The following is a 43542-nucleotide window of genomic DNA, read 5'->3' as shown; positions in this document are numbered from 1 at the left end:
GCAATATCATCCCGTGCTTTGGCGCACGCCTGGTCCAGGAAGGCAACAGCCTTCACTACCTGGCTGACCGCGCCAGCATGACCGGGACCTTCAGTGATGCAGATTTGCGCCATCTGGACCAGGCGTTCCCGCTATTACTGAAGCAGCTTGAGCTGATGTTCACCAGCGGTGAACTCAGTCCCCGTCACTCGCACGGCGTCACGTTATATGCGAAAGGGCTGACCTGTGAGGCCGACTCCCTCGGTTCGCACGGGTACATCTATATAGCGATTTACCCGACGCAACCTGAAGCACAAACCGGAGGCTAATCGCCATGCCGCACGCCTGTAAAATCAGCGAGGTCATTGAACTGTTGTAACAGCATCAACACGATGATTTCGTCTTATATTCACTCTGGTACAAAGACGATGTACGCAATGTGGATGACTCTGTGACGACAGAAGAGGCCAGAGCGGCATTATGCCATGCAGCCAGCCACCACGATGCAGAACAGGGCATTAACTGGTACACACTGGAGGCCGCACCTGACGCCATCCGGCAGTAAGTGGTTTCCCTGCAAAACACCGTAACGCACAGGCCTCCTTCACTGTAATACGTCCCCTGCCCCCTACGTCTTATTTACTTAACAGAGATCAACTTTATGCAAACCTTACCCACCCTCCCGACGCGGAAGGCATCGTCACACCTGTCACCTGTAGAAATCTGGCAGCAACTTCTTACGCATCTGCTGGATACACACTACGGCCTGACGCTCAACGACACGCCGTTTGGCAACGAGGGTGTTATTCAGGAACACATTGACGCCGGTATCTCCCTGTGTGATGCCGTCAATTTTATCGTCGAAAAATACGACCTTGTGCGCACTGACCGCTGCGGCTTCAGCGCTGAAACCCCGTCACCACTTCTCAGCAGTATCGATATTCTGCGGGCACGTAAGGCGACCGGGCTGATGGTCCGTGCAGACTACAGAGCGGTGACCAATATCACCACCGGCAAATGCAGTGGGGTGACAGGATGAAGCTGTCTCTCACCGTGGAAGCCGACGCCGTGAACGTACTGGCCCTCAACCTGGGGCGTATCGCCGTGGATATCGACGGGATTGAATTATCCGAACTGATCGCCGCAGTGAACCAGAATGGCTGCCCACTGCAGATCGCTGATGGCCCGGGGAATACCACCGCTGGATCAACATTACCTCCGTTAACCGCGTTACCGGGGATCTGCTGCAGTACCGCACACATCACGGAGGAAGACAATTCGCTGCTGTATACACTGTCGCACCAGGATATTGATTTCGGCGAATCTGAATGGATCCATTTCACCGGCTCCGGCTACCTGATCCACCTGGCCGCATGGTCGTATCCGGTATTACGTCTGAAGCGTCTGGGGCTGTCAAAAGCCTGTCGCCGGTTAGTAGTGACGCTTATTCGCCGCCATGACGTGGGCACCATTCACCTTGAGGCTTCAGGTGAGCTGCTGCCGGATTTCGCCACCTTTGAGTGGTAAGCCGGTTAGCCACCGGGCCGTATTCATTATCCACAAATACACGCCAGCCATTACTCGCTGGCGTGTTTCTTTATATAAAGGAAATAAACAATGTCAGAATTCCCCCTCACCGAATCCGAAGTATTAACCGGGCACGCCGATGTGATTTGCTCCACCAGCATTGAGCGTATTGTCTCCGGACGTAACGCCGCGCTGGCGCAGATTGAATCGATGATCCAGCAACTTGATGATATTTCGACCCTGACCCGCAGTATTGGCGGTAAAACCGTACTGGACTGGGCCATGAAGCAGGATTTTCGCTGTGGCTGCTGGTTGATGGAAAAAAGAGAAGCGGCAATGAAAGCCATAACCCGTAATCTCGATCGTGGTATATGGCGCGATTTAATGAAAAATTCTGGGATGTTTACCATCATGGGCACTCAGGCGCGTGACCAATAGTACAACTGTCTGGAAAAGGATGACATTCCTGCAGTCAGCGAAGCCAACCTTCTGAATACTTTTGAGCAACTGCATCAAAGTAATGGTGAGGTGTTTGAACGCGGGGTGATAATCGTGTTTAAACGGCTGGGTTGGGATTTAAAAAGTAACAACCTGTGTAAGTTCGGGAACAAGATCATCGTGAGCGGACTGGTGAGACATGACCGATGGGGCTACGCTGGCGACACGATCAGTTAGCAGATTTGGAATGGATGCTCTACCTGCTGGATGGCAAAATCATTCCTGACAATCGGTATGATGCCTCTATCCAGTTTATGGATTTTGTGCGCGATAATCCGCATCAACAGGTCTGCGAAGACGATATGTTCACCATTCTCTACTTTCAGAAAGGCAGAGGACATATAACGTTTAAACGTCTTGATCTGGTGGAGAGGATGAATGATATCGTGGCAAAACATTTTCCAGGAGCGCTACCTGCAAGATAACCTGAGTAGATTATGGGTTTTTGGCATAATCATTGCCGCCAAGAACTCTCAACAAGCTATTACGCAACCTGTAAGTCTAATTTACAAGTTCAGCAGGAAAAGCATCACCGGGCGCTGGCAAACTGAATATGCGAAACTTAAGTTATTCGGTTTTACCAAAAGACTACGGCGCTAAACCTAAGCCGGAAGCTGAAAAGATACTGCCACTTTACTACAGGCCAAAAAGTAGCTCAGGAAGGGAAGCCTCTGCTTTCTACACGCATAATCATTTGGGGGTGCTTATGGGGGTTACTCATTTATCCAACACAAAAAACAACTATTAAATCAATGAATTAAAAACCCAATACGACTCCTGTGATCTCCGCCAATTAGACTCTCCTGAACTCTCCCGAAGTCAATAAATCCCTTCTAATCCCTTATATATCAGGCATTCCTTGTATCCCGAGAGCAATCGACTTCAACCAGTTTCAAACGGTTTTTGGAGTATAAACTTGAAAAGTTCATATTTTTCAATTTATTGATGTATTTGTTCTAATCCCTTCGCCCTCCACGACCTATTTCTTACTGACTCTCATGATTCAATTATTCTTCGTAATTTCAATGTGTTTCTTTGTTTAACGGTCACTTACTGCACGAAGATAAAAGCTAAACCGATTGTGGGAGACGATCGGCGGATTTCGATACCACTTTCGGGAGATACCTCATATGAAACTAACAATCTACAGGAGCCAAAAAGAAATCTTTGACGCACTCGGATAGTACGGTCTTGTAAAGGCTGGTTAATCCTTCCAATTCGCGATACCAGTTTCCTAAATATCACTTTTGTATCCGTCTGGTACGAAAAATTAATTATCATAAATTGGATTTATTTAATAAATTGCAAGGGATATGTTAGAGTGCTGGTTTGAAAATATACCAGTAAAAATAAAAGTCACGTAATTAATTTTTAGAATATAATTCCATAGTTATCTTTTTTTGAATACAATATAAGATTTTTCATCCTGCATAAATAAAGTAGTCTTTTTACAGGTCAATTTTCTCTTATAGGCAGTAACATATTTTAAATAATTTAGACTTGGTCTGATTTAAAAAGGTACTTATTTATTTTATTAAAAATATCTTAAGGAGTTTGATCATTATCGATAATTTATTAAGGTGACTAGTTTTAGTCTCATTATCCGATCAAAACTTATGTAGATACAAAAAACATATGAATTAGTTTAGTATTTATACCATTTTTAATACTTGCTATGCTGAGTAGTTCGTGTGCCTTATTTATATTATGTCACGCTTGCTGAAAAACATGAAAAATATAGTTAGATAGACTTGAGTTGTACTGATTAAAATATAACACGAGATAGCTAATAATTTAAACGTAAAGATACGGGTGACAATTCAGCCAAGATACCTTTAACCTCGTTATGTATGCTGTAAGTTTGTAAGAAAATGTTTCTGTGTGTTTTGAGAATTTTCTCATTTTGAATAAAAGATGAAAGTGCGTTTTCACAAGTAGCGCTAAAAATACACCAATAATCGCATTAAAATTCCGATATCCATTAGTAATTCAAATCTAAGAATGAATGATTGATAGTTTTTAGCTATGAATGGCGAGGGGTTGATATCACATCCTTGTTGTGTAAAAGTTCATCTCATGCAATTAACAATATTAATAAAATCAATTACTCGATTGTTAGGCATTTTTTAGAGGGTAGATGTGCTTAAAAGTACACACTTACCTTTCCATGGATGAAATAGAGTTGTTAGAGGTTATGGAGGCTTCATGAAGTATCAACATTTCTGGCCACCAAATGATATTTACTTTGGAGTTGGTGTCGCTAGTGTTATTGATGAAATGTCACTGATTACAAACGAAAGAAATTATTTATTTGTGAATCTTAATCAATACAGCTTACATAGCACCTTGGTTTTTTTCTCACGGAATAAAAATATCAATAAAATCATAATCATCATTTCCAGTTCACGGTTGATGCCTTTGGCTCTTTTTTGGCTGGATAATATCAAAAATGTTATTGCTGTTTTCGATACCTCAACACCTGTGTCGGAGATGATTAAGAAAATAAGCCTATATCGAAATGGTGACAAGATAACGGCAGGGCGAAGGGAATGTAGCTTTAAGATTAGCAACAAAGATATCATGAAGATGAAGTACTTCTTAACCGAAAGCGGTATGGAGGAGCTTCAGGATAGATTCATGAACTCGCCGTCAACATTGTATCGTTGGAGAAAAGAAATCGCCCATAAATTCGGCGTGCGGGACCCTCGATATCTTCTATTGCCAAAATAAGCAGATATGCGTTATCTCAATAAGAATTACAATTAAAGCTCCGATCTTTAATTGTTGTTTTAGAACTGATACTGCATACGACCTCCATTTAACTAAAATTAGAAAATATAACATTTCTAGCCTTCCTTAGACTAGAAACTGTCGTAATTTCGATAAGAATAGATACGCTGGCTAAGATCGTCAGGGGCGGTAGCGTTCCAGAAAATATCTGGAATTTATTTAAAGTGAATAATTATTAAATAAGGGATTTATCAGTAATGATCAGCAAAGATGATGTGAAAATTGCCATTATTGGACTCGGGTATGTTGGTTTGCCATTAGCTGCTGAATTTGGGAAAATTCGTCAGGTGGTTGGTTTTGATGTTAATCAGAAACGTATACTTGAGCTAAAAGAAGGGATCGATGTCAATCTCGAAACCACAGAAGAAGAGCTACGTGATGCTCGCCATCTGACGTTTACCTCATCAATTGATGAAATCAGAGAATGCAATTTTTACATCATTACCGTCCCGACACCGATCAACGATTATAAGCAGCCAGATCTCACCCCTTTGATTATGGCAAGTGAAACTGTTGGTAAAGTACTGAGACCAGGCGATATTGTGGTCTATGAATCTACGGTATATCCAGGATGTACTGAAGAAGAATGCGTGCCGATCCTTGAGCGTATGTCCGCAATGACGTTTAACAAAGATTTCTTCGTCGGATATAGCCCAGAGCGTATCAATCCCGGCGATAAAAAATACCGTCTGACAACTATTAAGAAAATTACCTCTGGCTCAACTGCAGAAACGGCCTGTCTGGTTGATGAGATCTATCAACAGATCATCACGGCAGGAACGTACAAAACGGAAAGCATTAAGATCGCGGAAGCGGCAAAGGTGATTGAAAATACCCAACGCGATCTCAATATCGCGCTGGTAAATGAATTGGCGATAATCTTTAACCGATTAGAGATTGACACTGAAGCCGTGCTGCGAGCCGCGGGAAGTAAGTGGAACTTCCTGCCATTCCGTCCGGGACTGGTTGGTGGTCACTGCATTGGCGTCGATCCCTATTATCTGACTCATAAATCTCAGGGCATCGGTTACTATCCGGAAATTATCCTCGCGGGTCGTCGACTGAACGATAATATGGGTAACTATGTTTCGGGACAGTTGATCAAAGCCATGATCAAAAAAGGGATTAATGTTGAGGGTTCTAACGTTCTGATTCTGGGGTTCACCTTTAAGGAAAACTGCCCGGATATCAGAAATACCCGCATTATCGATGTTGTAAAAGAATTGGGCAATTACAGCTGTAATGTTGATATTTTTGACCCTTGGGTGGATGCTGAGGAAGTCGAAGAGGAATACGGGATTGTACCTGTATCGGAAATCAAGGCAGCTTCTTATGATGCTATTATTGTCGCCGTTGGCCATGAGCAGTTTAAGAAGATGGGGAGTAATGATATTCGTGGCTTTGGAAAAGATAAACACGTACTTTATGATTTGAAGTATATCCTTTCACCTGAGCAGTCAGATGTGAGGTTATAATCATGACAGCTTATGATGAATTAAAAATACAACTCGTTCTTGAACCAAAACGTTGGCTTATTACTGGCGTAGCAGGTTTTATCGGCTCTGGATTATTAGAAGAATTACTGTTTTTAAATCAAACTGTAGTTGGGTTGGATAACTTTTCAACTGGCTATCAACATAATTTAGAGGATGTGCGTGCCGCTGTCAGTGAAGAACAATGGTCCCGGTTTACCTTTGTTCATGGGGATATCCGATCGTTTGCCGATTGCCAGGCTGTTTGTGAGAACGTCGATTACGTTTTACATCAGGCCGCTTTGGGAAGCGTGCCACGTTCCTTGAAGGATCCTATCACGACAAATAGCGCTAATATTGATGGTTTTTTAAATATGTTGACGGCGGCGAGAGATGCACATGTATCTGGTTTCACCTATGCCGCAAGCAGTAGTACTTATGGTGACCATCCCGATTTACCTAAAATTGAGGAACGGATCGGCCGGCCATTAAGCCCGTATGCGGTGACAAAATACGTCAATGAATTGTACGCCGAGGTATTTGCTCGCAGCTATGATTTTAATGCTATTGGCCTACGCTACTTTAATGTATTTGGTCGCCGCCAAAACCCTAACGGAGCATACTCTGCAGTCATTCCTCGCTGGATACTATCGCTTCTTAAAGATGAACCAATTTATATCAATGGCGATGGCTCAACAAGTCGGGATTTTTGCTATATAGAGAATGTGATTCAAGCCAATCTATTATCAGCAACGACTAATGATTTAGCCTCAAAAAATAAAGTCTATAATGTGGCTGTTGGAGATAGAACTTCGTTAAATGAACTTTATTATCTCATTCGCGATGGGCTGAATTTATGGCGGGACGAACAAAGTAGAGCTGAACCAATTTATAAAGATTTTCGCGACGGTGACGTTAAACATAGCCAGGCAGATATCACCAGAATAAAAACATTTCTTTCATATGAACCTGAATTTGATATCAAAGAAGGACTTAAGCAGACTCTAAAATGGTATATCGATAAACAGACTGCTTTGTATTCCTGAGTATAACTACTCACTTTCCTTTCACGTGGATGAATTTAATGAAATCGTCAGGGATGTTTACGCTAACAGCCATTGGTAGTTGCCGTATTGTGAGTCCGGTAAAACGAGCTCAGCCTTATTTTAATTTTCAGGCTAACTTTAAAAAAGTATATGGTTTTACTCATACGAGCAGCGAGGCATTACAGCAGGTACGTTTTGTTTTGGGCTTGATAGATATTCCAGAAAAGGTCCGGCCTTTTATTTTTAGACCTGCCGTAAACTATTCAAACACCGATGTTCATAGTCGTTCTGATTTCTATATCGTCGAGATTTCAAGTCAGAAGAAGATTATGGCCTATGGTTTCTGCTTACAAATAAATTATTTAACTCGTCATTTCTATGAGTTTTTTAGCCAAACAGAGCGGGCGCGTGTGTACTGGTCGCTGGCCACGCAAGGAAATCAACATAAACTGCTGGCCTATCTCAAAGACGATCCCTGTTTTGCCGGAATGTCGGAAGACGATCGTGCCTTATTAAGCAATATCAATGTCGAGCAGATGGATGAGCATGCTATCGAACAGGATATGATCGAAATCGTTCAGCTTCTTGGTCACGATCGCGTTATGTTTATGACTCATGTTGATGCCGTGACTCGTGCCGGAACCGTCATTCAGTCCCGCAGTCGGTTAATTAAAAATGTCGACGCTATCGCCGCCAGAATGGGTATTCCTTGCGTTAACCCGACAAATTTGATGGAAAAGTGGGGGCAGAAACGTGCCCTGGAAAAAAATGGCGACGATCTTACTCATTATACCGACATGTTTGGTGACGCGATCGTTGCGGCTATTTTTAAGGGAGTGATCAACAATACCAATCATCATCTTGATGAGGGGCGGCAAGAGAAACAAGATAAAATACGTGAGATTACCTTATCGATCACTAAGCAGCTTGCAGATGGCGACATTATTGCTGCATCACAGCAACTTTTTGCCGCATTAAGAAATCAGCAGCAAGAGCCTGTTCTGATCCAACTTCGGTCCGTAATTTTCAGCCGTTTAGGTTATTATGAACAGGCTTATCAGGATATTAGTGATGTTGAGAAAATTATCGGTACGACGGACAGTACATTACGTTGTCGACTGAGGTCTCTACATGGATTAGCGCGTTGGCGGGAAGCCTTATCGACAGCCGAAATGATGCTTTCCAATGAAATTGAAGATGAAGAAGTACTTACTGTTGCCGCCGGCTCAGCCGATGCTTTACAACTGTTTGATAAGTCATATCAATACTGGAAACGTGTGCTGTTATTGAATCCTGAAACCCAAAGCGGATGGGTTAATTTCCTGAGCAGCACGCAATATTTCAATGATGGCACTGCATTCTCCGAAGCTTTCCATGCCGGCATTCAATCGCAGTGCCTAAATGATGCGTTTATGGAAACAGCGTTATCTTTGGCAATCAAATTTAGTGATGAATTGATTTTCATGCATGCGCTCGAGCAGCTACTCCGCCATGAGTCAGAATTTGCGCTGACGGTATTGTCGACGATTCATGATACCGGTCTCGTCATTCGCACAGCTTTCTGCATCAAAAATATGAGCTATCATCAGGCGCTTAGCACCTCGTATAAAGATAAACTCCACGACGTTTTTGAGGCATGGAACAATACCGCGCTGTCGCTACATTCGGTTGATAATTTTGTCTCACTGAGTACTTCGCTGGTGTACAGCTACTCTGCATTTATGGTTTATCCCCATGCACGTATTTCACGCTTTAATAATGAAGTTAAAACGGCATGGCGCGAGAAATTAAGAGAAATGTATGAGCGCGGGGATTATGAAAATATCCTGACAGGGGCGAAAATTGTGTGGCCACTTCTGGAGTTCGATCCCATTAGCACCGTATATTGTGCAAGAACTCTGGTGAATCTTGGTGCCTGGAAAGAAGCGTGCACGTTGGCACACATGACCTTGATTCGTAACTCGAACATTACCAGCCTGCAGTCGATTATGTTACGCAGCATACGTCATATTAACGACATTCCGTTCCTCATTGATTTGATTGCTAACGTCATGAGTATTTCTCCATCATTCCAGAATGCCTCGATGAACGAGTTGTTTGAGAAAGAGTGTCGCAATGTTGCAACCAGAGCACTTAAATATGTACGTCAAAAGAAAAGTGAAGGTCGTCTGGATGAAGCATTATCTGTATTGATTAGCCTGAAACGAATTGATCCTGATGCTTCTCGCCTGATGCGTGAATTTAAGCAAATTATCAGGTTATTTAATGAGTCACTGAAGGATGGCGGCAGTACTATCGCATCTTATGAACATCTAGATTATGCGAAAAAATTACTCGTTTTTGATAGCGAAAATGCCTATGCCTTGAAATATGCTGCATTAAATGCAATGCATTTACGCGACTACAACCAGGCTTTGCAGTATTGGCAGCGACTGGAGAAAGTGAATGGGCCAACGAATCCAGTGGCCAAGCAGATCTCGACCTGCATAACCGCATTACAAAAAAATACATCAGGGAAGTCGTAATGATTACGCAGGAAGAAAAGATAGCTGTGCTAGGTAAAACGCTTTCAACATTGAAAAAAGAGAGGAAGCTTGAGCAAGCTATTACGTTAATTGACAATGAATTACCGGCTGAAGCTTTAACTTCATTAGCTATGCTAAAAAAAGCCGAATTTCTTCATGATTTCAATGAAACGGAGCGTGCATACGCGCTCTACGAAACGCTGATTGCGCAAAATAATGATGAAGCACGTTATGAGTATGCACGGCGTTTATATAATACGGGGCTAGCCAAAGATGCGCAGCTAATTCTTAAAAAGGTTAGCAACAACGTACAGAAAAAATATAACAATTATTTAGGCAAAATAAATAAGATCTGCGATTTGCTTGAACGTCTTGAAGGGGAAACGATCCCTGTGGGGACCAACACCCGTATTATTGCAATGAAGCATGCCATCTTGTTCTACCGAAATCGTCAACCTCGACAGCTTCCCGTCGGGTCTTTCGGTCGTCTTGCGCTCTGTACTGGTTCGCTAGGTAGCGGTGGTGCAGAACGTCAGATTTCCAGGCTGGCTATCGAGATCGCCAGAAAGTATCGGCAACAGGGGAAAATTGGCGACCTGAAAGTAGAAGAACCGGTAGAGCTCATTATTCGCTCCCTGACACCGGAACTCAGGCAAGATTTTTTCCTGAAAGAAGTGCTGGAAGAACAGGTCGAGGTGCTTGAGATCGCGAAGATTACCGGAAACTTCTTTGATGATGCGACAATAGAATCTCCGGAGTTGCGCTTATTGTTATCTCATCTGCCGCCGGTGTGTAATTACGGCATCAAGCATCTGGTCCCCCACTTATGCGAGCGCAAGCCGGATTATCTCTCCGTTTGGCAGGATGGCGCTTGTCTGATGATTGCGCTTGCAGCGTTGATTGCTGGCGTGCCCAGAATTCAACTGGGATTACGTGGGTTACCGCCGGTAGTGAGAAAGCGTCTGTTCAAGCCGGAATACGAGCCTCTCTACCAGGCACTGGCGGTTGTGCCTGGCGTTGATTTTATGAGTAACAACCATTGTGTGACCCGCCATTATGCCGACTGGCTGAAGTTGGAGGCGAAGCACTTCCAGGTTGTATATAACGGCGTCTTACCGCCATCTACCGAACCCTCTTCTGAGGTGCCACATAAAATCTGGCAGCAGTTTACGCAAAAAACACAGGATGCGGACACGACTATCGGCGGCGTTTTCCGCTTTGTCGGCGATAAGAACCCTCTTGCATGGATTGATTTTGCAGCACGCTATTTACAGCACCACCCCGCCACGCGCTTTGTGTTGGTAGGCGATGGGGATATGCGCGCTGAAGCACAGCAACGCGCTGAACAGTTGGGGATTCTGGAAAGAGTACTATTTGTTGGCGTTTCGCGTGACGTGGGATATTGGCTGCAAAAAATGAATGTATTCATTTTGTTTTCGCGTTATGAAGGGCTACCCAATGTGCTCATTGAAGCACAAATGGTCGGAGTGCCGGTGATTTCAACCCCTGCTGGTGGATCGGCAGAATGCTTTATAGAAGGTGTTTCAGGTTTCATTCTTGATGATGCACTGATGGTCAATCTTGACCAGGCTTGCCGCTATGCAGAACAGTTGGTCAATTTATGGCGCAGCAGAACCGGTATTTGCGAACAGACGCGGTCATTTTTACAAGAACGCTTCACCGTGGAACATATGGTGAGAACGTTTGTACAAACCATTTCCTCTCAGCCTCGTTAATTAATGGGCAGCATTTTTTCAGTTATTTCATTTATAAAATAAGCCATGAAAAAAATTATTATATTGTTAACGACGTTTTTCCTGCTTTCGGGATGTACTATTCCCAGGGCGGTATTTAAATCCAGCCTGATTAATCAGGACGATCCTCGTTATAATCTGGTCGAAGTCACTCCGACATTAAAAATGAGTGATACCGATACTGTGCCGAAAACTATTGTCGATCCGGTCTTTGTCGCAAATAACTGGCACTGGACATCTTTGGCTAAAGGCGATGTGCTGCATATCACTATTTTATCCTCGGGCGGGGCGGGGTATTTATCCAATAACGCGAGCGGCGACCGTGCGGATTTTGAAAATATTCTTGTGGCTGACGGTAATACCGTTCAGGTGCCTTATGCCGGGACAATCCCGGTTACTGGATTGGATGTGACGCAACTGGCTGATGAGATCAGACAGCGACTTGCGCGCGTTGTCCTGAATCCCCAGGTGCTAGTGACACTTACCGCCCGCACCGGGGCCATGGTGACGATCGAGGGCAGCGGGAAAACGGGTCGTTACCCTCTCGAACAGAGTATGAATCGTCTGAGTCATTTTTTGGCAACGGCAGTGGCAGTAGCAGTAGAAAATACCAGCGCAGATATGATGGAAGTTCACGTGACGCGCCAGCAGCATTATTTCACTGCGCGACTGTCAGATATTTATCAGTATCCCGAGCTGGATATTGCCTTACAGCCGGATGACCGTATCACTCTACGTCAAGTGACCGAGTATGTTAATGTGCTCGGCGCAGCGGGTGTTCAGGGGAAACATGCTCTGGTTCAGCGTCATTCCAGCGTGGTGGATGCTTTGGCACTGGCGAAAGGATTAAATGACAATCTTGCCGATCCGCAGGCGGTTTTTCTGTACAAGCATAACGAAGCGGAACAGGCGAAACAGCAGATGCGTAAGCTGAATATCTATCATGTCGATATGAGCCAACCTGACTCGGTGTTTTTAGCACAGGCCATGCGAGTGGAAAACGGCGATGTTATCTATATCTCGAACGCCTCTTTGACTGATTTCGCTAAGGTGAAAGCCGCATTCGATAGCTTTTTGATCCGCGGCTCAAACTCTTTCTAACGTCGCCATATGAATATTTTGAAAAATAGTACTTATTATTTTATGAAACTCATTACTGTCTGTGAGTTAATCATTTTGTTAATGTCACGCGATATCAAAACGCGCTATAACGGTAATTTGCTAAACTATATGATGGTGCTGGCCGTACCACTGGTATGGATAACCATTACCGTTATTTCTTTTCAATATTTAAATCGCACGGTGCCAATATTCACTGACGATATCAGCTTTGTTATTGCAGGTATATTACCGTATCTGTTATTTCGTTATACCATTACCGCAACTATGCGCACCCGTTCATTCTTTACATCGTTGGCGGTTGTCTCGCAGGTTAAGAAAAGGCATGTAATTTTTGCTCTTGCCGCAGTCGAATTTGTTAATGCGGTTATCATTTATATTATTGTTTCATTGATTAACTTTCTTATATTTTCTCGTTGGGAAGCCCAGAAACCGATCCTGATTTTTGAAGGGATGGTTATCGCATGGCTTCTGGGGTTATCGCTTGGTTACTTTTGTGATGCCCTGTCTGAACGGTTCCCGCTGGTCTACAAAGCCGTTCCTGTGGTGCTAAGACCTATGTTTTTGATTTCGGCTGTCTTTTATACGGCGAATGAATTGCCCTATTCATTATTAAGCATATTCAGCTGGAACCCTCTACTTCATGCTAATGAGATAGTCAGAGAAGGAATGTTTGAGGGGTATCACTCCTTGTACCTTGAACCTCTTTACCCTCTGGCATTTTCCGCAACGTTATTCCTCGCGGGCATCATTTTTCACCTGATCTGTGACGCTGAAAATCAATGACTTTTGCTTCAGGAGAGACGCGTTCGTGTTCGGTTTATTAGGTTGTACACGCTATTTTGAGTCTGATAAGGGCCCGCGGGTGGTCCTTGATAAAACAGATTTTGTCATGGATTACCATGAGCACATCGGTATTCTGGCGGCCCCTGGTTCAGGCAAAACGACGCTAACTCGATTGCTGTGCGGCATAGATGCTCCTGATGAAGGGGATTTTATTGGGTTACGGGGCGATGCGCTCCCGCTGGGGGCAAATGCTTTTGTTCTGCCAGGGTTAACCGGCGAAGAAAATGCGCGCATGATGGCAAGTCTTTATGGCCTGGATGGCGATGAGTTTTCACATTTCTGCTATCAATTGACCCAGCTTGAACAGCGTTATACCGACAGGGTGAGTGAATATTCTGTCACGATGAAAGCGCATCTGGCATTTGCCATTAATTTACTGCTTCCCTGCCGCCTTTATATTGCCGATGACAAGCTGTACACCGGGGATAATGCCTCACAGTTGCGTATGCAGGCGGCGCTAGCGCTTGAGCTGCAACAGAAAGGATTGATTGTACTAACGCGCAACCCTCGGCTTATTAAAGAACACTGTCATGCGTTTGGCGTTTTGCTACATGGAAAAATTACGATGTGTGAAGATTTAGCACAGGCATCTGCGCTTTTTGAACAAAATCAGTCAAATCAGGCGACGATTCAAGCTGATGATTATTCCTTTGATATATAGATAGAAAATATACGGATAGCGTGTGGAAAATTCAGAACGTATTAAAAAATGGAAAGAGGAAAGGGCGAAGGTAGCAGAAGAAAGCCGGGCCTCGCGACTGCAACAAAAAGAGGATGAACGCGCCCTTAGCCAGACGGAAAAAAAGGCAGATTCGAAAAGTCATCATCGCCCAGACGCCGGATGGTCCGCGACGGATGCTGATTCTGTCCGTAGAGCGTCATTGGTTATTAAAGAGCGACGTGTTCAGCAAGCCAAACAATCGCTACGTCGGCTCTTTCTTTATATTGCTTTGCCGCTGCTGGTTATTATGCTTATGTCGTGGCTATTAACCTCGCGTTTTTATAGCGCGGATGCCACCTTTATTGTGCAAACGGATGCCAGCCAGGATAATTTTTCTGGAACAGCTTTCTTTGGCGCAGGCAATGAGATGTCGGAAAGCTTTCAGGTTCGCGAGTTTATACTTTCGAAAGAAATGATGGAGCGGATGGAAAAAGAGCTTGGCTTTTTATCTTATTTCGCGCAAGACGATATCGCATTATTTTCCCGCTACCATGCACCTCTGGGTATTAATAATGATCCTTACCGTTACTATTTATCGAAAGTCTCGGTTGCTGTCGATATTCAACAGGGCATGCTGCGTTTAAACGTGAAGGCGCGGAGTGCGAAACAGGCTGAATTTTTTGCCCAGCGTATTCTGGCTTTTGCTGAACAGCACGTTAATACCGTTTCAGCGCGGATGCAGCAGGAACGGATTTTATGGCTGGAAAACGATGTTAAATCGGCCCAGGAAAATCTGGGGGCAGTTCGGCTAGAATTGCTAAAAATACAGCATATACAAAAAGATATTGAACCGCAGGAAACCGTGACCGCGATTTATCAATTAATTGCTGGCTTTGAAACGCAGTTGGCGGAAGCGAAAGCAGAGTACGCGCAATTAATGGCTAATGGTTTGGATCAGAACCCCCTTATTCCTCGCCTGTCGGCCAAAATCAAGGTACTGGAAAAGCAGATCGGCGAACAGCGTAACCGCCTGTCAAATAAGTTAGGGTCGCAAGGCTCTTCAGAAAGCCTGTCCTTGTTTGAAGATCTTCGCCTGCAGAACGAGATCGCCAAAACACGCTGGGAATCTGCCTTACAGACCTTACAGCAAGGGAAGCTTCAAGCTTTACGTGAGAGACGGTATTTGCTGATTATTTCTCAACCGATGACGGTGTCTGACACCACTCGCTATGCCGATGGAACAAAGTGGTTACTGTTCTTCGTGTTGCTGGGCATCGCGTACCTGGTGACTTCTCTCCTGATAACCATCAGGCGGATGCGTGAATAAGGCAGAGTAAGGAAATACGATGAACTTGCACTCTACATGTGAAAAAATATCGCCAACCACCCTGCTCAAACGAGAGGATTGGGAGGGGCTATGCCACTATTTCGGTCAGCATCCCGAAAAAGTGCGAGATAGTGCTGGAAATGAGCAAAACATTATTCTCTTCGCTATCGCGTGTTTGCGTAGAGATGAAACAGATGTCGGGCTAACTTTGTTGTCTGACCGTGTTCTGACTGCAAAGAATGGCCGTGATTTATTGCGACGCTGGGTTATTTCGCCGCTGGCATCACATCGTCGGGATGCTGTACTACAGGTGGTTAATAAACTGCTGGCGGTGAATGTGTGCCAGTCGGAGGATGTCCTGCTGGTCGCAAGCGTGCTGCTTAAGAGTAAACAATATGCGACTGTTGCTGACTTAGCCGAGCGGGCATGGCTCGCTTTTTCGGGCAATAGCAAAATTTTTGCCCTCCATTTGCGCAGCCTGGCGCTGGTGGATAAAGAGTCACAGGCAATCTCATTGGCCAGAACACAGGCGCAGGAATTTCCCCCGCGGGGAGATATGATTGCAACCTGTCTCAGTTTCTTAAATAAAAGCCGCCGACAAGAAGATCATGACCTGGCTCGTGCATTGCTCCCTTTCTTCGCGTTAGAAAGTCAGGAGTCGGCGGGGCTGGCGGTTGATACGCTGTGCGCTGCCCGTAAATACCAGGAAGCCATTCAGACTGGGGAGTCCGCAATAGCCCGTGGGTTGGATGGTGCAACGCTGCGTCGTAGTCTGGGACTTGCCTACTATCAATTCGGTCGTGGCCGGGAAGCGAAGCTTCAGGCCGCTGAGCATTGGTCTCACGCCCTGCATTTTAATCCTGATAATTTACGTATCGTGACCCTGTATACCGATGCCTTAATCAGAACGGGTCAGAATGAGAAAGCCATTCCGATACTGCAGCAGTCGCTCGCGACTCATCCTGACCTTCCTTATGTCAGAGCGATGTATGCCCGAGCACTGCGTCAGGTTGGGCAATACGCTGCTGCCAGCGATGAGTTTGTACAACTTGCAAAGGAAAAAGGGGCAACGAGTAAATGGAACCGTTATGCCGCAGCGGCGTTGTTACAGGCGGGGAAAACAAGCAAAGCGGAAGACGTCTTTGAGCACTATATTCAGGCCAGAGCGAGCCATCTGCCTCAGTCATTCGAAGAGGGGCTGCTGGCGCTTGATGGGCAAATATCTGCCGTTAACCTACCACCTGAGCGCCTTGACTGGGCATGGGAAATTGCTGGCAGGCAGTCCGGTATCGAGCGCCATGAATGGGAACGCCGGGCGAAGTGGGGATATCTTGCAGATAATTATCTCCTCGACTGGCTTGAATGCCGTGGAGAGCAGGCCGACGAACCGATGTACCGATTGGCCGATATATCGCATGTCGAGCAATTTTTCCAACGACTGCAGCTTGATCAACGTGGTTGCATTGTTGTATCGGCTCATCTGGGCGCAATGTATGCCGGGCCGATGATCCTGTCCTTGCTGGAAATGAACAGCAAGTGGGTGGCTTCCACACCTGGCGTGCTCAAAGGGGGCTACGGTGAGCGGTTGATTTCGGTTAGCGATAAAAGCGAAGCGGACGTAGTCAGGGCCTGCATACAGACTTTACATAGTGGGCAGTCGCTTGTTGTGGCGATAGACGGCGCGCTGAATTTGAGCGCGCCGACTATCGACTTTTTTGGCCAGCAGATTACCTACTCCACCTTTTGCTCTCGTCTTGCCTGGAAGATGCACTTACCCACCGTATTTGGTGTTCCGGTGTGGCGAGATGGGCGCATCCATTTTGTTTTGGAGAAAATGGTCGATCCGCAGAGGTTCGAAAGCCAGTCTTCTTTCATTACACGCTGGAAAGACAATTACCTGAATTGTGTGACCGAAATCCTGAAAAGCGGTCCGGAAAATCTGAGACTTTCGGGGGGGATTTGGCGAAACATCACGCGCAAGGATGAATCATCTTTGGGCTGAAAAGACGTTTGCCCTGCAATGCCTTTGGCGCACCAGGCGATGCAGCCGCCAAGTAAAACTAAGTTATTCTATTTAGAAAGCATCCGTTCATTAACGTTCGGGTGCTTTTTCGTTCTAACGATATGAAAAATGGAGAATTATATAATAATTACGTTATACCTGATTGTAGTTCTGTTTGTCGGAGGGTTACCAGAAGACAGTATCCTGAAGTCCTCCCTCAGATAGGTTAAATAGGGCATCGAAATCCGCTTTTACGTCAAGCGTTCTTTTCCCTATGCAAATCTCTACAGCGATATCAGATCATGACGCTTTAGTTATTGAAGCGCGGGGGGTAATAGTGTGCCGTTATTGCGTTATCTTGAGGGTCAGGGAAAGCAAAGCGCGCTAACGACAAATCAGGTTGCCGACTGGCGGCAAGTTTCCATCTGAGTTGATCACAACGACATCGCCACTATTGAAATCTGGCAGCGCTATCGTGGGCAGATGCTCGCTACAATCAACAAGCTCTTACTGAAGCGAATAAATGGTTGCAGGCACATCCGGGTGCTGACGCCAATGCGCAACTTGCCTATGTATATCACTCTCAGGGGAAAAACTGGGACGCGCTGTTAGTTGCTAGCCAGGCGGAGGGAGTACCTACGGCAGACCCAGTGAAGCGCTGATTGCTGAGGTAGCTCAGGATGTAGTGCATACCTCTGCCTACCTCTGCAGCCCCTGGCATCGTCATAAGAGATCACTCATTCTCCTCTCACGCGATAATGCTCCTTAGGTTCACACCAGTATGCCTGCCCCTCTCCCCATGTCACATACTTCCAGGCGTCCCTGAGGATTTCAAAGACATTCCAGACCTCACGATGCTTCTTTTACCTGTAACAGTGATGACGATGAGCCGCAGCCATTAACACTCCGCATGCTGACTGAGTCTGCAAAAGCGGGTAAATGGCTTTATGAATGAGCCTTATTGATGGATGCCGTTTATCCGACCTACCGCTTCGCGAATAAAAAAGCCGCCGATCGGTTAATCAGCGGCTTTTCCCTTACCTGCAACTACGTCAGAAGTTATATTTCACGCCCAGCATACCGCGGGTATCGCTGTAGCCTTTGTCGCCGATCTGTTGGGCCACGTTGCTCCACACGTTGAGGCGCGGAGTGATTTGCCCTTCTACACCGACTTTCAGCTCGCCGATGTTCTTCGTGCCGCGCATATCGTTGTTCACATCATCCATCTTCACGCGAGTCGTCTGCGTGTTGTGGATCCAGTTGGCTTCGACAAACGGCTGGAACTCGCGAGATTTACCGTCGTCTATGGCGTTGTGACCGTTGATAAAGGCTTTCACGCCCAGGCGGGTCATCAGGTTGCCATCGGTGTCATCCTTCACGCGGGTACCGTTCACTTCGCGATGACTGTCGGCCTGCACGTCCATCCACACCACTTGCGCTTTCGGTTGCAGCCAGTAACTGTTGCGCTCGTTTTCACCCAGTTTGAAGCTATAACCCGCTTCAACAGAAGCAGTTACCCCGCTGGATTTGTATTTCTCTGTCGCCTGCTCCTGGCCCATCACTTTGTTATCAAACCAGTTGTACAGCATCCAGGTGTCTACGTAAGTGCCGGTCTTGTCTGCGTCATTGGCATACCAGGTGCCGTACAGCCCTACGCTGTAACCGGTGACCTGACCACGTGAATGGTAGCCAGTCAGGCTGGACTGCGTGCGGTTCTGGCTGTTGGCGTAACCTGCCATTGCGCCGATGTGCCAACGGTCAAGGCCGTCTCTACTCCACTGCGCCAAATCACCGCCTAACTGCAGCACATAGCTGTTGCTTTGGGTTTTCAACTGCCCGCTACCGTCTTTAAAGCGGGTATGCGCCCCGACGTTACGCATCCACATACTGGTGACTTTTTTCTCGCCCGTCAGCATGTCGATGTACTGCGTCTCTCCCAGACGATCGTGCAGTCGGGTCATAAACAGCGTGTTTGCGGCGTAGTTATTCGCCAGATAACTACCCGCTTCCGGACGATACTGCTGCTCGGTGACCGGAGGTGCGACAGGTATTTCCGGTTCAGGGATTATCGGGTCAACAGGATCTACCGGGTCTGGATCGACAGGACCGGGGTCAATAGGATCAACCGGATCCGGGTCGATGGGATCTACCGGGTCCGGGTCTTCCGGATCCGGCGGAGCTGGAATAAAGCTGGTCAGATACCAGTTGCTGCCCTTTTGCACCAGGTTATAGTCGTACGCACCGGCAACAATACGACCCGCTTTCTCAAAAGTACCGTCAGAATTACCGGCCACTTCGATAATCTCAATACCTTCAACAGTCTGCGCCCCGGTTCCGCCAATGTTGTTCACCGCCACAAACGCGTTACCCGTGGTGTTGCCGAGCACTTTCAGCTTGTCGGTTTCGGAGGCATCGTCATTCAGGACGGTATTGAAAACCAGTTTGCCGCCGTTGCCGATGAAATCTTCATTAATGGTAAGCGTCTGCCACGGTTCGCCGTCAGCATGCCCAAAGTTCACCACTGACCCGCCGTTCAGCGTCAGGTCGGTGAGCGTTGAGCTGTTGGTCATATTCCAGCTCGCATCGCTCATTTGCAGCGAGATAACCCCCGTTCCTGCCGTGACGCTGGTGATGTATGACGCCCCACTCCACAGCGAGTTGTCAGTCATGTTGAGCGTAATGGTACTGTTTTGCTGCGGCAGGCTGCTGGTTGCAGCAGTCGCGCCAGCGGCATGAAGATCGCCGTCGATAAGGAAGCGCCCGCCAGCGGAGCCATTTACGGAGCCGCCCGTTTCGGTGCTGATGGCATAACTTTCATTGCTGTGATTGCCCGCCATGGTAATGGCAGCACCGCCAGCCAGATTTATTGCCCCGCGTGAAGTCGCATACAGGCCGCGTGGCGCTTTGCTGTATGACGCTGCTTTCGCCGAATTGTTTACGTTGATCGTCGCGTTTTCACCGAGATTCACCGTCGCATTGGTGGAATAGACCGCATGGGCGCTGGCGCCGCTCACCGAAATGGTAGCGTTATTGCCCAGTTCGGTTTTGGACGATGTAGCGGCGTAGACCCCTATTGAGGAAGTGCCCGATGTCTCAATAGTGGCATCATTACCAAGGCGGATCGAGGACCCACTCTGCCCGGTGCGAAGACCTTCTGAACTGTCACCTATCGTCACAATGTGTGCCCGGTCACCGACGACAATCGTATTTTTGGCCTGCGTGGCATCTTTCATTGCGTTTGCAGTGATACCACGCCCCTGATTACCGGTGGTTTGAATATACAGATCGTCGCCAACATAAATGTTGGCTGAACCTTTCCAACCCTGGCTATAGGAGTTGTAACCGGCGTTAATACCGTCACCATCCTGACCGTCCACATAAATGCTGGTGCGATCTCCGGTGATGATAAAGACCGGGTTATCCGGTGAATTGACCCCGTGTGTGCGGATACCATCAACATCCTTACCATTATTAGCGGCATTCTTCGACTGTGTGCGGATCGTCAGGTCATCACCGAAAATAACGCCCGGGCTACCCGTCGCGCTGTTCTGAATAACGGTAATGGTGTGTTCGAAGGCTTCTGCTCCTGGCCCATTCAGCGTTAATCCATGGCCAAAAACAGGAATGGTGCCGGCACTCCATTGATAAACATAATTCGGCGTAGCGCTGGTTTTAGCGAAATTGGCATTCGCCTGTGCAGGAAATAAAGCCTGCAACTCCGGAGAAAGGCTGCTCACCAGTCCACTGGAAGGCAGACTGTCAATATCAATCCAGGCCGCGTGGGTTGAAAATACCATTGACGTTAACGCGGTCGATACCGCGATAGCAATGCGTGAATAATGCTTAGGTTTTTTCATAATAGCCTCCTGCTTTCGGGCGTAGGGCGTCCACCACATCGCGATGATGTGGAAATAATAAAAATGAGAATCAGCTATAAAATGTTAGAGAGTATTTTATGAATACTCAGACCTAACTTATCTTCAAGTCGAAGTTTGTAGACATATATTCTCTTAACATCAATATTATCTATTCTGGTGATTTGCTGAATACTTATCCCTGAAATAAATCGCTTGAGTAATATCATTTCCGTATAATTTAATGAACGCCCACGTTTGCTGTTGGCGAGATGCCCCCGGAATAAGCGACGTATTTTCTGATGTTGAACTTCATCACTATCATTGGAATAAATAATCCCTTGAATTTTATTGCTTTTCGATAACCAGTAATTGGCTAACGGTGCCAGGATCCGGTCCGCTATCAATACGATATGCATACCACTCTGCGTCAGGCGATCCACCCATTGCGGGTCGGTGAACAAGCGCAAGTTCGGGAATGAAAAATCGATAAAAATAAATCCATGGGATAAATGGTTATGATTATTAAGTAAAAGTTTTTCAATAATACCTTTTTTCAAATAATCATTACCCTCTGGCCAGACAGCAAAAGCGGCTCGGTGGCAATACTGTGCACGTACGGCAGCATCCGGAAATAATTCACAGGATAATTCACAGCTTATGCAACGAACACTCTGTAGCGGCTTTCTCTTCATCAACTATGCCCCTGTTATTTTCCATAAATATTTCATCGGTAAATAAATGTGTCAATCCGACACGTGGTGAAATCCGTTTCTGCTAATAACAGTCGAGTGGTGAACTTGTTATAAAATCCTATATAAAAACAATCTCCACCTGTAAATGTCGTTATGTTGATAAGTATTACGAAGCTTTCTCTCAGACTAACAGCCAATATATTAGGAGTTTTATACACAAATCCAGACATCACGATAGACGTAAATACAGCACTATTTGCTAAAACAAAACCTTACAAAATGATTTTAGTAAATCTCAAGATTCCTAAAAACCAGAAACCTTTGTGATGTTATGGGATAAATATAATAACTAATCAGATAAACCTGTAATTAATTCTCATTATTTAACCTTAGTTAATTACCACCTAAGATATCATCAACATAACTCATTGTATTAAAAGGATTTAATAGTTGCACACAAAATTCTTATCTTTGATCAAGTACAAAGGTAGAGGCGTCTTATCCATTTCGATGTAATATTAAATGGGTATGTTAATGCAACATATGAGACATTTTCGTTACTAAGGGGCGGGCATTGTACCTTATCAACCAGTTGGTCGAATTTAATCCTGATAACAAAAGCCTGGTCAATCGACAGACAGGACGAACAATTCAACTGCAACTCCCTGCCTCGCTCTGTTTTCTCTATTTAATTACTCACGCAAGTGACATTGTTTCTCAGAACACGCTGCTCAAAGTAGGTTGGGGAGAAAGAAACAATGTGACCACAACCAATACTTTTTACCAGGCAATTTTGACGTTGCGCAATGCACTGGCGGATGTCGGATTGCCCCGTGATACCGTCAAAACTATTTCCCGGCGTGGACTCAGATTAAATGAGAATACGCATGTGGAGACGATCACACATTCCCAAATCGAGCCCCCCCTTAGCACCATTTATTAAGGAAAACAAGGTTCCAGAGGTAATACCCTCTCCACCGCAAGTAGCAACGTCGACTCCCTGGTGGAACATTTTCTTAACCACCGGAGTGATTATTACTACTCTGATTATCTGGCTGGTGTGGTATCAGACTCGCCCTGTCATGCCGTTTAGTAAATTCGTGTCGGTTTCTATGCAAATTCCCTCACAGGAAAACTGTAAAATTTATTACTCACCGAATGAACACAATCTGGAAAGCTATTTCAGCCTGATGCAATCGCATCCCGATCTTTGTGAAGATAATAAACATGTATTTCTTTCAGGTTACCGTAAGGCACAAAGGATGGTGGCCTTTGTATGCGATAAGGATGCGCGGATAGATGTTCACGCGTTTTGTTCTACTCATTATTACTGGATGCGCGGGAAATGAACAAAATACACAATCTTATCTTGCTGGCGATCGGGGTGGTATTGATGCTGGGTTCAGGAGCCTGGTTATGGTATTCACGCTACGCCGACAGACCGTTGAACTGCGTCGGTAACGTGGAGTGGAACATTGGCAGCAACCGCTTTACCGGCACGGTGTCGTACCGACTGTACGACCATCAGGGACTGGCAACCTTAACCGGAAAACTGTACGGACGTCACGTCACAGGTATTAGCAGAAACATCTATTTTACCTATACCCAGCACCACGACGCGCGCGTGCTGCAGTCGACGCAACTGGTAAAAACCTTCTCGGACTCTGCCGATAAAGACGATATCAACGAGACTTTGCCCAGTTTTTATCGCGAAACCGGACAGCGCCTGAGTCTGGTCATGGAGGAGTATAAAGGGGCGTGGATAGTAGCGACTTCCACTGTTCCTTCGCTGTACTGCCGCAAAAGGTAATGTCATATCCAGATACAAAAAGCGCCCCCTCTCGTTGGAATTCATATATTCCATCATCAACTTACGCGACATGGGTCACTGAATCCTCTAATAACCCATTGCTATTCTTCATCCCGAATCAGGAAACATCCTGAATATCACGATATCTATTGCGTAATAATTAAGCGAAATGGGCGTTTTATTTTGCCCAGAAGACTTCAATCTACGGATGGATATTTAGAGAAGGCGTGGGCAGGGGCGTTTATCTCTCTCGCGAGCAATGTCTGAGGGTTCAGACGTTATCGCATTTCAGGAAACGGTATGTTTCCGGTGTATTTTTGGCGTACATATGAGGGATACGTAATGTTTACTTTTAAAAAGTGCCTGATTGCACTTTCTATAAATTTAGCCGTTGTTTCATCAGGTTTTGCTTGTACGACCCTGCTGGTCGGTAATGAAGCATCAGCGGACGGCTCCATGCTGGTAGCACGTAGCGCTGACAGCGATGCCCTGAAAGCGCAGCATTTTGTCATTCACCCGGCAAAACAGAATCAGACCGGGGTATACAGCACCAAAGCACATAACGGCGCGAATGACTTTACCTGGCCGCTACCCAAAAACTCGCTGCGTTATACCACTGTTCCAAACTGGAAAACCCAGTTGCACGGCGCGACCGGATTTAACGAACTGGGCGTCGGTGTGAGCGGTACAGAATCTATTTTTGCCTCACCAAAAGCGCTGGCCGCCGACCCGTATGTTGAGGATAAGGGGATCACCGAAGACGATATCCCGGATATTCTGCTGTCGCAAAGTAAAACCGCGCGTGAAGCCGTGGCGCTGCTGGGCCATATCGTTGAGACCGTCGGTGCGGGTGAAGGCTTTGGCGTTGCCGTCGTCGATGATAACGAGATCTGGTACCTCGAAACCGGCAGCGGCCACCAGTGGATGGCACAACGCCTGCCGAATAACCAGTATTTTGCCACCGGCAATCAGGGCCGTTTACAGGATTACGATCCGAAAAACCCTGACATGATGGCGTCAAAAAACCTGATTCAATTTGCGACCGAAAAAGGTCTGTACGAACCGGCAAAAGACGGTAAATTCAACTTCTCCAAAGCCTATACCCGTGATGACGAACGTGACCGCACGTATAACGACCCTCGCGTATGGACCATCCAGAAAGAGTTCAATCCTTCCGTAAACCAGGATATGGCCAAAGGACGTGAATTCCCGGTCTTCATGACGCCAGAGAAGAAAATGACGCTGGACGATGTGAAGGCCGTACTGCGTAACCATTACGAAGGCACCAGCCATGATCCATACACCAACGGTCTGAACGGTAAAGAGCCATGGCGTCCGATCAGCGTCTTCCGCACCTATGAGGCGCACGTTATGCAGGTTCGCCCGTGGTTGCCAAAAGAAATTGGTGAAACGACCTATATTGGTCTGGGTATGGCCGACCTCACCGCCTTTGTTCCGTACTACAGCGGCCTGAAAGCGTATCCGGCTAATTACACGATGGGTAGCGATAAAGCGGACGATCAATCCATTTACTGGAAATACCGTAAATTACAGACGCTGACCATGACCGATTATCCGAAGCTCGCGCCAATCGTCAAAAAGGCCTACAAAGCGTGGGAAGACAAAGTAGCGAAGGAGCAAAAAGAGGTCGAAGCAGAGTATCTGAAGATGGCGAAAACCGATAAACCTGCCGCCGATAAGATGCTGAATGACTTCAACCTTCGCATCATGGCTGACGCCGAGAAGCTGACGGAAGATCTGACTAATCAGCTGTTTACCATCCGCACTAAAGACATTCAGTCTGATATTTTCTTTGCCAACGCAGCGAAAAAAGACTGAGTAACGACACGATAATATCCTGGCACAAAGTCAACATCAGAACTTTGTGCCAGCAGTATACTTACATTTCTTTCCAGGGTAGTTGATCAAGAACCGGGCTTCTAAGATGCGAGTTGGCCCAGCAGGCGGCCTGTGTTCGGTTATTCACAGAGATTTTTTTAAAAATATTATAAATATGCGTTCTCACTGTATTTTCACTGATAAAAAATGCGTTAGCAATTTCAACATTTGATGCCCCTTTCGACAACTCAGTCAGAATTTCATATTCTCTTTCGGTTAAACCTCCGTTGTCACTATCGGATGGCGTGAGGTTTATATTTTTTTGCGGCGGTGACAGTGAGCGTGGTGGACGAGAGGTTTTACGCCCCTCTTTAAGAAGCGTTAATAAATGTTCAATAGAGCAATTATTTGGTACGATTGACTCAAAATTTGGCCATAGCATGTTCTCATAGAGCGGGAGCGAACGCAGGCAATTAATAATATAAACACGCAAACCACATGCGCTTTCATTAAGTAATTTTGACCAGATATTTTTTAATTTACGACTAGATGCCTGAATATCATAGAGGATGATACTTTCCTCAGCGATAAAAGACATATCCGGTCTGCTAATGTTAACAAAATCAACCAGTATATCGCTTTGCTTATTGAGATAATCCAGCAACAGCTGCGTCTGTATTGATTGGTTACTAATCAGTATTATCTTACTGTCCATGTTAAGCATATGTGGCCTTCATTCAAATGAGGATTGACAATATTCCCTATTGTTATTGCATGGAAAACCAATAACAAGTCATTACTTAAGATTAAAGATAATCTGATTGAATTATGGAAATTTAGCTAATTGTGCAATACGATCATTCGCTTTTTCCGAATACAAAGTTCGATTTTTGTTTGCGACTTTTTGAAAATTTCAAAAGTGACAACTTAACATATTGTATTTTATATGTTTTAACATCACCCGTTGAGTTAAGAAGTATCTTAACCTCAATCATCTTACAGATGATAACAATTCATTAAGGCTCATATTTAACGATCATTGTTAATATCATAGGATGAGTGAAATACGTCCAATCTACGATGTACAACAATAATTTATCTAACATAATTGATAGCGGGCGACAGCCTTATAGGGCGCAAGACAAAATGTGCCCGGACAATGTTACTGATAATAGGGACGATCTATCTCTCAATGAGGAACGCATTATGAGTAAACTATCAATTATTACTTTAATTAGCTGTGCCATCGTAATTCCTTCCGCCATGGCAGATTTCGGACATGGCCCTAACCCGGGTCCAAAAGGGAAAGTTAACTTCACCGGTCACGTTTATGCCAATTCGTGCATAATTGAAACCGGAGATCAAGATAAACAGGTAAAATTAAACCCGGTTCTCAATACATTAGTTAACAAATCTCATGCAACACAACTCCAATCATTCAGTATTAGAGTGAAAAATTGTTATATTAATGAAAACGCAACTCCAAAGTTATCCTGGAATGGTAATTCCCATTTAACTAAAGAGGGATATCTCAAAAATATGACAAGTAGTGGAGACAAAAATGTAGCGCTAGTTATCACGGATAATAAACAAAACAGTATTGATCTGAATAAAAACAGCAACCGATTTGGTCCTGAGAAAGGTTATCTCCGACATGAAAATGGTAGCCAAATTTTAACTTATAAATTCAATGTAGGTTACATTATATCGAAAGATAATAATTCATCATACGTTAAGCCGGGTCCTGTAAGCGCCCAGGCAAACTATAGCATTACTTATCTCTAAATACACAATGCTATAGCCTTCTGCGCTATAGCATTTATTTTAATAGAGGTCTCATGAAAATCTTTATTTATTTATTAGCTCTATTTTCGCTCTCGACTGCGCACGCAAACAATATCATTGTTAATGGTACCCGATTTATTTACGCTGAGGATTCTGCGGAAATAACGATACAAATGACCAATACAGGAAAATCCCCTTCGCTGGCCCAGATATGGTTAGATGAAGGAGACCCAGAAAAATTACCAGAAGAAATTACCACTCCATTTATTATTTCCCCGCCCATTGCTCGCATTGACGCAGGTAATGGGCAATCACTCAGAATAAAAAAAGTCGCTGATAAACATATTGTCGCTACTGACAGAGAGTCAGTGTGGTGGCTAAACATACTGGACATTCCTGCCGTAGATAAGAATAACATCACGGAAAATTCAGCCATGCTCAATTTGGCTATTCGCTCGCGCTTCAAATTTTTCTGGCGACCCAGTGGGTTAGGTGACCGTCAGAATGCGGAAAGCAAGGTACAAATTCTGGCAAACCAACGAGACATAACACTGGTAAACCCTACCCCGTTCTTCATCACTGTTGCAGATGTTGTGACGTCATCAGGCCATGGACTCATAAACGAGGGTGTCATGATCGCCCCGAAAAGCAAAACCACTCTCAGTGCAAAACAACAAATTAGCCGGGGCGAGTCTGTTGTTTTACAAGCAATTACTGATTACGGCGGAATTGTGGAACACAAAACAACCGTTAATTAATAAAAAGGGATAAAAGGAATTAACAATGGGTTTATGTAAAAGGATCCTCACCATACCCTGTTTCGTTATTTTTCATGGTTCATTATTTTCAGTTGGACTTCACGCAGAAGACAGGTCTCGCTACGAGTTTGATAATGCCATCTTGATGGGCAATGCTTCGCTTAACGATTTACAATCATTCAATGCCGCTGGTTTATTACCAGGAACATATATTGTAGATATTTATATTAATGATAGTTGGCGCGGACGTCGTGAGCTCTCATTCAAAAAAGATAATCACGGAGAGTTAGTCAGTTGTTACTCTGAAGCCTTCCTCACAGGTATGGGTATTAACCCAGGGAAAATGAATCAAACGCTGGCACACCAACCAAAGGAGTGCCAACGTCTGGCTGATTGGGATACCAGCGGTAAAACAACTGAGAAGCTCAATACCAGCCAACTTGAACTGCACATCACCGTCCCCCAGGCCTATCTCGACAATATAGAAACTAATTATATCCAACCTGAATTATGGCAACCGGGAGTTCCGGCGATTAATTTCGGCTACAACGCAGATTATTACAGTACTCAGCAACGCGGTAGCAATCGCTCAAGTACGGACAGCGCCTGGCTGGGAATGGATATCCGCAGCTCCGCTGGCGGGTGGCTAATTGAACATTTTGGTAGCCAAAATTGGGACAGCAAAATGGGCAGCCATTACACGAATAATCGTACAACGCTAAAGCGGCCAATCACTAGTTGGAAATCCATGTTCAGCGCTGGCAAGTTCTATACTGACAGCCAGATGTTCGACAGTATTGCTATTCTTGGGATGGGGTTGGCTTCTGAGGATTTAATGCGCCCGGACAGCACGCTAAATTGGGCGCCAATCATTCGTGGCGTAGCAGAGACCAACGCCCGCATCACCGTTACCCAGGATGGCCAAACTATTCATCAGTCTTCGGTTCCAGCTGGGCCATTCTCGATTGAATCAGTGTTGCCCGCGAATACTGGCGGCGAATTGCTGGTCACGATTCAGGAATCAGACGGACGTATCCGCCGTTTTACCGTTCCATACTCTTCAGTACCACAACTACTAAAACCCGGCGTTTCGCGCTATGGCATCACCCTTGGGACCGTCAATGAAGATAATTATGATAAAGATCCGTTTGCCGCACAGGCCTACTGGCAGTATGGCCTGAACAACTATTTAACGTTGTATACGGGGGCATCCGGATTCGAGCGCTATCAGTCAGCCCTCATCGGTAGCGGGCTCAATTCCCAGCTTGGCGCATTCGCCCTTGATGTCACCCAATCTCGCCTGAATCTTGAGGACGATCGCCAGCAAGGACAACAATATCGTCTGACATGGAATCGAACTCTCCCTTGGTCAGAAACCTCGCTCTGGCTGGAAGCTAAATACAGTTCACATCACTTTTACGGTCAACGCGATGCGCTGGATGCCCTGGATACACAAGCATCCGTCAACCAATACCTCTCATTACGCGAAAAGCAGTCGTTTAGCGCCAGTATTAATCAGCCGTTATCCGACACCTGGGGCTCATTCTATTTATCTGGCTCTCTTAAGAAATTCTGGGATCAACAGGATAACTATCGCCAGTATGCCGTGGGTTATACCAATGCCTGGGGCAACTTGACCTGGAGCATATCCGCCCAGCGTTTCTGGAATGAGGATCAACAGGGCTCCGTCACCAAAAACGACCAAATCATGCTCTCATTCAGCTATTTCCTGCCCCGGGATAACGCCGGTTTTACACAAATCTCCTCTGATAGCTACAGCAATAACGGCAAAGCGAGCAATACACGCCTCGGCTTCACGACGTCGTCTGATGAAGAAAATAATATCGTTTGGGGCGTAAATACTGGCTATGCCCGTGGTGGTGATGTGGAATGGGGGACAAACGGCATGATACGTACGCCTTATACCTCTCTGAGCGGAACGTGGAGCCAGAGCAACTCATGGCACCAGGTCAGCGGGGGAATGAGTGGAATGCTGGTTGGCCACTCGGGGGGAATAACGTTCTCTCCAGAGCGCTCAGATACCGTCGCATTAGTCCATGCGCCTGATGCGCATGGCGCGCATCTTGATGGTGTGCCTGGAACCCGCTTCGATAAAAATGGCTACGCTATTCTGCCCTGGCTTCGTCCATGGCGCGTAAACGACGTCACTATCGATCCAAAAGGTTCAACTGAAGGCCTGAATTTTACCAAAACCCAGGCCAAGATTGCGCCGTATGAAGGTAATGTCATTCCAGTCACTTTTGAAACGATACTAAGAAAACAGAATATTATTTATCCTCGTCTGCAGGGTCAGCAGAAAATGCCATTCGGCGCCATCATCCGCGACAAAGCTAATAATCATGTCGGCTACGTTGGGCAAGGTGGTGCGCTTTATATTGATGAAACTACCTCACCAGAAGTGTTCGTTTCACTGGAAACGGGGAAATGCACGATCGTGTTAAAAAATCAGGAGGCCACATGTCAATAATACGTGTCGTTCTAATTCTGGGGTGTGTAATGGGCATTCATCAGACAGCCAGTGCTGCATGTACCCTGAACACACAAAAGATTATCTTGTCACCGGAAATCGTTAACGATAAACAGTCAATCCAGTCCGGAGGGGTTATTCAGACGCGCACACTTTCCCTACAGAATATTCAGTCGTCAGGTTGTAATGACAGCCATCCTTTTTCTGCCCAGATTATTGGGGATCTGTCCGCAATGAAACAGCCCGGTATTATGCGTAGCAATGTGAGCGGTATTGGCATTAAAGTCACCCTGGAAACCTCAACCGGACGAAAGATCCAGTGGCCATCAGATTTTAAAGCGACGGCAGATGAGTTCAGAAACAGCAAAATTAATATTGAGCTAATCAAGCTGGATAATCAGCTTGCGGCCGGGCCTGCTGCGGGTGCGATCAACCTGCAAATCAGAAGTGCCACTCAATCGTTGCCCGTGGTGGATATTATTGTGCCGGCAAAATATATTACTATGCTCAACCGGTCATGCACGATCAAAGGTAACCGTACAATCAACGTAAAACTCCCCAGTGTAGCACTTGAGCAGTTTAGCGGCCCTGGCAGCACTGCAGGAAGAAAACCATTTACTATCGACCTTTTTTGTAAAAGTGATTTTACAACACCTTCTCAGATTATTCTAAGCTGGAGCGGCATAGAGAATAATCACAGCAGTAATAGTGGTGTACTACAGAATATCCACCCCAAAGGTGCGGTTGGCATAGGTATTCAGGTTTTGGATCAACAACAAAGAGTTATCAACTTAAAAAATACCACGTATATCCATTTAGCGCATCAGAATAATGGAAACCACTCTATCCCGTTTTATGCACAATATTATCAAACAACTAACAAAGTTAGTCCTGGAATTGTGCGCTCAGTCTTGTATTTCAATGCTGAATACCAATAATCGTTCCTAATTTAGGCGTACTGCGAAGTCTTTGCTCCACGTAAGTGGAGCTTTTTTACATTACATATCAATGGGAATGTAATGTTCACAGGTAATTGTTTTATTGTTAATATCTTCTTGATTATATTTAAATATTTCAATATCATAACCTGTTTTTCTTTTTAATTTACTCTCTGGCAGTATTTTCAAATAAATATATCTTGAATAGAATGGATAGTCCTTTTTCTTAAACCGGAATGAAAAACAGGCATAAACCCCCGAAGGACAGTCATAACGATTATAGATATTTGGCGAATGATGAGTTTTATTGCCAATGATACTCTTTACTTTCAATCGCATCATTGAGTTTGGATTGGAAGAGAAATCGGTTAATGCCCACACATTTTGTTTTGAACTGGTAAGTTGCTCAAATATCAAATTTAACCGATGCAGATGCGAATCACTGGCGGGTGGGATTGGTGTATCATAGTTATACTGAAATCCGTAAACGGTATCAGCAGGCAAGGTACGAAGTTGTAATTCGCTGACAACAACATCACAGCGCTGTACAAATGATAGTAATGGTGCGAGATCCCAACTGGAATTTTTCCGATATTCTGTGGGAGTATAACCTGTTAGTTTTTTAAATTCACGACAGAAAGATTGCTGGGAATCGAATCCTACCCGCACTGAAATATCAATAATATCCATATGGGTAAGACGTAACAAGTTTGCCGCTTTGGTTACGCGTCGCTTACGAATATACAGCCCCACGGGCATATTAATTCGTTGTTTTAAAACACTCTGAATATGCCTTCGACTATATCCAGAAAACCGTGAAATATCATCAATATCGATGCCCGAAACAAAATTATCTTCTATATAATACAACACATCATTTATAGTCTTTGACTTCAATGTCCCCTCTCCTACCCAATAACAATAAAAACCGTAATAACAAAAATCGTCAGTCCATTTAACAATTAGGTAAAGAAATAGTTATATAGTAGAGTGATTATTTCTTATATCGTAGCAACAGCATGTCGTCAAATCTATTTTGATAAATATACAATTCATTTAACCAATGACCGGGAATTTATTAACCAGCATATTATAAATTCCTCATTAATTAAAAGAATAATATTTATCGAGGTTACTATAATCAACAGTAATTATCATAAACTGATCGGAGTTCCGATCAGTTTAATGCTAAAAATAGAGAGTAGCTATTATTTATGCGTATAGATAAAAAAATAATACGCCTTCAGTTAGACACTTCCACGGGAAATGCTCAGCACCTCACACCGTGATTTCACTGCGTCGTGCAGCAAACGGACCGCCGTTGAAAGCTGCTGCCGATGCGGGCAAATCATATTCAGCGGGACTGTCTCTCCCTGATAATCCGGCATCAACAGTTGTAATCGACCGTCACGAACATCCTCGCTGACATCCAGCCACGACTTGTACGCCACGCCCTCGCCGGCAATCGCCAGGCGCCGGATCACTTCCGCATCATCGCTCATAATGGTGCCGTTAACCTGCACGATGCTGACCTCACCGTTTCGCGTAAACGTCCAACGATCGTGCAGGCGTCCACGTAATACGAAGGTCATGGCGTTAAGCTGCGCCAAGTCCCCCGGACTTTGCGGAGCACCGTTTTGCGTCACCCATTCCGGTGAGGCCACCAGCACGCGTCGGTTTCCAGGTGCAACAGGCAGTGCAACGTAAGACGCGTCCTCGTTGTTGCCATAGCGAAACGCAACATCGACGGGATCTTTAAAGACATCCGTCACCTGGTCGGAGAAAAATATCCGTAGTCGCAGCGCCGGATAGCGGCGTCGAAACGACTGAAACACTGGCAGCAGCAGGTTACGCCCGAGATCGGAAGGTACGGCAATTTGCAGCGTGCCCGAAACTTCATCTTCCGGGGTCTGTATTTTTTGCAGTCCGGCATGCATCACGTCCAGAATCTGGCGGGCATAGGGTAGCCAGACCTCGCCTTCCGGCGTGAGGCGCAGGCTGCGCGTGGAGCGGGCGAACAAACGGATAGCCAACGTCGACTCCAGGCGCTTGATGGCAGAGCTAACCTGAGCAGGCTGAACGCCGACTTCGCGCGCGGCATCGCTAAAACTATTCAGCGCCGCGGCGCGGACAAACAACGTGAGATCTTCAAGCCGGAACATTTTCACTCCCCGAGTATAAGTCCTGTCGCCGTGGAGCTATTTTTCCCGTTCTGCTGCCGCTTTACCATCGAATTATTCAACAGAGATAAGGTTTCTGAACCGGAGAGATTATGAAAGCCATCGCTATTACCCGCGCCGCGACCGACGGCAATAACATTGAATTTTTACAAGAGATTGACCTGCCCGTGCCGGTTGCCGCCGGGCACGATCTGCTGGTTGAAGTGAAGGCCATTTCCGTCAACCCCGTTGATACCAAGGTTCGCGAAGGTTTTAACGCTGATATCCCGCGCGTTCTGGGCTGGGATGCCGTGGGCGTGGTGAAATCCGTCGGTGAAGCAGTCACCCTGTTCTCACCGGGCGATGAAGTCTGGTACGCCGGTGCGCTGGGGCGTGCTGGCAGTAACAGTGAATTTCAGTTGGTTGATGAACGTATTACCGCGCTGAAACCGCAATCACTGGATAACGCTTCTGCGGCGGCGCTGCCGCTGACTGCGATCACCGCCTGGGAAATGCTGTTTGACCGTCTGGGGGTTGAGGAAAACGGCAATGAAAATGATGTGTTACTGATCGTTGGCGCAGCTGGCGGCGTCGGTTCTATCCTGACGCAACTGGCCAGTAAGCTGACCAGAATGACCGTCATCGGCACTGCATCACGTCCGCAAAGCCAGAAATGGGTACGTGATGCAGGCGCTCATCATGTCATTGACCACAGCAAGCCGCTGACGGATGAGCTGTTACGGATAGGGGTTAAGGAAGTGACGCACGTTGCCAGCCTGAACAATACCGAGCAGCATTATCAACAAATTATTGCCGCACTGGCACCACAGGGCAAACTGGCGCTGATTGACGACCCTGAATTCCTCGATGCCCGTCCGCTGAAGGCTAAAAGTATTTCGCTGCACTGGGAATTTATGTTTACCCGTTCGATGTTTACCACTCACGATATCATCGCGCAGCACCAGCTATTAACCCGTGTGGCGCAATTGATCGACGACAACACCCTCCGCACTACGCTGGGCGAGCATTTTGGCGCTATCAACGCGGCGAACCTGCAAAAAGCCCATGCGCAAATTGAAACTGGTCGTTCGGTCGGCAAGATTGTGCTGGAGGGGTTTTAACATGTCTGATTCAGAAGTGATTTCAATTATTGCGGTCTTGAAAGCCAAACCAGGGAAGATCGACGCACTGAAACAAGCGCTGCAGAACCTGCTGTTACCCACTCGCCGGGAGCCGGGCAATATTGAATATGCTCTGTTCCAGTTACGCGACACACCGGATGTATTCTACGTACGCGAATCCTGGCGCGGTCAGGCCAGTCTGGATGAACATATCACTCTGCCACATTTCCAGGCATTTATTCTGCAAATGAACGATCTACTCGCCGAACCGCTACGGCTGGATTATCTGACGCCGATTGCGCCATAAAATAACTGCCGAAGCCTCCCTACTGCGCGAGGGGGGCTGCACCAGTCATGTCTTACTGACTTCGATATCTCTGCTATGATGCCTGCACACAAATAAGACAAAACAACATGCAGAGGGAAAGATGAGTTCCACCAGAAGAGGGATGATGAACGTCCTGATTGCCGCCGTATTGTGGGGAAGTTCGGGCGTGTGTGCGCAGTACATCATGGAGCAAAGTCAGATGTCGTCACAATTTCTGACCATGACGCGCCTGATATTCGCCGGGCTGATTCTGCTGATGCTCTCTTTCGTTCACGGCGATAAAGTCTTCTCGATTATCAAAAACCGCAAAGATGCCATCAGTCTGCTGATTTTTTCCGTAGCCGGAGCGCTCACCGTACAACTCACCTTCCTGCTGACTATTGAAAAATCTAACGCCGCCACGGCAACGGTACTGCAATTTTTGTCACCGACCATTATCGTGGCGTGGTTTTCCGTGGTTCGCAAAGCACGACCGGGAATATTAGTGTTGACCGCGATTTTCACCTCGCTCATTGGCACCTTCTTACTGGTCACCCACGGTAACCCAACGTCGCTGTCTATTTCACCTGCCGCGCTGTTCTGGGGAATTGCTTCGGCGTTTGCCGCCGCGTTCTACACCACTTACCCCTCTACGCTTATCGCGCGCTACGGTACGCTGCCGATCGTCGGCTGGAGCATGTTGATAGGTGGCCTGATCCTGCTCCCGTTCTATGCCGGAGAGGGAACAAACTTCGTGGTTAATGGCAGTTTAATTCTGGCGTTTTTCTATCTGGTGGTCATCGGCACGTCACTCACGTTTAGCCTGTACCTGAAAGGCGCGCAGATGATTGGTGGGCCGAAGGCGAGCATTTTAAGCTGCGCGGAACCCTTGAGCAGCGCATTGCTGTCCCTGCTGCTGTTAGGCATTACATTTACCCTGCCTGACTGGCTGGGCACACTTTTGATCCTCTCATCGGTAGTACTGATCTCAATGGACTCACGTCGCCGCGCCAGAGCGGTTTAATCCCAATCGGCGCGGCAACAGGTCACGATTACCAGCCCGGAACCGCGCCGCCGTTAAAGATAGTTTCTGCCGCCTTTGCCACTTCCGGTGACTGATAAGATTGCAGGAATTCCTTCACATTCTCGGCATCTTTATTGTCTTCTCGCGCCACCAGGATGTTCACGTACGGTGAGTTTTTGTCTTCGATAAATACACTGTCATGTACCGGAGAAAGTCCGGTTTGCTGGATGTAGGTGGTACTGATAATCGCTACATCCACTTTCTGATCGTCCAACACGCGCGGCAACTGCGCGCCTTCCAGTTCCATAATTTTCAGATGTCGCGGATTATCAGTAATATCCAGCGCTGTGGGTAGCAAGCCTGTATTTGCTTTCAGCGTAATTAACTTCTCTTTTTGCAGCAGCAACAGCGCCCGCCCGAGGTTAGTAGGATCGTTAGGTATCGCAATCGTCGCACCATCTTTAAGCTCCGCAATGGTTTTGATTTTCTTCGAATAACCGGCCATCGGGAACACAAAGGTATTGCCCACCGCAACCAGCTTATAGTCGTGTGCTTTATTATCTTGTTCGAGGAACGGACGATGCTGGAAGACGTTGGCATCCAGCTCACCCTGATTGGTGGCATCGTTGGGCAGCAAAGAACCGCTAAACCCAATTAACTCCACCTCCAGGCCATATTTTTCTTTAGCAACTCTCTTCGCGACCTCCGCCACATCCTGCTCTGCGCCGTTAATCACCCCCACTTTGATATGCTTTGCATCACTGCTCTGCTGATCGCATCCTGCCAGCAATAATCCTGCCAGTAATACCGCCGTCCCAGCCCTGAAATAAGGTATCTTCAACTTCACGTTTTATCCTTTAGTAATAACCGCCTGATGAGTAATGAAATGACTATAGCGGCAAGGCCGCTGCGGTTTAAAAAACGAAAAAGCATCAGCAAGAAGAAAAAAGAATAAAGCAGACATATGTACAAAAATGCCCGGTGGCACCTAACGCTTACCGGGCATTTATTGTGTGCCATCCGGCGATAGCAACATCACACCAGGGTTTTGACTATCTCCATCAATCTGGCGACATCTTCAGGCCGGGTATTGCCGATTTGCGAGTCGATAATCGAGCTGTACACATGCGGCATGACCCGCGGTACGCCCGCCTCAAGACAAGTTCGCAGGATAATGCCGAAGTTATCCAGATCGATACCGCCGGTCGGCTCAATCAACGTCATGCCGTTGCGCGCCGCGGTCGTCGCCAGCGCGTAAAGCTCAGGCAACGATTTCTCACCGCCCATCGGGAAGAACTTCGCCGCATGCGCGCCAGAGTCCAGCATCATGCGCACTGCCGCATCACAAGAAACGCGGGCCGGCGTACCCCGACTGCTGCTGACGCCGGTGGAGATCAGCACCTCGCCAGGCGTTCCGGTCGGGCTGACCAGGGCGTTGATGTGGGTCTGCTCGCCACCCGTTGCAGCCAGCGCGCCTGCCGCAAAACCACAACCGGTAAAGGTCTGGTTGACGTGTGCCGGATGGACCTGTGAGGCAATCATTGCCGCTTTGTAATACTGCGCCGGATCGCCCGCCCCCAGCCCTACGGAAATTGACGGCACTTCAGCCATCCAGCGCTTCACTTCCACAACGCCTTCCTCAACCGAGGCAAACTGCGCGGAAAGGATGCCGATCGCCGCATGGCCTTCGGCGGCGTCATAGATTTCCCGGGCGTTGGCGATATCTTTTGCCAGCACGTTAATGGCCACTTTATTACGATAAAAATTAATGTGCTGCATGTTCTGCAATCTCCTTTAATCGCGCCACGATCAGCACCATTTCCCCTTCTGCGACCGTACGCGGGTCGAGACTAAAGACACCCTGGTGAAGGTTATAACGACGCGCGTAAATCGCGATATCGCCCCCGCGCAGCTGTGCTTCTACGGCGTAGGCATCCAGCCCCAACTCCTGTGCATTAACCTGAATACGAACCCGCCAGATGGCGCGCCCGGCTTCGTCCTGCTCAATATCCGCCTTCAATCCGTGAATCGCTGAAATCGCCTGCGCCACAGGTTGCAGTTCTTCAGCGGTGACCACGGTTTGCCCCTGATGATAGTTTTCCAGGGCATACACCAGCCCGACCATATTCTCTTTGCCGATCTTCATCGCCCGGGCAATACCGTGGTGCTGCGCTTTACACGCGGCAATCCACTGTTTCTTTCCGGTGATAAACCCGGAGGTCGGCGCGTTAAAGGCTTTTGCCCCGCTGTAGATCACCATATCCGCCCCGCTCGCCACCCAGGCGTGTAAGTCTTCCTCGGCGGCGGCATCAACAATCAGCGGCAGGTTGTGAACCTGCGCAACCTGCACGAAGTCCGCAATGTCTAACATACCTTTCTGCACGCAGTGATGAGATTTCACATACAGTAGCGCGGCGGTGTTGTCGGTAATCGCACTCTCCAGCTGCCAGCGGGCCGCCAGATTACTTGAGCCAACCTCCACCACGCGTCCGCCGCCCAGGCGAATCGCACTGGTGATGGGCGCCCCGTAATCCACGTTATGTCCACGCAGCATAACCACTTCATTGGCCATACCTGCGCTATCTGGCATCAACGTGACTCGCGCCTGATCACCGCGGGTAATGGCAGCGGCAACGGCAATCGCAATACCCGCCGAGGCACACGAAGTAACATAGCTGTCCTCCGCGCCGGTGTAGCGGGAAACCAATTGACCGGTACGGTCCACCAGCCGGTCAATTTCAACAAAGGCCGCAGCTGCCCGCGCGGTGGCTTGCATCACCTCCGGCGCGACGCTGGAAACGCCAAGAATCGTCATCTTGCCGCAGGCGTTAATCACCTGTTTTAGCCCCAGTTGTTGATAGATATTCTGTGTCATGGCTTACAACACTCCCAGCAGCGAACAGACCACGCTGAGCGCGACAATTGACAGCAAAATCGTGGTGTAACGCGGCCCTTTCTTCACCAGATAGAAGTAAATAGCGAACACCGCCGCCAGCGGCAACAGGCCGGGGGCAATAGAGTCGAGGATTTGCTGGACCACCACTTCAGAGCCTTTCAGGGCACTGAGTTTTAACGGTGTGGTGATCTTGACGTAGCTTGCCGACAGCGCGCCCATCATGATCAGGCCCAACACGTTCGCGCCGTAGATCAGTTCCTTAATTCGCCCTCCCTGCAGCAGACCGATAATCGAGTCACGCCCCAGCGTGTACCCTTTGTGCACCATACCGTAGCTGATTGCTAACGTAATGGCCGGGTAGAGGATTAACGGTACAATTCCGCCCATCGCGCTGCCATTGGCGGCAAATGGGATGAAAATGGCAATCAACAGCGGCATCACGGCGGCCCAGATGATCGAATCTCCCATCCCGGCCAGCGGCCCCATCAAACCCGTTTTTATCCCGGTGATGGATGCGTCGCTGATCGGCTCACCGCGCGTTTTTTGCTCCTCCATCGCAATGGAGATCCCCTGAATTACCGCCCCGAACGTCTGCTCTGAGTTGAAGAAGTTCAGATGGCGTTTCAGCGCTTCTACCTGTTCCTCTTTTTGCGGGTAAAGCTTTTTGATGATCGGCGTCATCGAGGCGCAGAAAATCAGGCTTTGCAAACGCTCATAGGAGCTGGAAACTTCCGCGCCCAGCCAGTAGATAAACCAGGCTTTGGTGATATCGGCTTTGGTCAGCGTGCCGCTTTCACGCGCACGCTCCACCAGTTCGTGTTGCATTACGTCGCTGCTCATCATGCTGCTCCTTCATTTTTTGCCAGACCTTTAATCAGGAAGGCCACGCAGGTTCCAAAGATTGCCATCGCCATGATGTCCACCTTCAGGTACAGCACCGCGAAGAATCCGCCGATAAACCACGGCAGCAAGCTCTTTTTACCGATCACCATAATGGTGATGGCGAAGCCCAGCGCTGGCAGAATGCCGCCCATAATTTCAAAAGAGTGCGTCAGCCAGTGCGGCATCAGCTTAAGGAAGCTTTCCACCACGTCCTGACCAAAATAGTTGGCGGCAAAAACCACCGGGAAACGTAGTACCAGGCCAAGCAACGCCGGGTAGAGGAACGCACAGCGCATAATGCCCGCCATGTTGGCCGTTTCCGCATGCTTGTCGGCCATATGCACCCAGGCCGCGTTTAACGTACGGCGTAGCTGGTCGAGAAACACGCCGATGACGCCAAACGGGATCGCCAGCGCGATAGCCAGGTTCGGGTCCATTCCGGCCTTCACGGCGATAGGAATTGAAATACAGGCGGCCAGCGCCGGATCCGACGGGACGTTACCGCCCGGCGTGGAGGTCACGCCGAGGTAAACCAGCTGCATACCTGCGCCAATGATCATCGCCGTTTCCATATTGCCTAACAGCAGGCCAACGAATACGGCAATGACCACCGGTTGCAGCAGCATAGCGGAGAAGGTGTAGCCAAGGCGTAAGCGGGCAAACCAGTAATACAACCCCATCAGGCTTGCAAAGACTAAAGTATCCATAATTAGTTACCCTGTTATCAAAGAGTTAGAATTTTTTCAGGATATCGTCCAGCGACTGCGGCTTATCCTCCGGGATGGTCTGGAAGAACACCTGAATCCCGCGATTTTTCAGGTCGCTCAGAATGCCGACATCTTTTTCATCCAGCGTAATGTTCTGGAATACCGCTTTGCGGTTTGGCCCTCCGCCCAGACCACCAACCTGAATAGTGGTGACATCAAAGCCTAACTGGACCGCTTCCTGAACAGCCGCCAGAGAGGGGAACAGCACCAGCACTTTGCCGTCACCAAGCTGGTTTTCTTTCCAGGCGGCAGCAAAACTTTGGTTACCGAAGCAATCCACTTTGATGTTCGGCGGCGCGGCCATCAGGTAGATGTTTTTCATAAACGGATCGGCATCCAGTTCATCGCTGACCACCGCAATCCGGTTGGCCTGAGATTGTCCAACCCACTTGGTCACCACTTGTCCATGAATCAGACGGCTATCGATACGACATAAGACGATGTTTGCCATGATGTTTATTCCTTATTGTGATTGTTGTAATTGACGCACGTGGGCAACAACGTCCAGGCAACTGCTACGCCCGGCTTCGACCAGTTCAGCCACGCAGCGGGTCAACTGGCCATGCTCGCGTTTGTCGAGCGCCTCCAGTAGCAAAGAGGCATTGAGCCCGGAAATCACTGCTACCGGGTAATCGGCACTCAGCCGCGCCGCCACGTTAGAAGTGGTGCCGCCAATAAAATCAGTCAGGATCAGTGAACCTTCCGGCATCGTTTTCACCACGACTTCAACACGCTGGTAAAACTCGCCGAGCGTATCAACGGGCATCAGCGCAATTTCCATCACGCCTTTGATTTCACCCATCACCATGCGCAGGCTGTTGCAAAGCTGTTGCCCCCAGCCGCCATGGGTCAGCAGCAGGATCTGGGGCAAGGATTCAGTGGTAGTCAAAATGGCCTCCTGGCTCGATTACATAGACATAGGTAAACAGAGCAAAGGTTGTGCCAGAATTTGTGTCACGCAGGGAAGAGAGGGGAACTGGCGAGGCAGAGAGCCGCGCCAGTAAACGGATTAGCTATACAGCAGTTCGTAGATATAAAAATATTCCGCGTCCGATAACCGAATGGCATAGGCCTCTTCGATCGGCAGGAAAGCAGATTTAATGACACTAAACGCGCGATTATCCAGATCCGGCTTGTTCTCCAGCGCCATCTGTAACGGTTTACGGTTAATCACGATACGCTCGACCATACAGCAGCAGTGGATCAGGAAGCGCAGTGTCACCTGACGACTCGGTTTCAGCGCAAGGGCGGTGGTCAGATGGTTAAGCACACCCTCCATCTCTTTCAGAATACGCTGCGGGTTGAGCACCGAAATATGATTAATGATGCTTTCCATGGTCAACGCGCTGATAAAGCGCATTGCACTGCGCTCCATCTCCACACGGCGTTCGCTGCTGGAGAGATCCGGCGTCAGCAAACTGAGCACCAGCTCGGGGCCTTGCTCAGAGAATAGCTCCTCAAGCGAGATAAACGGAATATCCGGCAGTCCTGGCTGGAAAGTACCAACAATACCCGCCAGACGTTCACTGGCATGCAGCGACTGCTGGACGCGTTCCAGACTACGGACTTCGTTGTAATCGAGGATCACCATCCGCGTGTCCTGCGACATCAGCTCGCCAAAGCTCTCCTCCAGCACCTTTTTGATTTTTTCCGCCGTTCCCATCCCGGTAATACAGGAGATCACCAGCACCTTACCGCCGTTTTCTTGCTGCGGAGTACACAGCTGACAGGGAATACCTTTGTTTTGCATTAACGCCGCCAGTTGCGTTAAATCACTGGTTTCGTAGCTTAAATCCAGCCCGATTTCCAGCAGGCTGGTGAGCGTGATATTGGGCATCAGCAGCACGTCTATCTGGAATAACTTACTGACTGTGCTGCCAAAATGCACCAGTGAGCCAATATCTACCATCAGGATCAATCGGCGATATTGTCGGGTCTGGATCATCTGCGTCAGGGCTTCCAACGTGTCATGCACCGACTGCTCAAAAGGCATATCGATAGCGCAGAACACCTCGCGCTCCAGCACGCGATTCACGTACTGCGCCTGGCTTGTCGCCGTCGTCGCGCCGTGGGCAATCAAAATCACCCCGCAGTCCGGACTGGCATCAATCCGTTGGCGGTAATGGCGACACTCTTTGAGGAACAGGCACAACCAGACCACTTCCGTCGCCGGACACTGAATATGCAACAGTTCATTGATTTTCCGGCATAACAGCGTGGCGTTGTCATATTCATCTTTACAGCGATCGAGGATCAGGCTGGAAGAATAAAGCTGGGGAATAAGCCCGCGCTGCACATAGCCAATCAGCGCCAGGAAGTGTTTACGCAGCGGGTTAATCAGATTCTCCGGCAGCGTGAAACCGAGCACCTGCTCAACGCAGCCGATCAGCAGCGTGACGCGCTCTTCTATCTGATCGCCATAGCGTGGCGGATGCCCCACGCTGTCACGGCTGTAGAGACCATATTCAAAAATGGAACTGAGTTTGTTTTTGAGGATCGCCAGCGTTTCGGCTGGCGGTACGTTGCTGTTACGCAGATTAATATATTCCCGGGTCAGGAAGCTGTAGAAGAGATCGCTCTCTTCTATTTCGGCTCCGGTCGCCAGTGAATTTTTCAGCGCGGGCAGCGTGCGGGCATCGATGCTTAAATGCTCTTTGCCTTCGAACAGCGCAC

35 protein-coding genes and 3 pseudogenes (1 of these 38 cut by a window edge) are annotated in these 43542 nt (G+C 47.4%); 25 read left to right on the top strand and 13 right to left on the bottom strand.

All coding sequences use genetic code 11. The features are described from left to right. The 15 genes and pseudogenes from ACU8YC_RS20555 to ACU8YC_RS20485 form a co-directional block, all read left to right on the top strand. The coding region (locus ACU8YC_RS20555; protein ID WP_446895693.1) for a type IV toxin-antitoxin system YeeU family antitoxin at positions 1–308 on the top strand (308 nt) is incomplete at its 5' end. Positions 309–640: 332 nt separating this feature from the next. Continuing rightward, positions 641–1018, top strand: a complete 378-nt coding sequence (locus tag ACU8YC_RS20550; protein ID WP_446895692.1) for a TA system toxin CbtA family protein — start codon at positions 641–643, stop codon at positions 1016–1018. Further along, positions 1015–1506 (top strand): DUF5983 family protein, encoded by a 492-nt coding sequence (locus ACU8YC_RS20545; RefSeq protein WP_446895691.1) that lies wholly within the window; start codon positions 1015–1017, stop codon positions 1504–1506. Before ACU8YC_RS20550 ends, ACU8YC_RS20545 begins: the two co-directional genes overlap by 4 nt. Positions 1507–1596: 90 nt before the next feature. Continuing rightward, positions 1597–2429: pseudogene (locus ACU8YC_RS20540) on the top strand (DUF4942 domain-containing protein). A 1780-nt stretch (positions 2430–4209) separates the two neighbouring features. After that, on the top strand, positions 4210–4734 hold the full coding sequence (locus tag ACU8YC_RS20535) for a Vi polysaccharide biosynthesis protein TviA (protein ID WP_151217048.1): 525 nt from the start codon (positions 4210–4212) through the stop codon (positions 4732–4734). Between the two features lie 257 nt (positions 4735–4991). Continuing rightward, positions 4992–6269 (top strand): Vi polysaccharide biosynthesis UDP-N-acetylglucosamine C-6 dehydrogenase TviB, encoded by a 1278-nt coding sequence (gene tviB, locus ACU8YC_RS20530; RefSeq protein ID WP_151217050.1) that lies wholly within the window; start codon positions 4992–4994, stop codon positions 6267–6269. A 2-nt stretch (positions 6270–6271) separates the two neighbouring features. Further along, positions 6272–7312 (top strand): Vi polysaccharide biosynthesis UDP-N-acetylglucosaminuronic acid C-4 epimerase TviC, encoded by a 1041-nt coding sequence (tviC, locus tag ACU8YC_RS20525; RefSeq protein WP_151224014.1) that lies wholly within the window; start codon positions 6272–6274, stop codon positions 7310–7312. 29 nt (positions 7313–7341) lie between these two features. Further along, a complete protein-coding gene (gene tviD, locus ACU8YC_RS20520; protein WP_446895690.1) occupies positions 7342–9837 on the top strand; it encodes a Vi polysaccharide biosynthesis protein TviD in 2496 nt (831 codons plus the stop codon). Further along, positions 9837–11573 (top strand): Vi polysaccharide biosynthesis glycosyltransferase TviE, encoded by a 1737-nt coding sequence (gene tviE, locus ACU8YC_RS20515; protein WP_278238211.1) that lies wholly within the window; start codon positions 9837–9839, stop codon positions 11571–11573. The genes tviD and tviE overlap by 1 nt, the downstream gene beginning before the upstream one ends. Positions 11574–11618: 45 nt before the next feature. Then, the gene (vexA, locus tag ACU8YC_RS20510) at positions 11619–12692 is read left to right on the top strand and encodes a Vi polysaccharide ABC transporter protein VexA (protein WP_446895689.1); all 1074 of its coding nucleotides are present in this window, start codon (positions 11619–11621) and stop codon (positions 12690–12692) included. 9 nt (positions 12693–12701) lie between these two features. After that, positions 12702–13496 (top strand): Vi polysaccharide ABC transporter inner membrane protein VexB, encoded by a 795-nt coding sequence (vexB, locus tag ACU8YC_RS20505; protein ID WP_252838582.1) that lies wholly within the window; start codon positions 12702–12704, stop codon positions 13494–13496. Positions 13497–13521: 25 nt separating this feature from the next. After that, positions 13522–14217, top strand: coding sequence for a Vi polysaccharide ABC transporter ATP-binding protein VexC (gene vexC / locus ACU8YC_RS20500; protein ID WP_151217059.1), 696 nt, complete (start codon positions 13522–13524; stop codon positions 14215–14217). 22 nt (positions 14218–14239) lie between these two features. After that, complete coding sequence (gene vexD / locus ACU8YC_RS20495; protein ID WP_151217061.1) at positions 14240–15544, top strand: Vi polysaccharide ABC transporter inner membrane protein VexD; 1305 nt, start codon at positions 14240–14242, stop codon at positions 15542–15544. Positions 15545–15563: 19 nt separating this feature from the next. Beyond that, positions 15564–17546 carry a Vi polysaccharide transport protein VexE gene (gene vexE, locus ACU8YC_RS20490; RefSeq protein WP_446895688.1) on the top strand — a complete coding sequence of 661 codons (1983 nt, stop codon included), beginning with the start codon at positions 15564–15566 and terminating at the stop codon, positions 17544–17546. Positions 17547–18432: 886 nt separating this feature from the next. Beyond that, a pseudogene (locus ACU8YC_RS20485) lies at positions 18433–18501 on the top strand (DUF1493 family protein); the annotation flags it as partial. A gap of 97 nt (positions 18502–18598) precedes the next feature. On the opposite strand, the gene misL reads toward ACU8YC_RS20485, so the two are convergent. Beyond that, positions 18599–21403 carry an intestinal colonization autotransporter adhesin MisL gene (gene misL, locus ACU8YC_RS20480; RefSeq protein ID WP_446895687.1) on the bottom strand — a complete coding sequence of 935 codons (2805 nt, stop codon included), beginning with the start codon at positions 21401–21403 and terminating at the stop codon, positions 18599–18601. Between the two features lie 74 nt (positions 21404–21477). Further along, positions 21478–22095, bottom strand: coding sequence for a helix-turn-helix transcriptional regulator (locus ACU8YC_RS20475; protein ID WP_151217063.1), 618 nt, complete (start codon positions 22093–22095; stop codon positions 21478–21480). Between the two features lie 574 nt (positions 22096–22669). On the opposite strand from ACU8YC_RS20475, the pseudogene ACU8YC_RS20470 reads away from it, so the two are divergent. The 3 genes and pseudogenes from ACU8YC_RS20470 to ACU8YC_RS20460 all read left to right on the top strand — a co-directional run bounded on the left by ACU8YC_RS20470 (position 22670) and on the right by ACU8YC_RS20460 (position 25744). Beyond that, a pseudogene (locus tag ACU8YC_RS20470) lies at positions 22670–23444 on the top strand (winged helix-turn-helix domain-containing protein). Continuing rightward, entirely contained in the window at positions 23441–23905 is a 465-nt protein-coding gene (locus tag ACU8YC_RS20465; RefSeq protein ID WP_151217068.1) for a hypothetical protein, read from the top strand. Before ACU8YC_RS20470 ends, ACU8YC_RS20465 begins: the two are co-directional and overlap by 4 nt. Positions 23906–24247: 342 nt before the next feature. Continuing rightward, positions 24248–25744 (top strand): C69 family dipeptidase, encoded by a 1497-nt coding sequence (locus ACU8YC_RS20460; RefSeq protein ID WP_187253895.1) that lies wholly within the window; start codon positions 24248–24250, stop codon positions 25742–25744. A 61-nt stretch (positions 25745–25805) separates the two neighbouring features. Here the strand turns inward: ACU8YC_RS20460 and ACU8YC_RS20455 are convergent, their stop codons facing one another. Then, positions 25806–26468, bottom strand: coding sequence for a LuxR C-terminal-related transcriptional regulator (locus tag ACU8YC_RS20455; RefSeq protein WP_187253896.1), 663 nt, complete (start codon positions 26466–26468; stop codon positions 25806–25808). Positions 26469–26950: 482 nt separating this feature from the next. Between ACU8YC_RS20455 and ACU8YC_RS20450 the strand changes: the two genes are divergently transcribed. Genes ACU8YC_RS20450 through ACU8YC_RS20435 form a run of 4 tightly spaced genes read left to right on the top strand, consistent with a single transcriptional unit; the run spans position 26951 to position 31713 of the window. Then, a complete protein-coding gene (locus ACU8YC_RS20450) occupies positions 26951–27529 on the top strand; it encodes a fimbrial protein (RefSeq protein WP_187253897.1) in 579 nt (192 codons plus the stop codon). Between the two features lie 53 nt (positions 27530–27582). After that, on the top strand, positions 27583–28287 hold the full coding sequence (locus ACU8YC_RS20445; protein WP_446895686.1) for a fimbrial biogenesis chaperone: 705 nt from the start codon (positions 27583–27585) through the stop codon (positions 28285–28287). 25 nt (positions 28288–28312) lie between these two features. Then, entirely contained in the window at positions 28313–30775 is a 2463-nt protein-coding gene (locus ACU8YC_RS20440; protein WP_446895685.1) for a fimbria/pilus outer membrane usher protein, read from the top strand. Then, a complete protein-coding gene (locus tag ACU8YC_RS20435; protein ID WP_446895684.1) occupies positions 30766–31713 on the top strand; it encodes a fimbrial protein in 948 nt (315 codons plus the stop codon). The genes ACU8YC_RS20440 and ACU8YC_RS20435 overlap by 10 nt, the downstream gene beginning before the upstream one ends. Positions 31714–31773: 60 nt before the next feature. Here ACU8YC_RS20435 and ACU8YC_RS20430 read toward each other — a convergent pair whose 3' ends face one another. Together ACU8YC_RS20430 and ACU8YC_RS20425 are read right to left on the bottom strand one after the other, a co-directional pair. Continuing rightward, positions 31774–32610: a helix-turn-helix domain-containing protein gene (locus tag ACU8YC_RS20430; protein ID WP_151224020.1), complete on the bottom strand. Its 837-nt coding sequence runs from the start codon at positions 32608–32610 to the stop codon at positions 31774–31776. A 350-nt stretch (positions 32611–32960) separates the two neighbouring features. Beyond that, positions 32961–33875 (bottom strand): LysR substrate-binding domain-containing protein, encoded by a 915-nt coding sequence (locus ACU8YC_RS20425; protein WP_446895683.1) that lies wholly within the window; start codon positions 33873–33875, stop codon positions 32961–32963. A 110-nt stretch (positions 33876–33985) separates the two neighbouring features. On the opposite strand from ACU8YC_RS20425, the gene ACU8YC_RS20420 reads away from it, so the two are divergent. The 3 genes from ACU8YC_RS20420 to ACU8YC_RS20410 all read left to right on the top strand — a co-directional run bounded on the left by ACU8YC_RS20420 (position 33986) and on the right by ACU8YC_RS20410 (position 36324). After that, positions 33986–34993, top strand: a complete 1008-nt coding sequence (locus ACU8YC_RS20420; RefSeq protein ID WP_187253901.1) for a zinc-binding alcohol dehydrogenase family protein — start codon at positions 33986–33988, stop codon at positions 34991–34993. Position 34994: 1 nt separating this feature from the next. Beyond that, on the top strand, positions 34995–35300 hold the full coding sequence (locus ACU8YC_RS20415) for a putative quinol monooxygenase (protein ID WP_151217080.1): 306 nt from the start codon (positions 34995–34997) through the stop codon (positions 35298–35300). A gap of 121 nt (positions 35301–35421) precedes the next feature. Further along, positions 35422–36324 carry a carboxylate/amino acid/amine transporter gene (locus ACU8YC_RS20410; protein WP_187253902.1) on the top strand — a complete coding sequence of 301 codons (903 nt, stop codon included), beginning with the start codon at positions 35422–35424 and terminating at the stop codon, positions 36322–36324. Between the two features lie 28 nt (positions 36325–36352). Here ACU8YC_RS20410 and nlpA read toward each other — a convergent pair whose 3' ends face one another. From nlpA to dagR, 8 genes are all read right to left on the bottom strand, one after another. Beyond that, on the bottom strand, positions 36353–37171 hold the full coding sequence (gene nlpA / locus ACU8YC_RS20405; RefSeq protein WP_278238215.1) for a lipoprotein NlpA: 819 nt from the start codon (positions 37169–37171) through the stop codon (positions 36353–36355). 188 nt (positions 37172–37359) lie between these two features. After that, positions 37360–38103 carry a 2-dehydro-3-deoxy-phosphogluconate aldolase gene (dagF, locus tag ACU8YC_RS20400; RefSeq protein WP_278238216.1) on the bottom strand — a complete coding sequence of 248 codons (744 nt, stop codon included), beginning with the start codon at positions 38101–38103 and terminating at the stop codon, positions 37360–37362. Then, positions 38090–39199 carry a D-glucosaminate-6-phosphate ammonia lyase gene (gene dgaE, locus ACU8YC_RS20395; protein ID WP_151224025.1) on the bottom strand — a complete coding sequence of 370 codons (1110 nt, stop codon included), beginning with the start codon at positions 39197–39199 and terminating at the stop codon, positions 38090–38092. The genes dagF and dgaE overlap by 14 nt, the downstream gene beginning before the upstream one ends. A 3-nt stretch (positions 39200–39202) precedes the next feature. Continuing rightward, positions 39203–40063: a PTS system mannose/fructose/sorbose family transporter subunit IID gene (locus ACU8YC_RS20390; protein ID WP_005121522.1), complete on the bottom strand. Its 861-nt coding sequence runs from the start codon at positions 40061–40063 to the stop codon at positions 39203–39205. Next, positions 40060–40809, bottom strand: a complete 750-nt coding sequence (locus tag ACU8YC_RS20385) for a PTS mannose/fructose/sorbose/N-acetylgalactosamine transporter subunit IIC (protein WP_003023960.1) — start codon at positions 40807–40809, stop codon at positions 40060–40062. The genes ACU8YC_RS20390 and ACU8YC_RS20385 overlap by 4 nt, the downstream gene beginning before the upstream one ends. A gap of 25 nt (positions 40810–40834) precedes the next feature. Beyond that, positions 40835–41320, bottom strand: coding sequence for a PTS system mannose/fructose/N-acetylgalactosamine-transporter subunit IIB (locus tag ACU8YC_RS20380; protein WP_003023959.1), 486 nt, complete (start codon positions 41318–41320; stop codon positions 40835–40837). Positions 41321–41332: 12 nt separating this feature from the next. Beyond that, positions 41333–41758, bottom strand: a complete 426-nt coding sequence (locus ACU8YC_RS20375; protein ID WP_151217087.1) for a PTS sugar transporter subunit IIA — start codon at positions 41756–41758, stop codon at positions 41333–41335. Between the two features lie 120 nt (positions 41759–41878). Continuing rightward, positions 41879–43542, bottom strand: the 3' portion of a protein-coding gene (gene dagR, locus ACU8YC_RS20370; RefSeq protein ID WP_446895682.1) for a transcriptional regulator DagR. 1135 nt of this gene lie beyond the right edge of the window; only the last 1664 of its 2799 coding nucleotides appear in the window; its start codon lies beyond the right edge, outside the window — the gene reads right to left on this strand; it ends in the stop codon at positions 41879–41881.

Source organism: Citrobacter sp. VF227 (assembly GCF_052950715.1).
This window is presented reverse-complemented; position numbering and strand designations above follow the sequence as displayed.

Excerpts from the sequence above, each read along its gene's own strand:
- ACU8YC_RS20465 (WP_151217068.1), top strand. The coding sequence starts at position 23,441 with ATGAACAAAATACACAATCTTATCTTGCTGGCGATCGGGGTGGTATTG.
- vexA (WP_446895689.1), top strand. The coding sequence starts at position 11,619 with ATGAAAAAAATTATTATATTGTTAACGACGTTTTTCCTGCTTTCGGGA.
- vexB (WP_252838582.1), top strand. The coding sequence starts at position 12,702 with ATGAATATTTTGAAAAATAGTACTTATTATTTTATGAAACTCATTACT.
- tviB (WP_151217050.1), top strand. The coding sequence starts at position 4,992 with ATGATCAGCAAAGATGATGTGAAAATTGCCATTATTGGACTCGGGTAT.
- misL (WP_446895687.1), bottom strand. The coding sequence starts at position 21,403 with ATGAAAAAACCTAAGCATTATTCACGCATTGCTATCGCGGTATCGACC.
- ACU8YC_RS20475 (WP_151217063.1), bottom strand. The coding sequence starts at position 22,095 with ATGAAGAGAAAGCCGCTACAGAGTGTTCGTTGCATAAGCTGTGAATTA.
- tviC (WP_151224014.1), top strand. The coding sequence starts at position 6,272 with ATGACAGCTTATGATGAATTAAAAATACAACTCGTTCTTGAACCAAAA.
- ACU8YC_RS20545 (WP_446895691.1), top strand. The coding sequence starts at position 1,015 with ATGAAGCTGTCTCTCACCGTGGAAGCCGACGCCGTGAACGTACTGGCC.
- dgaE (WP_151224025.1), bottom strand. The coding sequence starts at position 39,199 with ATGACACAGAATATCTATCAACAACTGGGGCTAAAACAGGTGATTAAC.
- ACU8YC_RS20385 (WP_003023960.1), bottom strand. The coding sequence starts at position 40,809 with ATGGATACTTTAGTCTTTGCAAGCCTGATGGGGTTGTATTACTGGTTT.
- ACU8YC_RS20435 (WP_446895684.1), top strand. The coding sequence starts at position 30,766 with ATGTCAATAATACGTGTCGTTCTAATTCTGGGGTGTGTAATGGGCATT.
- ACU8YC_RS20420 (WP_187253901.1), top strand. The coding sequence starts at position 33,986 with ATGAAAGCCATCGCTATTACCCGCGCCGCGACCGACGGCAATAACATT.
- ACU8YC_RS20445 (WP_446895686.1), top strand. The coding sequence starts at position 27,583 with ATGAAAATCTTTATTTATTTATTAGCTCTATTTTCGCTCTCGACTGCG.
- tviD (WP_446895690.1), top strand. The coding sequence starts at position 7,342 with ATGAATTTAATGAAATCGTCAGGGATGTTTACGCTAACAGCCATTGGT.
- vexE (WP_446895688.1), top strand. The coding sequence starts at position 15,564 with ATGAACTTGCACTCTACATGTGAAAAAATATCGCCAACCACCCTGCTC.
- ACU8YC_RS20440 (WP_446895685.1), top strand. The coding sequence starts at position 28,313 with ATGGGTTTATGTAAAAGGATCCTCACCATACCCTGTTTCGTTATTTTT.
- ACU8YC_RS20455 (WP_187253896.1), bottom strand. The coding sequence starts at position 26,468 with ATGCTTAACATGGACAGTAAGATAATACTGATTAGTAACCAATCAATA.
- ACU8YC_RS20450 (WP_187253897.1), top strand. The coding sequence starts at position 26,951 with ATGAGTAAACTATCAATTATTACTTTAATTAGCTGTGCCATCGTAATT.
- ACU8YC_RS20380 (WP_003023959.1), bottom strand. The coding sequence starts at position 41,320 with ATGGCAAACATCGTCTTATGTCGTATCGATAGCCGTCTGATTCATGGA.
- ACU8YC_RS20425 (WP_446895683.1), bottom strand. The coding sequence starts at position 33,875 with ATGTTCCGGCTTGAAGATCTCACGTTGTTTGTCCGCGCCGCGGCGCTG.
- ACU8YC_RS20535 (WP_151217048.1), top strand. The coding sequence starts at position 4,210 with ATGAAGTATCAACATTTCTGGCCACCAAATGATATTTACTTTGGAGTT.
- ACU8YC_RS20550 (WP_446895692.1), top strand. The coding sequence starts at position 641 with ATGCAAACCTTACCCACCCTCCCGACGCGGAAGGCATCGTCACACCTG.
- tviE (WP_278238211.1), top strand. The coding sequence starts at position 9,837 with ATGATTACGCAGGAAGAAAAGATAGCTGTGCTAGGTAAAACGCTTTCA.
- ACU8YC_RS20390 (WP_005121522.1), bottom strand. The coding sequence starts at position 40,063 with ATGATGAGCAGCGACGTAATGCAACACGAACTGGTGGAGCGTGCGCGT.
- ACU8YC_RS20415 (WP_151217080.1), top strand. The coding sequence starts at position 34,995 with ATGTCTGATTCAGAAGTGATTTCAATTATTGCGGTCTTGAAAGCCAAA.
- ACU8YC_RS20460 (WP_187253895.1), top strand. The coding sequence starts at position 24,248 with ATGTTTACTTTTAAAAAGTGCCTGATTGCACTTTCTATAAATTTAGCC.
- ACU8YC_RS20410 (WP_187253902.1), top strand. The coding sequence starts at position 35,422 with ATGAGTTCCACCAGAAGAGGGATGATGAACGTCCTGATTGCCGCCGTA.
- dagF (WP_278238216.1), bottom strand. The coding sequence starts at position 38,103 with ATGCAGCACATTAATTTTTATCGTAATAAAGTGGCCATTAACGTGCTG.